Origin of the sequence: Paenibacillus anseongensis, assembly GCF_009757995.1 — a bacterium.
GTDB classification, from domain to species: domain Bacteria; phylum Bacillota; class Bacilli; order Paenibacillales; family NBRC-103111; genus Paenibacillus_E; species Paenibacillus_E chondroitinus.
This window is the reverse complement of sequence record NZ_WSEM01000020.1, coordinates 107704-165374: the sequence shown is the minus strand read 5'-3', so window position 1 is coordinate 165374 and position 57671 is coordinate 107704. Positions and strand designations below refer to the sequence as shown.

Sequence of the window (57671 nt, the reverse complement as noted above, 5' to 3'; positions counted from 1 at the left end):
GCCGATGCCGTGTCCGATAAAATCTCTGACGACGGAGAAACCTTGTGATTCCGCATACACTTGAATCGCGTGAGAAACATCGCCGATGCGGTTGCCTGGAATCGCTTGCTCAATGCCTTTGTACAGCGACTCTTTAGTTACTTGAAGCAATTTCTCCGCAATCGGAGAGATGTTCCCAACGGCGTAGGACCAAGCGGAGTCCGCCAACCAGCCGTCAATGCGAACAACCATATCGATGGTGACGATATCGCCGTCGTTCAAGGCCTCTTTCTTTGGAAATCCGTGGCAGATCACATCGTTAACGGATGCGCAAGTAGCGTAAGGATAGCCGTGATAGCCCTTTTGTTCCGGTGTAGCGCCGTGCTTCGCCAAAAAGCCCTCGACGAATTGGTCGATTTCCCAGGAGGTGATGCCAGGGCGAATCATTTTGGCAATTTCTTTATGACAATCGGCTAGAATGCGTCCAGCTCTGCCCATTTTTTCGATTTGTTCTTTTGTTTTAATGGTAATCACGTAAGTCCAACTCCTCAGCTGTTATTCAATCATTATGTCCATTTTGCGGACCATAGCTTCATTTCTTTTAATATTTGATGCAAATCCTGGCCTTTCGGTGTCAAGGTATACTCAACGGTAACAGGGACAGTTGGATATGCCGTCCGCTCTAAAACACCGTGATCCTCCAGATGACGGAGAATATCGGTTAGAGATTTGGGGCTGATTCCAGTTACTTGACGCTGCAGTTCGCCGAAACGCTTCGTACCGCAAAACAGTTCCCGAAGCACGAGGAAGGCCCATTTGCCACCGATGACTTCAAGTGTACGTTCAATGGAGCATTCAATGACTTTCGGTACTTTAGGAACATAGTTGCTGAGCGGGGCGACTTTTTCATTTTCAAGAGTTGACATTCAGAAACGCGTCCTTTCCATTTTGGAATGTACATAACTATCCATGAAGTAAGTAAGTTACCAGCTTGAATTTAGGATAAAATAGTTCCACTACTATGTATTTTAAAGTTCGTGAAGGCAATTAGCAATAGCAGCCCGATTGGGGTATTTGTAAATCACTTTTTAAGTCGGATGCTGTCAAAGGTTGATTTCGTGCCTTAGATTCTTTACAATAAGAAATAAAATTATTGTTTCAGGAGATGTGTACATATGAACGTCAAAATTTCTCGTAATGCAGCGAAAGTACTTCAATTGGAGCTTGATAAAGAAGAAAACAAAGGTCTATTGGTTCGAGTACAAGTGACTCATAAACATGGCGACCACGCTCACTATGGCTTGGGTCTTGACGATAAATCTGCCAATGATGTCGTTGTCAGCACGGACAAAGGCATTGATGTTTTGCTGGATGGAAACGAACCATTGCTTGACGGTATCCGTATTGACTACTTCTACACGCCAGAAGAAGGTTTCATGATTACGAACCCAAGCAAGGGGAACAACGGAGATCACTAATGCGCAATGATATTCGCATTTGTGATAAATGCAAACATATGAAGGTGAAATCTGCACTTTCAAAAATTAAAGTCATTGCACCTGATGCTGAAGTCAAAGTTGCCTGCAAATCGTATTGCGGTCCTTGTTCTCGTTTTGCTTTTATATTCATTAATGGCCGCTATGTGACAGGAGCAACAGAAGACGAAGCAATCGAAAAGGCTAAAAAATACGTGAAATAAAAAGAACCGTCGGGGCGATCGATGCCCTGGCGGTTTTTTTTATATGTTAAGCATGAACGGTGGTATTTGCGAGCAGTTGGCGAATTTGGCTTTCAATTTTACGCGGCGTTGTGGTTGGTGAGAATCTTTTAATGACGTTACCGTTTTGATCCACGAGAAATTTGGTGAAATTCCATTTGATGCTGGAGCCGAGCAAACCGGAAGCCTGCTGCTTCAAGTAGCGGTAAAGTGGATGGGTGTCAGCGCCGTTGACATCAATCTTGGAGAACAAAGGGAAGTTCACGCCAAAATTGATTTGGCACGCCTGCTCAACCTCTGTATCGTTTCCGGGCTCTTGATCTCTGAATTGGTTGCATGGAAAGCCCAGTACGCTAAAACCCTGATCTTTATATGTATCATGAAGCTCCTGCAGTCCCGTAAATTGAGGGGCAAATCCGCACTTGGTTGCGGTATTAACAATGAGCAGCACTTGTCCTTTGTAGTCGGCAAGCGATTTTTCTTCACCGCGGATCGTCCGGGCTGAAAATTGATGAACGGTCAAAAGAATCACCTTTTCACAGTTATTTTAGTTGTTCACGATATCCGCCAACGCTTTGTCAACGGAACGATATGTAAAATGAAAGCCATGTTGGAGCAGGACATGCGGCAGCACCTTCTGGCCTTCCAGAAGCAGTGTAGATAATTCGCCGAAAGCTAGCTTCATGACAAAAGCAGGGAGAGGAAACAGATTCGGTCTGTGAAGAGCTTGGGCCAGCTGCGCCCCGAACTGCTTGTTTGTGACAGGATTTGGCGCTGTCGCATTGACAGGTCCGCTGATTTCCTCGTTTTGTATACAGAAATCGATCAATCTTACCATGTCTTCAATGTGAATCCAAGACAGCCATTGTTTGCCGCTCCCGATAGGTCCGCCAACTCCAAGCTTATAAGGGAAAGCCATCTTTGGAAATGCGCCTTCTTTCCCGTCGAGCACAAGTCCAACGCGAACTTTGACGATTCGCGGGCCTTTTATTTGATCTGCGGCTTGTTCCCATTTGTCCACGACACTCGATAAGAAATCCATCGTATGGTGCGGGCTGCGCTCATCGAAAGTTGCCGTCTCCGACGTGCCATAAATAGACATACCGGAAGCGTTGACGACGACCTTAGGTTTCTTGTCCATACGTTCCACAAGCTGCGCCACTTGCTGAGCTGCCTTCATGCGGGACTCCAAGATGCGCTGTTTAGCCGCAGCCGTCCAGCGCTGATTAATCGATTCGCCGGCTAAATTTACGATGGCGTCCAGTCCTTCAAGCTTCTCAGGGGCATCTTGCAATTCTGCCCATGTGACTGTGCGCGCACCTTGTACGACGGCTTGGGAAGAGCGGGAAATCGTGATCATTTCATGGCCGTGCTGTTGGCAATAGGCAATTAAACGACTTCCGATAAAGCCGCTTCCGCCGGTTACCGCAATTTTCATCGATGAACACCTCCTCCTAGCTATTATATCATTTACAAAATTTGCATGTCATCTAAGCAGGCTGCCGAAAGCCAATATCTTCATTGACATGGATTAGGAAGCAAATGGTATATTGGGAAAGGAGGGATGCCTATGTTTCATTTCTTATTTGGAAAATCATCTAAACCGCCAAAGCGCAGTCGACTTGGTAAAGCTAAGTCCGTCTATCGGGCGTCCGAACTGCCTAATGGTCTGGGGCTGCTTGAAGGTATTCCGTTAGATCGCATTGTTACGAAGTTAAACAGTTCAATTCCTGCTGACTATGCAGAAAGAATTCAATATCGTGTAAAAACCGAACATCCACGTATGACAGAAGACGAATATGCTTGCAAATGGTTTGAATTAAAGCGTTATTTTGTCATGAGTCTCGTTATGAAATCAACTCCGATGTTTAGCAGTGAAATCGATGACTTATGGCACGAAATGTTAATGTTCACAAGGGAATATCAGCGTTTTGGAGAACAGTTTGCAGGCGGTGTTATCCATCACTCCCCTGAACGTGAACCGAAGATGATGCCTGGAGAACGTGCTTGGTTTGATTGGGTGTATGCTCATTTGTTCGAATTTGCGCCGAGCAGCAAGCGCTGCTGGAACGGATTTTTCCGCAATGCCTTGGATCCCGACCGTACAGAACTGCTTCGTGAAGGCAATGTGGATGCGATTGCCCGAAGTTTGTTCAATATGGAGCAGGCAGACCGATATCCCGAGGTTGCACAAACGATTCGCATCTTGGTTGAGCAAGCCATTCTGGAAGCTAATAAGGCTGCCGAAAGCCGCCGTCTCGAGGATACGGGGTGGGATTATTCCACAACTAATCCGAACTCCATGCTCTATCTGGCAGGCGCTATGATGTTCTTCTCCATCCAAAGCCCACAAAGCTATGCCGATGAGATGAATACGAATTTCCCGGAGAATTCCCCGGAATCTCAGCGTGACAAACATAGCAGCTGTTCTTCTTCGGGCTGCGGAAGTTCTGCAGGAAGCTGCGATAACTCTGGAGATCAAGGGGGAGGCAGTTCTTCTTGTTCATCAGACTCCTCAGGTTCCTCAAGCTCCTCATGCTCAAGTTCCTCCTGTTCAAGTTCCAGCTGCGGTTCGAGTTAGAGGTTAAAAACACTTTCCTCGAAAAAATCAGGGAAGTGTTTTTCGTATGCAAGGGCATGCTAAAATTTAGACTGGAAAAATTCAGACGCCCTATGCTATACTCATGTTCAAACAGGAGATGATCAGATGAATTCGAAAATGTCTTTCCAACCGCTGAACCGTCCAAAGTTGGTAGACGATGTAGTGAATCAACTGCAGAAGAAGATTTCAGAAGGAGAAATAAAACCTGGGGATAAGATTCCTACGGAACCGGAATTGATGCAGCAGTTCGCCGTGGGACGATCAACGATCCGTGAAGCGGTCCGCGTCCTTGTTCACGCTGGTTTGCTTGAGAAGAAACAGGGCTTCGGTACTTTTCTGAAGGCGCAGTCGGCCATGCAGGAACCGCTGGATCACAGGCTCCGTAGAGCACAGATTCTGGAGGTTTACGAGGTCAGAAGGATGCTTGAGTTAGAAATCTCCAGATTGGCTGCTGAGCGCCGCGACGAGAACGATCTTGAGCAAATGCGAAGTGCGTTGGATCAACGTTACGAAGCATTGGAGAAAGGCGATACAGACACGTATTTGCGTGAAGATGTGAAATTTCATCTATCGATCGCTGTTGCCAGCAAAAATAGTGTTGTCATCGACCTGTATCGATCCTTCACATCGGCACTTTTTGAAGCATCACAGAAATTGATCGTGACGTTGCAAGATCCTCATCATCTTTTTCATGAGAATATGTACAAAGCTATCAAAGACAAGGATGTCGCGGAAGCCGAGTATTGGACCATGAAAAATCTGGATGAAACGGTCACACAGCTTAAACAGTTTGTAAACCAGGAGTAGCTTGACTCTCCTACGTCTTTAAACATCAGATGATATGATGAAAGGGGTTAGTAACAGTGTCAGATTCCAGTTCAGTACGCAATCATACGGTTTATGCGATTTTATTCTCCATCTCCCTGGTTCACTTATTGAATGACGCCATTCAATCCGTTATACCTGCCGTTTTCCCGATTCTTCATAATTCGCTGCAGTTGAGCTTTACTCAAATCGGATGGATTGCTTTTACGCTAAACGTAACAGCGTCCTTATTTCAACCTTTAATTGGTTTGTACACAGATAAAAAGCCAAAGCCGTTTTTGTTGCCCGCAGGCGTATTTTTCTCGTTATTAGGCGTGATTTTGCTTGCTGTAGCGTCTTCGTTTGTTCAGGTGCTTGGAGCTGTTGTGCTGGTTGGTCTCGGATCTTCCGTGCTTCATCCAGAGGCATCGCGTGTTGCCTACTTGGCTGCCGGACCTCGTCGAGGCTTGGCGCAGTCGATTTTCCAAACAGGCGGTAATATCGGGCAGGCGCTTGCTCCTATTTTTACAGCGCTGATTTTCGTTCCATTCGGCCAATTCGGCATTATTTGGTTTTCGTTTGTCGCTGCTGCAGCGATCGTTGTTCAGTTTTTCGTAGCCAAATGGTATGGTAAAGCGGGCAGCAGCCGCTCAGCAGCTTCAAGTAAAGCTTCTGTCAGTAAACAGCCTCTGCCGCGCAAGACAGTTACCTATGCCATTTCGATTTTGATCATGCTCTTGTTTTCCAAGTTTGTTTATGTGGCAAGCATGACGGGTTTTTACGCATTTTACTTAATCGAACACAATCAACTTTCCGTTGAAAAAGCGCAGCTATTCATATTCACTTTGCTTGCTGCTGGAGCAGTCGGTACGTTCATGGGCGGTCCGCTGGCGGATCGGTTCGGAAGACGTAACATGATCTGGTTTTCCATTCTGGGAACGGCTCCGTTTTCACTGCTTTTGCCATATGCCAACTTATTTTGGGCGGGCGTGTTGTGTGCATGCATTGGATTCATTTTGTTATCCGGCTTCTCCGTCATTGTCGTTTATGCGCAGGAACTTCTGCCAGGCAAAGTCGGGACGGTATCCGGTTTATTCTTTGGCTTGGCTTTTGGATTAGGCGGGATCGGTTCAGCCGTGCTGGGTACACTTGCGGATGCTACCAGCATCTCGTTTGTCATTAAAATCTGCGCATTCTTGCCGCTAATCGGGCTATTGGCCGCTTTCCTGCCATCGGATAAAAAATTAAATATGACACAAATTGAACTACCACAAAATGTTGTTAAAGCTTAATTGATCACGAGGTGAAACCGAATGCCATCGATTATTGAAATGAATAACGTCTCCTGGTATAGAGATAACAAAACGATTCTGAATGAAGTGAATTGGCAGGTATCCAAAAATGAACACTGGGCCGTACTGGGGCTGAACGGTTCAGGCAAGACGACCATATTGAATATGATCAATGGTTATATCTGGCCGAGCCAAGGACAAATGGCTGTACTCGGCCATCCGTTTGGAACGGTAGATTTAAGAGATTTGCGTAAAATGATTGGTTGGGTAAGCTCATCCCTCCAGGAGAAGTTGTATGCCTCCGATAAAACACAAAATGTCGTAATAAGCGGTAAACATGCTTCAATCGGGCTATATGAGAAACCGAGTACGGAAGACTTCGAGCAGGCCAAAGCGCATATGCAGCGGCTGAATTGTATGCATTTATACGACCGGACTTATCAATCGTGCTCTCAGGGTGAAAAGCAAAAACTATTAATTGCACGTGCATTAATGGCCTCTCCTAAGCTGCTGATTCTGGATGAAGCAACGAACGGATTAGACTTCCTTTCTCGGGAAGCATTGCTGTCCAGCATCCAAGAACTAGCCAAGGAACCGGATGCTCCGACATTAATATTCGTAACGCACCATATTGAAGAAATTTTACCTGTTTTTAATCAAACCTTATTGATTCGTCGTGGTGAGGTATTCGCAAAAGGGCTGTCGCGCCATGTACTGACTAGTGAAGGTTTGTCCTCTTTCTTTGAGACGGAGGTTGAAGTGAAATGGCAGCGAGAACGCCCATGGCTTTCGATTCCTGCCAGTGATTTGTGAGATTCTAAGGGCACTTTCTTTATGGAAGTGCTCTTTGTTTTGTGGGAATTATTGACATTCAATTTTTGGTGGCATACTATATGTTTAGATATCTAACTAAATAATGAGGAAGGAGGTTGAAGAATGAAATCATGCCCGGTTAATCTTCAAAAATCAATTCTAAAGCCAAAATTCTTTGGCTGTCTCATCTGTTATACGGCTGGCTGGATTTCGTATTGGATTGCGAAAAGGAAAATGTCCAAAGGCCAGTACTAAGTATACTAGCTTGTCATATGTTCATCAGAGAGGTGATCGTATATAATGGCAATATAACACAAGCAACTTGTAAAGGGAGAACCAACATGAACGCTACACTGCATGGATCAATTGGATTCTGGTTAAAGAAGAATTATCGCAATGCCTGCAATTATTTGGATCAAATGCTGGAGGAACAGGGTGTCACGAACTCTCAGCTAGGTGTCCTTATGATTCTATGGGAAGAAGAGGGACGAACCCAAAAAGATATGGTGCATATTTTAGGCATTCAACCGGCTTCCATGACCTTCCTTCTTCGTGGGTTAGAAGATAGAGGGATGATCAATCGTGTACCAGACAAGTTGGATACCCGTATCAATCGTATTTATTTGACGGATAAGGGCTCCTCCATTAAAGAGGCTTGTTTAGCTATTGTCGAAGAGGGAGAAAAGATGATTCGCCAAGGATTTTCCGATCAGGAAATCGCCTTGATGCTGCATTGGATGAAGCGTGTTGACAGTAATTTTCAAGGGTGAGTGGACTGGTAAAATAGGTTGTATTGCAGTCTTTTTTTGGATATATAGTTAGATATCTAAATGATATTCAGAGTCGTTGATTTCATGTTTGGGATCATTATAACGGATTTCGGGCTTTCTTTATAGATAAAAATGAAAATTTAACATAATAATGTCGAAATATTTAATTGTTGACAGCTAAAAATAAGTTAGATATCATAATATTCAAATCAAGGAAATGGAGGAAATTGGAAATGAATAATAAAAATTCTAATTCATTGTATGAACGCAGCAATTTGAGAAGAGTAGCGGAACTGCAAGAAATTGTGCCACAAGGTTCCAAAGCATTTTTTCAGTTTATGGGTGAGGCTTTTGGCGAGAAGGCCATTACGTCGAGAACGAAAGAATTGATTGCTGTTGCTGTCACGCATGTTACGGGATGTCCTTACTGTATTGATGTTCACACGGGCAAATTCAAAAAGTTGGAAGGCTCTGTAGAAGAGGTAGTAGAAGCTATTCTTGTGGCAGGGGCTGTGAACGCTGAAACGGTGTTATTTCATAGCGTGAACGCATGGAATACCATGCATGATCTCGTTTCTAACGAGCTTTATGCAACGAGCAACGCAAGCAAGCTGCCGCAGGTTAAGGAAACTCGTCCGGAGACGTTTGCGGCTTTCGAACAATTCCAGTCCACTGCCATGGCGGATGGCGCTATCGATGCCAAAACGAAACAGTTAATTGCTGTTGTCATCGCACATGTGAATGGCTGTGCTTATAGCATTGACAACCATACGCGGAAATTCAAGGAGTTAGGCGGGACAGCGGAGGAATTAATGGAAGGGCTGCTGGTCGGCGGTGTTGCGAATGCAGGCTACGTCCTGACTCATGGCATTAACGCACTCAACGCCTTTGATTATCATTCGGACGCAGTAGCCCAGAATTAGTATTACTTCAATAATGCTACATATAAGAAAGGAGGCATACAGTGTCTACGTTAACGATGGTTGTTGTAGGATGTTTGCTTGTTTGTTGCTGCGCATTTTTCGTCATAAGCATGGTGCGTAAACGATCGAAATGAAGTAATTCGGTTTGTGGGCAGCAATTCAACCATCTTTGGCTCTGGAATTTGCATGCAAGGATGGTTGATTACTTACATCAGGATGGAAGGGTGAGTAACGGATGCAACTTGAATTAAAAGGTGCTCCCTCCACAGCATCAGGGATGTATCAGGTAACTGTGATAAGTCTTGGGTTGTTTGTCATCTTTCTCGACAGTACGATTGTAAATATAGCCCTGCCAACGATGATTGAACAATTCGCCATCTCATTAAAAACGGCTGCATGGGTGATGAATGCCTACACAATGACTGTAGCAATTTTACTTATATTTATGGGGAAGTTGGCTGACCTCTACGGGAAAAAGCGGCTGTTTTCATTAGGTTTGATACTATTCATGGTGAGCTCGTTGCTGTGCGCTTTCGCACCAAATGCTTCGTTACTAATTGCAGCAAGAACCCTGCAAGGAATTAGTGGTGCAATGGCGATCCCCGCAAGCATGAGTCTTGTTCGGTCAATCGTCCCGAAAGAAAAAGTAGGAGCCGCTATGGGAATTTGGAGTGCGGTTGGCGCACTGGCAATTGCTATCGGGCCTAGCCTTGGCGGTTTGATAACGGGAGCGCTTGGTTGGCAATGGGTATTTTACATGAACGTTCCTGTCGTCCTCTTTGCACTTTTTCTACAGAGAAATGCTTTAAAGTCTTATCAAGACCATTTGCTACCCGGTAAACTTGATTGGTGGGGTACTTTATTACTTAGTTTGGGTTTATTCTGCTTTATTAATGGATTCTTACAGGTGACGGACTCTGGTTGGTTAAGCCAGGGAGTCATGTGGCAAATCGCAATCGCTGTAATCACGATGTGTGGATTCGTATGGATCCAGTCAAAACGTGCAAACCCTTTATTAGATCTCACTATATTCAGTAACCGTCAGTACTTGGCTGGTCTCCTGTCGAATACATTAGGCGGTCTCCTTTTAATGGGAACGATGATGATCTCCCCGCTGTTTTTAACTCGCATTTTTCATTTCAGCACACTGAAAGCTTCCATTTTGATGACGCCGTTATCGGTTAGTTTACTGCTCATCGCGCCATTCATTGGTAAATTAATCGATAAAATCGGTAGTCGAATTCCTCTAACAATCGGATATGGCATTACCATTCTTAGTTTTCTCCTCCTTGGAACAGTTCATCTGCAATCTTCAATAAGAATGTTTGTTGTGAGCTTAGCTTTAGCAGGAATTGGGATAGGAATTTTAGCTATTGCCAGCCTTACGCTAAGCACCATCTCCATTCCGGAAGAGCAACTGAATATAGCCTCGGGTACCTTCGCTATGTTTCGTAATCTTGGAGGAGCACTTGGAATTGCGCTATTCGTTTCAGTTACTTTGGGAATCACTGCTGAATCTACGGGTACGACTGAGGCATTTAGGCCGGAGGCTTTTCAACATGCATATCTTAGTGGTGCTGTTTTAGCTATTGGTTTCATGTTTTCACTTCTGCTTTTGAGCAAAAAGAATGAGACGGTAACCCAAAACTAAGGGGGCTGAACATGTCTACGTATCGTGAGTTTTTTGAAAGTTCGGTGAGGTTGGGGATAGATCCTGTCGGCAGCGTTATTGCTTCTATTAAGTCCATTTATCAATTGCCGGCTGAGTCGCAAAACGAGATGAAACTAGAATTGATTAAACAAAGCTTCCAGTATCACTATATGCATAATGCACTTTATAACAAAATTTGTAAAGAGAAAGGAGTGGCATTGACGGATTTTCAATGTATCGAGGATGTCGCTTCAATTCCAGCTATTGGTATTGGGAAATTTAAGGACGTTAATGCTCATTTGCTATTAACGAAACCGATTCATGAATTAGAGCATGAGTTGAGAAGTACGGGGACTAGTGGAATCCCTAGTATTTCCCGGAGGGATGAGCAAACACTAACCCGCAGTGTGCTCAGCATTTTCTCCATGTTCCGCGAGATGTTTGGATTTTTTGGGGGAGCGGCCGTTTATTTAGCGCCATCAGCTGAGGAAATGCCTGAGATGGGACTGGTAAAGCTGATTAATATGTTCTCAGGATTATTGGATTCGAACCGATTTTTTATCAGCGGGCATGCATTTGACGCAGAGGCAGTTATACATCAGTTGAAGGATTGGCAGCATGTGCACACCCGTCATATTATCGGTCCGCCCTTCTTAGTCGAAAGGTTAGCTGCTTATATCGAGGAGCATCAGATGCACATTCACCTCGACAAGCAGACACAAATTATAACCCTAGGAGGCTGGAGAAGTTTTACAGGAAGGGAAATTGACCAGTCTAAGTTCCGTGAACGAATGGCTAGAATATTTGGCGTCCATCAGGGGCAAGTACGAGATATGTTCGGATTAGTCGAAACGAATTTCATGGCGATTGAATGTGAGCATCATGCCAAACATGTTCCTCCTTGGGTTCATTTTTCCATTCGCAATCTGGATAAGTTAGAACAGGAAGTGACGCATGGCGAGCCAGGACGTTTGGTTGTGTATGATCCTACCTCATTGTCTTATCCAGGCTTTATTCTGACGGATGATCTTGTGTACTTGGACCCAAATCCATGTTCTTGCGGAAGGAATGGACAGGTCGTGAACTATATGTACCGCATCAAAGGGGCAGAAGTTGGCTGCTGTGCAATTAATTTGGAGAAATTCATGTCCGATCGAGAAGCAAGAATTACACAATGCCCTATTGGATAAAGGGATACTCAACCTAACAAAAAGGAGAGTAGTAGAACATGTACAATGCAATTATTTCTGATCATTTTATGAATCCTAGAAACATTGGCGAAATTATTCATCCTGATTTGGAATTCCGAATCGGAAATCCGATTTGCGGAGATACGATACATGTTTGTGTGAATTTTCATGAAAGTAGAATAAAGGAAATTAAATATAAAGCATATGGCTGTGCCACCTCCATCGCAACAGCTAGTATTTTTAGTGAATGTGTACAGGGCAAAGCAATCGACGAATTAGCAGGTATGACTAGGGCAGGCCATGCAGAAATGCTGGGTGAACTGGAACCTAACCAAAAGCATTGCCTTGATATCCTGGATGAACTATTCGATTCTTTTCATGAACGTGAGGGTGCAAGCCGTGATAAGTCGTTATTTTGATTATAATTCAACGACGCCACTCCATCCTCTTGTACAAGAAGTGATGACGAAAGCATTAGAAACTTACGGCAACCCTTCAAGTATTCACAGTGTTGGCAGAAATGCCAAAGTCGCGCTACATTCAGCACGCGAGCAAATTGCCGCTTTATTGAAATGTGAGCCTAGTGAACTTTATATGACTTCAGGTGGAAGTGAAAGCAATAACTGGGTCATTAAAGGGTATTTAAGTCGGTGGGCAGGGACGCGTTTTCATGTCATTTCATCTGTCATTGAGCATCCGTCTATCCGGGAAACGCTGCGATATTGGTGCCGTTTTGCAGGTGGCGATGTTACGTTTGTCCCTGTTGATGAGCAAGGCACAATTTCGCCGGAGATCGTACTGAATGCAATCCGACCGGATACCAAATTGATAAGTATTATGCTTGCCAATAATGAAACTGGAATGATTCAACCCATTCGGGAAATAGCTGCAGCAGCCAGATCAAAGGGGATCTTCGTTCACACAGATGCCGTTCAGGCATTCGGGAAAATTCCAACCCATGTGGAAGAATTGGGGGTCGACGCTTTATCTTTTTCCATTCATAAGTTGTATGGTCCCAAGGGAGTTGGAGGGTTGTATGTGAATAAAGCGCATTTGCTTGAACCGCTTATTCACGGAGGTGGACAAGAGCAAGGTCTGAGAAGTGGTACGGAAAATGTTATTGCACTGCTTGGAGCAGCAGAAGCATGCCGAGTAGCTCGAACGGAGATGGAACACTTGTATGGCAGGATGACAGCTTACAAGCGACTTTTAGTTAATCAACTTAGCATACTTGCTCCGAATCTAAGAGTTAACGGGACCTTGGATCCAGCCCGCACATTGGCTAATACCTTAAACATTGCAATTCCAGGTATACGTGGTGAAGCCTTAGCCGCTTATTTAGACCAAATCTCCGGTATTGCAATTTCTGTAGGTTCGGCTTGCAGTTCAAATCATGAGAAGAAACTCTCCTATGTTTTACAAGAAATGGGGTTGGACGAAAAGGAGATTCGTTCCTCAGTGCGCATTAGCATGGGATTATTTACAGAAGAATCGGATATCCAGTATTTCTTACAAAGTATGGAGCGTTCATTAGCTCATTTCTTACACTGTATGCCAAGCCAATAGTCGATATGGAAAGGTGGGCCCTATGGATAAAAAAACACAGGTTTATGACAAAGCAGAAATAGCGAAACTGATTAAACAAAAAATTATTATTGAAAACTTGGAGTTAAAGGGGGTTTCTCCAGAAGATATCGTAGATCATGCGCCTTTGTTCGGTGAGGGATTGTGTTTGGAATCCGTTGAAGCCTTTTACATTGCCGGGGGCATTGAACAACAATTCGGAGTGCCTATTGATCGAACGAAACTTCATCAGTTGCGCCATCATTTTCAATCCGTCGATACACTGACTACTTATGTATACGATCTAATGGCATCTTCCAATTCATAGAAAGAGCGGGGGAGTTTATGGAAAGCGGCATTATGAAAGCAACCATTCATTCAAATCTCGTGGATTTGCTGCAGTATCGGGCATTAATTTCGCCTGATCTTAAGATGTACACGTACTTGGTTGATGGCGAAAACCATGAAGTAAGTGTGACATCGGCTGAGTTGAACAAACGAGCAATGACTATTGCGGCAGCTCTTCATAGACGTGGAAGTCAATATAAGACGGCACTGCTGCTGTATCCTCCGGGATTGGAGTTTATTTGTGGATTTATGGGATGTCTATATGCCGGAGTTATTCCAATTCCGGCATACCCTCCGCATATGAGGCGTCCTACACCGAGACTGGATGCGATTATTCATAATTCGAATACCAAGATCGCGTTATCTACAGATAAATTGATTATAGATGTATTATCAAGTGCTGAGGAAAATTCGTTGCTTTCACAATTGGAATATATGGCGACGGATCATCTGGTTTCAAGCGGCAGTTTTTTCTGTAAGCCTTGTGTGATTGATGATCTCGCTTTCTTACAATATACATCGGGTTCTACATCAGATCCTAAAGGGGTCATGGTCAGCCATGGCAATTTGATGCAAAATATGTCTTTAATTGCGAAGTATTTTCAACTCTCAGAAACGACTCGCATTGTGAATTGGCTTCCTGCTTATCATGATATGGGATTGATTGGGCAATTGCTGATGTCTTTATATTTAGGTTGTGAACTTGTATATATGTCACCGGTCAGTTTTATGCAAAAGCCAGTACGGTGGTTGAGGGCAATTACGAAATACCACGCAACTTACAGTGGTGCGCCTAACTTTGCCTATGAGCTGTGTGCTGAGAAATTTAATCCGGAAGTAGACGGAGATATTGACCTCAGTAGTTGGGCACTAGCTTTTAACGGCGCTGAGCCAGTTAGAAAAGGAACATTGGACAAATTTATTAGTACCTTTGTCCCGTACGGGTTTCAAGCAACCAGCTTTGCGCCATCCTATGGTTTAGCTGAAGGCACTCTTTACGTCTCTGGCTATAAGCAGGAACAGACATATACAGCATTATGGGTGGATGTCAATCAACTGGAGATGGATCAAGTTGTACTTGTTGCTGAAAATTCTCAGAATGCTCGGGCAGTTGTGGCATGCGGCCTTGTAGTTCCCGAACAACGTACCGTTATCGTCAACCATAAGGATGGCTTATTATGCAACGAAGGGACGGTTGGAGAAATTTGGGTGAGCGGGCCTAGTGTTGCTAAAGGCTATTGGGCGAATGAGGAGGCAACGCAGCGATCCTTTCATGGCGAGTTGGTTCATTTCCCAGGTGAACAATTCCTGCGTACAGGAGATTTAGGTTTTATTCAAGACAATGAACTTTATATTACAGGTAGAATCAAAGATGTTTTGATTGTCAATGGACGCAATTTATATCCGCAGGATATCGAGTTGTCCGTGCAAAATTGTCATCCAGCCGTACGCAAAGAGTATCTTGCTGCTTTTCAACGGCAATGTCCGGATGGTAGTGAAGAAATCGTCGTTGTTGCAGAACTCAACCGCGAATACAGGAGTCGCAGCAAGGAACAAGAGGATGTTGGCGGGAAAAGCGCGCAGTTACAAAGCGAAGTGTTAGCGGCAGCCCAGAGAATCTTATGGGAGCAATGTGAGATTCACCTGAACGATCTTATTTTGATACGGACAGGGACGATTCCCAAAACATCCAGCGGCAAAATTCAACGTGCTTTGACGAAAAAATGGTATGAAACAGGCGAACTCCAACGAAGTTGACTAGCCGAATCGGAGGAATACAGGGATGATGTCAATTGAAGTGATGCATTGGCTAAGAAATGAAATTGCGAAACTGGTTGACCGAAAGCTGGAGGAAATTGATATTCATAAACCTTTCAGCTCTTACGGTCTTGATTCATCCAAGACGATGATTCTCTCAGGTGAGTTAAGTGCAGTGCTAAATATACCTGTATCTCCAACCATTTTTTGGGACTTTCCGAGTTTATACGAGTTGTCTCAATATTTGGAGGGAAATACAGAAGCACAGAAACTCAATCTGGAACCTGCCGCTTCGCTAGAAAAACCAGATCGACGTGAACCAATTGCGATTGTTGGCATTGGCTGCCGCTTTCCTAACGCATCTGGCAGCGCGGAGTTTTGGGAGCTTCTGCTCCAGGGCGGAGATGCAGTCAGCCAATACCCGGATTACCGTGAGCAACTGGGTGAAATGAAAGTGGAAAGGCAAGGAGGCTATCTCGATCAGATTGATGGCTTTGACTATCCCTTCTTTCATGTATCATACCGGGAAGCGATCCGTATGGATCCGCAGCAACGTTTGCTATTGGAGGTGGCCTGGGATGCGCTGATGGATGCTGGAATTTCTCCGGATTCATGGGCCAACACGAAAAGCGGTGTTTTTATTGGAATTTCCAATAGTGACTACGGAAGGCGGGAACTTGAGACTTCGGAGGACTTGCATATTCATTCGGTCGTTGGTAGTGCCCTATGTATAGCGGCAAATCGATTATCTTATTTTCTAGGCCTTCAAGGACCAAGCATGGCGATTGATACAGCCTGTTCCTCATCATTAGTTGCTGTGCATCAAGCTTGCTGCAGCATATGGACAGGGGAAAGCCAACAGGCCATTGCCGGCGGTGTGAATGTTATTCTTTCCAATACGGTCACATCAAGCCTAAGTAAGGCAGGTATGCTTGCAGCAAATGATCGCTGTAAAACCTTTGATACACTGGCAGATGGATACGTGCGGGGAGAAGGATGCGGAATCATAGTGCTTAAACCGTTATCCAAAGCTCTTGGGGATGGCGATGAAGTGTATGCAGTTATTCCGGGAAGTGCTGTCAATCAAGACGGCCGAAGTAACGGGATTACAGCGCCAAATCAAGCCTCGCAGGAGATGTTGCTCGAGCTGGCATATGAGAATGCAGGTATTCGGCCTCATCAAATTGGCTACATTGAAGCACATGGAACAGGTACTTATCTAGGTGATCCCATTGAAGTTAAAGCACTGGGAAAAGTGCTTTCTCAAGACAAAGTTATTGACGATATTGTTTATCTAGGTTCAGTGAAGAGCAACATAGGACACTTGGAGTCAGCGGCAGGGATAGCTGGACTCATTAAATGTGCCTTGATCATGAAGCACGGAATCGTTCCGGCAAACTTGCATTTTCAGGAATGGAATCCTGAGATTCCGCAGGAGAGCTTTCCATTTGTGGTACCTACACAAAGTGTGAAATTGCGATCCGGGAACGATGTTTATGCTGGCGTTAGCTCTTTCGGGTTTGGCGGGACCAATGCGCACATTGTGCTTGGGAGGCCAACTCATCGATTGCCAGGGGAATCGGAAAGTTCTCCGTTTCTATTCGCACTGTCTGCTTCGCGGAGAGATGGTTTATCGGTTTTGGCTCAACAATATGTGGATCGGCTGAAGCACACGAGTCAAACTGATCTTCATGCAATTTGTTCCACTTTGCTGAAGGGCAGGAAACATCATGAACATAGACTTGCTATTGCAGCAACGTCCAAGGAGACATTGCTGGAAGCGTTGGAAGAGTATACGAGTGCAATAGACAGCAATCTTCCGTATAAAGGCTATGGTCATGTGCTATCTAAACTACCCGGGGTGGTGTACTACTTTCCTGAGCACGACACGAGGAATGGCAATGTAAGCGAGGAAATGACGAATGGCGATGTGATTTATCAACAATCTTATTTTGTAGTGAGTCAATTATTTCTTCAAATGGCTTCAGAGTCGGTGCATGGTCTCGGTGAATGGCGGACTTTCGCGAAACAATTTGCACATGCTGAGATGTTGCGAAGTTGGGGAGTACGGCCGCTCAGTTGCCTTGGTGAAGGAGTTGGCGAGTTAACCGCTATGGTCGTTGAAGGACAATTGTCGTTACCGGTAGCCATTGAACGGCTAGTCCGAGGGAATTATAACAGTACAATGAGAGCCGAGACGAAAATTGCACGTGGGGACGTTGTGTTATGCTTATCATCTGCACCCGTCTGGTTCCCGCGAAAAGATGAATCCATGCTGATTTGCAACTGCAGCGATGAGCTCGGGAAGCTTCAATTACAAGGTCAATTGTTTATGAAAGGTCTTATAGTACCTGAGTGGTCAGACCGAAAGAAACAATCTCATATGCTTCCTGGATACCCGTGGAATCATCATTCGTGCTGGAAGCCTTTGGGTAAAAATGAGTCGGAGTCGAACGGCATCACTTGTTTTTGTTAATTGGGGGAGAAGCATTGAAAAAAGTGGATATAGTCGTGATTGGCGGTGGGCAAGCTGGTCTATCGACAGGTTATTATTTAAGTGCTGAGCAGCGGGAGTTCGTTGTATTGGATCAAAGTGATAAAGTGGGATATTCGTGGAGCAGCAGATATGACTCTTTAACGTTATTTACCCCTCGTATGTATAGCAGCTTGCCCGGGTTACCACTAGAGGGAGATCCATGGGGCTATCCAACTAAGGATGAGATGGCCGCTTATTTAAAGCAGTATCAAGAGAAGTTCGCCATTCCGATTCAACTAGAAACAGAGGTAACAAAACTAACCTATCAATTGGGGAGTTTCCTCGTAACGACCAATAAAGGTACATGGTTAGCCAAACAAATCGTTGTGGCAGCAGGTCCCTTTCAAACTCCATTTATTCCTCAGATTGCACACTCACTAAGTTCAGAAGTGTTTCAAGTACACACCAAAGATTACAATAATCCTGGCATGCTGCCGCAACAGGGAGAAGTACTTGTGATCGGTGGGGGAAATTCCGGTGCGCAAATAGCGCTTGAAATCGCTCAGAAGAGGACCGTTTACCTGTCTGTGGGGCATGACATCCAATACTTACCCTACCGTTTTCTCGGTAGAAGCTTATTTTGGTGGTATGAGAGGGTTGGGCTTCTGCGAAAGAGTCCAGAGTCATGGGTGGGCCGAAGATTTGTTAAAAAGAAAGATCCGCTATACGGTTTTGAACTAAGGAACGCCATCAGTAATGGAAGAGTTAAGTTATTGGCAAGAACGACTGATATGAGCGATAAACTGATTTTTTTTGCTGACGGCTCCTCTCTTGTAGCGGGAACGATTATATGGGCTACCGGGTTTCGGTCTGATTATCCTTGGCTTCAAATTCCTGAAATTTTTAATGATAAGCAAATGATCATTCATGAGCGGGGAACTACGTCAATTCCCGGGTTATATTTTGTAGGTCTGCCTTGGCAGTCTTCTCGAGGATCATCCTTAATCGGCTGGGTACACCGAGATGCTAAATATATCAGTCACATGATTTCACAATATGGGGATCACTATGCAATTGAAGATTATGGCTACGAGGATTTGTCGTCACACGGCAGTTGATAGTTGGCAGCTGTTTCATTCACATCTTGATGAAGCAAGAAGGACGAAAATTGAAAATTGTTTGCAAAAAAATCAACAGCAAAGAATGATCGTTGGAGACATTTTACTTCAATATGTGCTGCGTCATGAGCTGCACAGGGAAGAGAATAGAAGGCCTAGTGTCTTATACAGCCCATTAGGTAAGCCATCATTAAGAGACTGGCCAGATCTTGCTTTTAATATTTCTCATTCCGGGGAGTGGGTAGCGATTGTTTTTGCTTCCTGTGAAGTAGGAATTGATGTTGAAAAGCAAGACTCCCGTATATTCAAGTTGGAGGCTTGTATACTCTCTCCTTCAGAACAGAGGGAATATCGTGCTATTTCTTCTCGGGAAGCGTTCCTTTGCGAGCGTTGGGCGATGAAAGAAAGCTTCGTCAAATTGATAGGCGTTGGCCTCGGTTATCCTTTTGCGAAGGTATCATTTCATGAATTCTCGGCCAGTGAAGCCGTAACTTTCTATGAGTATAAATGCTATTTTTGCAAAACCTATCTATTGGAAACGCTGAGCGGCAATAAACCGTATCATGTCGCGGTTTGCAGTGAGACCTATAACTTTCCTGATGAGTTGACGATTCTTCCTTTTGACAACTTAATACGATGGGCACGTGGTGCCACAAAACATGGTTAAAACTGGGCCCCCGCTCGATTTCGGGGAGTCCTTTTTTTATTCGACAAAAAAATATAATTAAGGACACGAACTACCGTTTTTCGTGTATAATGGGTTCTTGATCTCATTTCTTAACCTTTGGTAAATTAGCAGCGAGAGGAGTTCTGACAGATGAATCGATTACGTGGTTTTCTTGGTTCGTATCATCCGATTGTACATACGTTAATTTTGGGAACGGTCATGGCCAGAGCGGCGTCTTCCATGAGTCTGCCTTTTCTGGCGATTTACTTGGCTAAACATACGTCGATGAGCGCGGTAATGATTGGGGTCGTAATTGGAATGGGAGCCTTGGCAGGAACAGTCGGAGGTTTTATCGGGGGCAACTTATCGGACCGATTCGGCCGACGCATCATCATGCTCGCTGCACTTTTTGGATGGGCGGTTGTGTTTGTAGGTTTCAGTATCGTGAAATTACCAGTATTGTTTATGATGCTGAACATGCTTAATGGCTTATGCCGCTCCTTTTACGAACCGGTCTCGCAAGCTTTGATGGCGGATTTGACCGAGCCGGCCAAGCGACTCAGTGTGTTTTCAATGAGATACATGGCCATCAATGTTGGTGTTGCTGTAGGACCTTTATTGGGTGCATTTTTTGCAACGATGGATGGGGCACTGCCGTTTCTATTGACTGGAATCGTATATTTTATCTACGCGGTTACACTCTACGTTCTCCTTATCGTTTTTGGTATTAAGCAAATAGAAGGGGAGAAAAAACAACCTGTTACGTTTGTCTCCGCATTGTGGGTCATTCAACGTGATGTCACGTTTCGCTATTATATTCTTGGCGGAATTATAGGGGCTATCGGCTACTCGCAAGTCATGGTGACACTATCGCAATATTTGGAGCAGAATTTCACTGAAGGTGTGAAAATGTTTGCTGTCCTCATGAGTGTCAATGCCATTGTGGTTATTGCGATGCAAATACCGCTTACGCGTATTTCTGATAAATACTCGCCGCTTGTAGCGATTATTATTGGCAATTTGATGTTTGCGTTAGGCGATATCGGCTTTGCATTTTCGCATTCGTTAGTTCCCATGATTATTTCCATGGCGATTTTTACACTTGGCGAAATATTAAATTACCCCGCGGCCAATATGCTGATTGATAAACTGGCGCCGGAACATATGCGCGGTACTTATTTTGGAGCACAAACGTTAACCAACGTAGGTCATTTTATGGGACCTTGGGTTGGTGGCTTTCTGCTCGTAGCGTATGGAGGCACTACACTGTATCTGGTCATCGCCTTTGTGACCCTTGCGGGATCTCTCTTTTACTGGAAGGGCGCCAATAATCTACAAGCACTGCCCAAAAATAGGTCGAAAAAAGAAGTTTTTTGATAGATATTGCAAAATTAGTTCTTGCGAACTATACGATTTCAAAACAACATCCCTTATTCTTGAGAGTGTAGTTATTTCTTGTAAAAGAATTCACAACACATCTCGACAATGGCAAAACTGACGAAAGTCAGTGACGCAAAGCTAAAGGGGCTACCTTGTTCATAAACGGACTCGTTGCCAGCCAGCTGCCGAACGATTGGGTATTCAACTTAGATCCCCTCCGATCGGTACACTATGGTGGGGTTTTTCTCTGTCATAACTTTCATAGACTATGGATAAAAGGAGGACCAAGCAGCATGCAGTCTGATTTACATGAAGAGCAAAAAGTAACATCACTTTGCGGCAATCATGTTGCCCGTTTGGTGCCATCCTCGGATGGACCGAAGCTAATGATTAATTTAGAAGAGTACGCACTTAATGAGACGTGTTGGGATGTTGAAATGTTTCAGGGGAGAAGCAACAGCATTTTAATTTTCTACTGGAAAGGCGAAGTTAAGCTTTCTGTGAAAATGCCCCCGATGCCGCAAATTGAAGCATTTATGACTAGACTCTACCAAATTTTGACGTCCAAATTAAGAACGGTTCAGCCCATCTAGGCGAACTGTTTTTTTTTTTATCCCAAAAGCTCTACTGACAAAATGATTGTCACAAATCGACAGGTGCTGATATAATGATACACATAATCATACATAGTTCTTAAGTACTAACTTCGTAGGGGGATTTGCGTTATGCGATTAATTACGCGTTCGGATTTTGACGGTTTAGTATGCGCAATGCTTTTCAAAAAGCTAAACATGGTCGATGACATGAAATTCGTTCATCCCAAAGATATGCAGGATGGTCTGATCGAGGTTACCGAGAACGATATTTTGGCGAATGTGCCTTATGTTGCGGGTTGTGGATTATGGTTTGACCATCACTCCAGTGAACTTGAACGGATGGGCGAGAAGGTAGCGTTCAAAGGGGAAACCCGTATTGCACCAAGCGCAGCACGTGTCGTTTATGATTATTACGGAGGGCAAGAAACCTTCGGTGATATTGACGATATTATGCAAGGCGTAGATAAAGCGGATGCGGCTCAGTTCAGTAAAGAAGATATTTTGAACCCAAAGGGCTGGGATTTATTGTCCTTCATCATGGATGCCCGTACAGGTTTAGGACGTTATCGGGACTACCGAATTAGTAATTATCAGCTAATGGAAGAGCTAGTGGATCACTGCGCGGTGATGACGGTCGATCAAATTATGGAGCTTCCTGACGTTAAGGAGCGGGTAGAACGGTATTATGAATTAGACGCTCTATACCGTGAAATGCTTGCAAAACATACGTATACAGAAGGAAACGTGATCATTACGGATCTTCGGGACGTGGAAACCATCTATCCTGGCAACCGTTTCATGGTGTACGCGCTTTATCCGGAGCAGAATGTATCCATTTGGATCGTGGACGGACGTAATAAACAAAATTGTGTATTTGCCTGCGGGCACAGCATTGTGAATCGCACTTCGCAAACGAACATCGGGACTTTGATGCTCCAAAATGGCGGAGGCGGTCACCACGCAGCAGGCACGTGTCAGGTAGAATATGCGCAAGCAGAGAATATTTTGAAGAAAATTGTTGAAACGATGAGATTAGACGGATAAAATAAGAAACGAGCCGCAGGATGGGGAATTCCCGGATTGCGGTTTATTTACGGAGTGGGGAGGCGTGTTAGTGAAAATCGATCGCATTCATCATGTGGCCATAATTAGCTCGAATTACGAACAGTCGAAGCATTTCTATGTTGATTTACTAGGAATGACGATCGTAAATGAGTTGTACCGGGCAGACCGTGATTCCTACAAACTGGATTTGCGCATAGGAGAAACAGAGCAGCAGATTGAATTGTTTTCGTTCCCTAATCCTCCCTTAAGAGTGGATAAGCCGGAAGCGCGAGGACTTCGACACTTGGCTTTTGTCGTTGGAAATATGGACGAAAGCGTCAAAGAACTAGAGAGCAAGGGAATTGCGGTTGAACCGGTACGAATTGATCCCATAACAGGTGATCGGTATACGTTTTTTGCAGACCCAGATGGACTCCCGTTAGAGTTGGTGGAACATGCCGAACGATGATGTATCAAACAATGAACAAAAAGCAAAATTAGGCTTTGCTATAGGATGCATGTGGAGTATCGTGCTTTCTATTCCGCTTTGGGCCATAATCATTTGGCTTTTGATGAAAAAATAAATCCCTCAAACGCTCGACTGAACAGGGTCGGATTAGCGGTTGGGGGATTTTTTTGTTGGTTCACACGATAAAACATTGGGTAAATAAACGAAATATAAGATTACTCGTCTAATAGAAGAGAACGAAAGTAGATGGAGGGATTCTCCAATGAACAGATTAATTGTATCCAGTTTTTTGCTTGTTATTTTAACTTCCTGTAGTGATACTCCAGCTAAAGATATTGTAGATAGTGCTCCAATTAAAAGTGCAGGGACTGAAAGTACCGTTCTAATCGATAAAAGTACGAATAGCAAGAGTATCGATGTCGAGTCAGAATCAATAGATACCAAAGTTTATAGTGATTATTTATCAAATCAACCGGAACGTCAGTTTTCCAAAGTTATTAGAGATAACCCCATTGATAAGGATTACGCAAAAGAAAATAATGAATTTCAAAACTCAACGGACTTTAATACTTCCAATTGGGTTGAGTTAGAAGCAAAATATACCAGGATCTGGGATCAAGAATTAAATAACATTTATGAAAAACTTCTAACCAAGTTAAATGCAGAGGACAAAGAATCCTTAATCAAAGCACAAAGAGGCTGGGTACAGTATCAAACAAATGAAATAGAGTTTTCAGAACACTTCATTAATTTGTCAGATGAGAAAGGACCTTTGTTAGGTACTCAGGGTTATGTAGATACACAAATTGCTACTAAAAATAGAATAAAAACCCGGACAATACAACTATATGAGTATTATTATTTGATTGATGAAAAAATTGAATTTACTTATAAATCGAAAGTATAAAAAGCAGCTCCAATGGTTGGTTCATATTTTCAGGCTACAGTATCCAAATCAGACAACAAAATTGAACTCTTATACTCATGTGGCATTAATGTATTAACCCTATAATAAAACTTAGTATATAAACCTTATTTATCCCAACTGTATGAGGTCCCATTTTTGGAGAGGAGGATGCGCTTGGAAGGAATTTTATTGAACGGCCTTTATGTATTCTTAGTTCTACTTATTTGCTACATAATCTTTATCTTGCCGACACAATGGCTAAAAATTGAGCGGATAAGATATCCTCTTAATCTAAATGTGAGAATTCTGCAAATTAGTGACATGCATGTTGAAAGATTAAGAATTCGCCCAGCGAAAATAGCCGCTATTATTCATGATGAAAAACCGGATTATATATTTATTACGGGTGATTTTACCAAATATCGAAAAATGCTTCCTAAATTAGAAGAATACCTAAGAGCAATGGCGATTTGTAACGTGCCCATTTTTTGTGTTCTTGGAAACCATGATTATCAGCAGAAAAATGTCAAAGATCTTGTCAAGCTTTTAAGAAAATATGGGCTTCGTTTGTTAAGGAATGAGTCGTTGCATTTAGAACAATTTGAACTAATTGGCATTGATGATTTCGATTCTGATAAAAGTGACATTAAGGCTGCTTTTCGAGCTGTTGATGATCGCAGAACGAAACTCATTATTACCCACGATCCTAACATCGTGCTACACTTGAATAAAGAATTCGATTATTTAATGGCTGGGCATCTTCACGGTAAACAATTTAATATTCCATTTTTCTTTCATATCAAAAACGCAGGTAAGCTGCCTAGAATGGGGATTTACAAGGGATTACATAAACAGCAATATGGGGCTTACTACATATCTAAAGGAATTGGGCAAACTGGTGTCAATGCGAGATTGTTTGTTAGAAGCGAAGTGACCATGCATTACTTATAAAAAGACAGAGGTAGCTGAGATGTAAGGAACTCAGCTACCTCTGTTTCATTTCGTGCATTGCTATTGCGAAGTAAGCTGAGCTAACGGACACCAGCGCCGTTATTGCGCTGAAATTCATATGGTTTCGCGCCTAACGGACACGAGAGCTCTTATTTGCCCATTTCGCGGCCTAATTGCCTCCAAAGTAGCCGAATAGCAGCGTTGGTGTCCGTTAGAAATCTAAATCGGCGATTTCAGGCCGAATAAAGGCTCCTGTGTCCGTTAGCGTAAGCGCTGGCTTGGCGACCCGCTCTAGACAGTGCCGAGCGTTGACGAGACCAGTAAAAGTCATCTAAAAATAATGGCAGTTAAGACGAGATGTAAAGCCTCAGCTGCCATTTATAATGTTATCTAAGTTCCTACCTCCGTGGAGGAAAAGGCCATAGATACTTGTACATTTTGTTTTGCTATATTACAGGTTATTATTCGTATGTTAAAATATGGATATAATATTGTTGGGAATTCTCACGATATGGGAGGGGACTATTTGGGTGATCAGTTAGAGATTTTGGAGGATTTAATAGGGAAAAAAATAATAAAAATTCTTCCTCCACTAAGAGCGAAAAAAGAAATATTGTCTGATGATTTTTTAGAAATGTTCGTATACTTAGAGAAATTAAAAGATCTATTGAGTGGTCAAAAGGTTATTTCTCGAAGCCTCTCGTATAAACTTTTTCATTTCTACTTCGAGGTAAATAAGCAATTTAGTTTTATACATGATTCAACGCAAATAAAAGAATTACAACAGAAATTATTTATAGCAGTGATCTCAACTTTAAATGATAATTTTTTCATTGACTCCACACCAAAAGAAGAGAGACTCAAATAATGGAAAGCGCTAATTCAAATCAAACAGCGGCGACTACGACTTTAAATCCAAGTCACAGCGCCGCTGTTTGATTTGGTTCCTACCTACGCGGAGGAAAAGGCCCAAGATATTGATAAAGGTTGCACTCAATCCGTCCGTTAAACAACTTGCGCTTCTTATCAGCGCGGCGGTTCATATAATGCTCGAGCTGTGTGCTCGGGCTGAGAATAAACATGCTCCACGAAGGCATTGGAGCTGTAAGAGCCCCGAGCTCGCGCAGCGCGACCTCGACATCTTTGGCTTCACCAAGCCGCTCTCCATATGGCGGATTGGTGATCAAACAGCCATAGTCGCCGCGCGGGCGGGCTTTGGCTACCGGTTCCACGCGAAGCTGGAACTGTTTCGTCAGCCCGGCCGACTTCGCGGCGGCTTCTGCCACTGCGATGGCAGACGGGTCAATGTCGCTGCCGATGATGTGCAGCGGCACATTATCGCGGACCGCGTCGAACGCTTCGTCGCGCGCTTTGTCCCAGAGCTTGCGCGGTACATTGCCCCACGCCTCGCTGGGGAAGCTGCGCCGCAGGCCTGGCGCGATATTCCAGCCGATCATGGCGGCTTCGATCGGGATGGTTCCCGACCCGCAGAACGGGTCGTAGAGCGGCCGATCGACGCTCCAGCGGCTGAGCAAGATCATGGCCGCGGCCATGGTCTCCTTCAGCGGCGCTTCGGTCACGAGCTTGCGATACCCGCGCTTGTGCAAGCTTGGGCCTGTGGTGTCGATCGTGAGTGTCGCGATATCGTTCAGAAGCGCCACTTCAATTACGTAACGCGCCCCGTTCTCGGGGAACCATTCGGTGCCGTATTGAAGTTTCAGCTTCTCGACGACAGCTTTTTTTACGATGCCTTGGCAGGCGGGGACGCTGGAAAGTTGTGACTTATGGGAACGCCCTTGCACAGGGAATTCGGCATCGTTCGGAATCCAGTCGGGCCAAGCGAGTGCTTTAGTGCCTTCAAAAAGCTCATCAAAGGTCAGAGCTTTAAACTGGCCCATAAGCACGAGAATCCGGTCTGCTGTCCGTAACCATAGATTGGCTCGGCAGATGGCAAGCTCGTCTCCCATGAAGCGTACGCGGCCGTTCTCAACGGTAACCTCGGTATAACCGAGGTCGCGGACTTCGCGAGCAACGATAGCTTCAAGTCCCATTGGGCAAGTTGCAATTAGTTCAATAGATTGTGGCATGTTTAGATTCCTTCCATCCGGGTTGTGCTTCGTTCATAAAACTCATACAATTAACAAGTATAGGACAAATAAGATATACTTACAAACGAAACGGCAAACTCTTAGGAGGAATAACATGGAAACCCTAACAGCTGAAAGCTATATGGAAGGTTTATATGCGGATGATCCCGTGCTTGAGCGGGTGAAGGAAGTTATACGAACCAATAATATGCCAGAAATCTCAATCGCCCCGGGCTACGGCAGACTGCTTACGATGCTAGTGACGATGATTGGCGCAAAAAAGGTACTGGAAATAGGAGCATTAGGCGGCTATAGCGGGATTTGCCTGGCTAGAGGGCTGCAAGAAGGCGGTAAGCTGATCTCGCTTGAGTTGAAACAGGAATTCGCCGATGTAGCCAAACAAAATGTGGCCGACGCAGGTCTGGGCCAGTTCGTCGAGTATCGTATTGGCGAAGCGTTGACGCATCTCAACGAGCTGCTTGCGCAAGGGGAGCGTTTTGATTTCTTTTTTATCGATGCGGACAAAGTGAACTATCCAAACTATTTGGAGCTTGCCATTCAATTAGCGAATCCAGGGGCCATCATTGCAGGCGATAATACGCTGATGAGGGGCAAAGTGGTTGACCCTGGCCAAACCAAAACCTCCGTGCAAGCGATGCGCAGCTTTAATAAGCTCATTGCTGAGGACCCGCGTTTGGAGAGCACAATTCTACCAGCCTATGACGGTCTAGCACTAGCTCGGGTGAAATAAGGCGTACATAGTTAGGGCTACCTGAATGGTCTGAAAAGACATTCCGGGTAGCCCTTTTCCCTTTGGCATAGAAGGTTTATCTTAAGAAGTTAACTGATGCACTTGAAAAAATTTAAATTCGTTCATTTGCCAAGGTGCTTTCTCTTCTACCTGTGAAACAGGTTGAGCGGGTTGCAGCGTGGATATAGGATGTACATTTTGCTGTTTCTTGAAAGGCGTAGCGCTCATCCCATTCCAGTAAATTAGCAAAATCTCCGCACATATAACGATAAAAGCAATTTTGGGCCAGTTCAGCTTCATGGAGGGCATCCTCGCTTTCAATGATGAACCTATATTAGCATGTAGTGGAATTAATTTCCATAATAAATTTTTGTTCAATCCCTTACTTGTGAACCAGCCCCGTTGAAATCTCAAGCGCATAGCGCTCAGTTTCTGGCATATGCACAGCATGAGCTCTGCTGATGGCATAGTCGATATCATACGGTACGCGTACATATTGTAGAGAAAATCCTGCTTGTAACTGACTATTCATATTGCCCTCCAGAACACAGTAACAGGCTTGTGGAATACCATCATAGGGAATGCCTACACTGCCCACGTTAAAGAGCATTAGACCGCTGTCGGAACTCGTTGCAACGCTCTTTTCTGAAGGGTTTTTCATCGTAATCAAAAAAGGGATGTGAATATCCCCGTAGCCAACAATATCGGGCAGCTTTCCGTTAGGAGCCGCACCGGTCATTTCTGTATTTTGAAACAGTGCCAGACGTTCTTTTTTGGAAGATTTACGCTTAACACGATGGTAAACGCTTTGTGAGGAAGCATGAAATAAACGGAACAGTTTGCCGCTAAGGTAAAAATCAACGGAGAATGGCAGCTCTGCCAAATAAGCAAGCCTTTCAGGCCCTAACTGCTGCTGCTGCCAAATGCCTGCCGGTTGGTCTTGCGGCCTATTGATGCCTAAGTCCCAATTTCCCTGTATGACAACCTCGCAGGTTCTTTGTATCGTGTCAACAACGGCTGCCGAATCAGGTCCTTTGCCAACGAGATCGCCTAAGCAATAGATTCGCTCAATGCCTCGCAATTTGATATCAGCAAATACGGCTTCAAGTGCAGGCAAATTTCCATGGATATCTGAAATAATCGCTATTTTTTCCAAAACGATGAATTCCTTTCCGTACTGGTCTCAAGTGTAAATCTCATTGCTTCTGTTATATCATACGGATTCCATTCTGAAAATGAGTGTCCTTGACTATTACCCAATGCTAGATTCTTCTGCTATAATTTGTGGGGGAAAGGGGAAGGTTTTGAATGGAATCCAGAGTAGAGCGTCACCGTAAAGTGAAGGTAGTACGCGCGCCTCAGAAGAAAACTCCGCTGAAAATGATCGGAGGACTCACTTTGGCTGCCGTTGCTTGTTTCGCGATTGGAATTGGTGCATCCTATTGGACGTCGAATAGCAAAACTACCGAAGAACAAGAGGCATCTTTACCATCGGTGTCCGTAAACTCGCCTCAACCGACGAATGCCGCAAGTAGTCAGCCAAGTCCTGCAGCTACAGCAAACGCAATCGTACCGTCGTCATCACCGGAAGTTTCGGACAAGCAGGCAGGCAGTAGCGGACAAGTGAATCTCACTTTTGTTGGCGATGTGATGCTAGCCTCTAAGGTAGAAGATATTTTGAAACAAAAAGGCTATGATTATCCTTATACGAATGTAAAAGACTATTTGACCAAACCGGATTTCACCATCGCGAATTTGGAAACACCTATAACAACTAAAGGTACGGAACAGAAAAAGGATTACGTTTACCGCTCATCGCCTTTGGCTTTACCTCCACTTAAGGATGCTGGCATTGATCTTGTTAATTTAGCAAATAACCATGTCATGGATTATGGCCCTGATGGTTTGCAGGATACGATGAATGCGCTGGATCAAGAGGGTATTAAGCGAATGGGAGCGGGCAATGATTTGAATGAAGCCTATCAGCCTGTCATAATGGAAAAAAACGGCATGAAAATCGCCTTCTTCGGCTTTAGCCGTGTTGTTCCGGAGGCCTCTTGGAAAGCAGGTCCCGGGCGCATCGGGGTAGCGGAAACTTACAATTACAAGCCGCCAGTCGAAGCCATTCAAAAAGCGAAAGAGAGTGCTGATCTTGTCGTTGTTGTTGCACATTGGGGCGTTGAACGAAGCGACAATCCAGATAAGTATCAGACGGATTTGGCACACCGTTATATTGATGCCGGCGCAGATTTGGTTGTTGGCGGCCATCCACATGTGTTACAAGGTTTTGAGCAGTACAAAGGCAAATGGATCGCATATAGCTTAGGCAATTTTATATTTACAACAAACGATGTTTCAAAGACATGGGAAACGGTTATCTTGGAAGCGTCCTGCTCGAAAGATAAATCGTGCAATATTCATCTTGTCCCTATTTTAAGCAAATTCGCACTTCCTACACCTATGAATTCGGAAGACGGCTCCAAGCTGTTCCAGCGATTAAGCCAAATTTCGATTGGGTCCAAAGTTGATGCCGAAGGTAATGTTAGCAAGAAATAATGTGAGGAGTTAACGACATGACAGATATTCGAAATATTTATTGTGTAGGACGCAATTACCGGGCACACGCTGCCGAGCTGGGGAATGATGTTCCGGATCAGCCGATGATTTTTACCAAACCAACGCATGCCTTGGCGGATATGAGTGGCGGGGAGCTGAAGCTTCCAGGTGATCAAGGCGAAATTCACTTTGAAGCTGAATTAGTGCTGCATATTGCGAAGCCTTATCATGAAGGCATTCAGGTTGATGAAATTGTTGACAAGTATGCGCTTGGCATCGATTTTACGCTAAGAGACGTACAGTCTGTTATTAAGAAAAAAGGCCAACCTTGGCTGCCGGCCAAAGGATTCCTGAAGTCAGCGCCACTGACGGAATTCCGCCCGTTCCCGGGAGCTTCCAAACTGACGGAAGAGAACTTCCAGCTTCGCCAGAATGGACAAGTCGTTCAAAACGGCAACATCAGCAATATGATTTTTGATTTGCAAACGATCATCGATTACATCGCTAAGCATTACGGGCTGGGCGTAGGCGATATCATTTACACGGGAACTCCTGAGGGCGTTGGACCTGTAAATAATGGCGATCTCTTGGAATTAACATGGGGCGAAGAGGTATTCGGGGCAGTAACCATTCACGTATAAAACAAAAAGGGCAGTCTCTTACGGTCATCGTTGACCGAGAGATTTGCCCTTTTTATTGTCCATCTGCCGAGTCCTCCAACGCACTATCGGCATATTGTTCACGTGCGTGAAGGATCGCCGGTAATTGTTCAAAAAAGACATCAACAACTTGGGGGTCAAAATGTTCGCCCCGCTCTTCGGTGAAAAGCTGTAAGATGCGATCTAGTTCCCACGCTTTTTTGTAGACACGCTCACTGCCAAGCGCATCGAAAACGTCAGCAATCGCGGTAATACGACCGTAGATGTGAATGTCTTCACCTTTGATTCCTCTGGGATATCCGCGACCATTCCATTTCTCGTGATGCTCATAGGCGACCACCGCCGCCGTTTTGAGAATGTGACGGTTGGAATTTTTGAGCAGGTTGTACCCGATTACCGTGTGATTTTGCATTAATTTGAACTCTTCATCGGTCAATTTGCCCGGTTTGTTGAGCACACTGTCGGGAATCGCTACCTTGCCGATATCATGCATGGGTGAAGCAATTTTGAGAAGTTCCGATTCTTCCTTACTCATGCCTAATCCACGTGCAAGGATATAGGAATACTCGGCTACACGCTTGACGTGGTTCCCGGTTTCTTTGGACCGGCTCTCGCCAATTTCGCCCATACGGAAAATAATTTCTTTCTGGGTTGCTTCAATCTCATTGGTTAACAGCGCCGATTCTAAAGATTTGCCCGCATAAGAGGAGGCCAGTGTTAAATATTCCATATCTTTATCTGAAAATTGCTGGCATTCCGTTAGTTTATTAATGGCCTGGTAAGCGCCCATGATTTCGCCCTGACTGTCGCGGAACGGAATAACCATCAAGGCTTTCGTGCGGTAGCCTGTTTGCTGATCCGTTCGCAGTGCGCCATTAAGCAAGTAGGTTTTATATGGTTCATTCGTGTAGGCGTCATCAATAAATACAGCTTTATCATGTGTGACCGCATAACCGACAAGTCCTGCCGTGCTTGGGATACGAATCTCATCGAGTCCATGAGCCACTTTGGACCAGAGCTCGTTCTTGCTCTTATCCAGCAACCAAACCGTACAGCGATCAGAGACAATCATTTCCCGGCCCATATCCGCCATCAACATAAGGACATTCTCGAGTACTCGTTCATTGGCAATTTTGGCTGCATAATCAAAAATAACGCGCAGCATTTCTTGCGGATCCAAGTCATTTTTTATCTGGGATCTAGTTGTGATCTGGTCGTTATCCATGGCAGCCTCCTAGCTTTCGGAAATTATCTTACCATATTATTCTCGTAAAAAGGTTAACTTCCTGCTAGAATCTTACGAGAAATGAATGATTTTGTCGAAAAATAGCAGGGTTCGCTCGGGATGATTCCCAGGACTGTGCTATGCTACAATAATAGTTGGAAATTGAGGTGTTCAAATGGAATGGATTTGGGGTTTAGCCGGCAGTTTGCTTATTGCAGGCGCTGCCTACTGGAGAGGATCCCTCTCTGTATCAGGTTTGATTTCTGCGGTTATTCTTGGAACCTTGATGTTTGTATTTGGCAGTTTAGCTTGGTTTGGGACACTGATCGCCTTTTTTATTTCTTCGAGCGTGTTGTCGAAGCTTAAGCATCAGCGCAAAGCCGCTGCGGAAAGCGGTTATGCCAAAGGCGGAAGGCGCGATGCCGGACAAGTTGCGGCTAACGGCGGTTTGGGTTTATTACTGTGTATAGGCAATGCGATTTGGCCTGATCCTGTTTGGTGGGTGTTGTTCGTTGGCGTGATGGCAACCGTCACAGCGGACACGTGGGCCACGGAAATTGGCGGAATGAGCTCATCTGAGCCGAGGTCGATTCTTAATGGCAAGCGCGTTCCAGCTGGAACATCAGGTGGCATTAGTACGATTGGCGTGCTGGCTTCTGTGGTGGGAGGAGCTTTCATTGGATGGCTCAGCGGTTGGTTCAGCACCATCGGCGATATGGACTACGAAACAGTAGCAATTCCTGTATTAATTCTATTCGGTGCCCTCTCAGGTTTGCTCGGTTCCTTAGCTGATTCATGGTTAGGGGCAACTTGGCAGGTGATGTATCAGTGTACGGTATGCGGGAAAACAATTGAGAAAGAAGTTCACTGTGGTCAAAATGCGAAGCAAATACGCGGTTTCCCCTTCATGACCAATGATCGGGTAAATGCACTCTCCTCGCTGGTTGGAGGCGTAGTGTGCTACGTATTATTACTTATATCGACGCAGCTATAAAAAAAGTGCAGCAAATTTATGAATTTTCGAATTCAATAGATTTGCTGCACTTTTTTAACTTTAATGCACGGTAGGCGAAGCCTCACCAGCTGTTTCTCTCACAGGCTGCGCGGCTGGAGGCAAGACGGCGTCTTGCAGCTGCTTTTCCAAGTGCTTGACTTTACGATTCAGCTTGTACTGACGAACCATTCCGAAGAGGCCGACAATTAGACCGCCCAATAAAGTGGAGGTTAAAATAACGAGAATGAGTGGCGTGGATGTTTGGGCAAATATGAAATTTACTTGCACCGGTTCGACATTCACAACCGCAAAAACGGCAGTGAGGAGGGCGAATAATAATGCGCAGATCAGAATCCATTGCATCTTCATCCAACATTCATCCTTTCCATGGAGAAGAGGTTGGAGGCTCGGGCCTCCAACCTCACTCGTTCACTTACTTCGTAAGCTCTTCCATCTGATCGAGCAAAGAGCTGAAGACGCTCATGGCTTGCTTGATCGGCTCCGGTGTCGACATGTCAACGCCGGCTTTTTTCAGGATGTTCAGCGAGTAGTCGCTGCCGCCGCTTTTCAGGAAGCCCAAGTAACGGTCAACGGCTGGCTGGCCTTCATCCAAGATTTGCTTAGCAAAGCTGGTTGCTGCAGAGAAGCCAGTTGCGTATTTGTAGACATAAAAGCTGTTATAGAAGTGAGGAATACGCGCCCACTCCATCTCAATATCTTGATCCACAACCATGTCATTGCCATGGTACAGCTTATTCAAGCCGTAGTAGATTTCGCTGAACTCTTGAGGCGTAAGCGACTCGCCTTGCTCCGATTTCTCATGGGTAATCATTTCGAACTCGGCAAACATCGTTTGACGGAATACCGTAGTACGGAATTGATCCGCATAATAAGTCAGCAGATAGAGCTTCTCTTTTGGATCCGTCACGCGTTTCAATAAATAGTCCATGAGGAGCGCCTCGTTCAAGGTAGAAGCGACCTCTGCAAGGAAAATCGTATACTGAGCATAGCGGTATTCTTGATTTTCATCGGACAAATAGGAATGGATGGCATGACCCATTTCGTGTGTCAGCGTGAACATGCTGTTTAAATTGTCTTTATGGTTGAGCAGCACATAAGGATGTGTGCCATAGGCACCCCAGCTGTACGCGCCGTTACGCTTATTCTTGTTCTCATAAACGTCGATCCAGTGGTTGTCGAAGCCGTCTTGAAGAATTTTCAAGTAATTTTCGCCAAGCGGTGCGAGGCTTTTCTTGATTTCTTCTTTGGCTTGCTGGTAGGTGATATCCATTTTGAACTCTTCAACCAGTGGAGCAAAGAGGTCATACATATGTAATTCATCGACTTTCAGCAGCTTTTTACGAAGCTTCAAATAACGCTGCAGCTCAGGCAGAGAGTCGTGAATGGTGGAAATTAAGTTCGTGTAGACTTCCTTCTTAATGTTATCGCCGAAAAGGGTCGATTCCAGAACGGAAGGATAGTGACGCGCTTTGGCATAAAAAATGTTTTTATTAATATTCGCGCTGAGCGTAGCGCCAATTGTGTTCTTGTTGTTGCGGTAAGTTTCGTAAACGGCATGGAAGGCATTTTTTCGAACTTCCGGATCACGGTTCTCCAGGAATTGAATGTAGCTTCCGTGGGTGAGCTCAACTTCCTCGCCTTTTTCGTTCTTCACTTTAGGGAACTTCAAATCGGCGTTGTTCAGCATGCCGAAGATCGTGCTAGGCGCACCCGCCATATTGCCTGCTTGAGCCAAAAGCGCTTCTTGTTCTTTGGAAAGCGTGTGCGGCTTCTGGCGAATCATTTCTTCGAGCGTGTCTTTATAAAAAGATAAAGAAGGATCATTGACCAATTGCTGCAGTTTTTCATCGGATAAACTTAAAATTTCCGGCGAAATGAAGGAAAGAGCTTCGCCCACTTCGACACTGATTTTTTTCGATTTATCGGATAAGGCCTGGAAAGTAGGCTCTGCTGTATCTTCATGATGTTTCATGTTGGCATACACATAAAGTCTTTCAGTCTTCAGAGAGACCTCATCTTCCAACTGGAAACATTGCTTGACGGCAGCGGCGTCGTTAAGTTTTCCTTGGAAGGCGCTGATTTTGCTGATCGAGCCTTTAACATCCTGAAATTCTTTTTCCCAAGCCTTCGTATCGGCAAATAAATCTTCCAGATTCCAACGGTGCTCGGCAGGTACTTGTTTGCGTTCCAATAGTTGAGCCATGGGAGCCCTCCTGTCCTTGTTTTGAGTTTGGGGTAAACGGTTTTCCTTCGCATGCAAATCAGCTGCTGGGACAGAGCTAAGGAGAAGTCCCATTGCTGCAGTTACATAGATCCAGCGCATTACGGTCACGCTCCCGGCTTATACCCATGTGGGGGATTCTTGATTTAAACCCACTTCATGGTTTTCACCTAGTATGACCGTTAACCCACTCAATTATGATTATAAGAAAAAGCTGGAAGGAAGTAAATTTACTTTCCGGCGCCAAAGAAGCTGATCAAGATGAGTACAAACGAAAACGAGACCATGACGATTGCCAATAATGCGAGATATCGTTTCATTTGGGCAGGAAGGCTGTCTTTTTTCATAATCAAAATGATGGCTAGGCAGAAGGATACAAGAATAAATGTGAGTATAGAACCGGATTCGGTCATTGGTGAATCATCCTTATCCCTATAGAATATGACACTTGCTAATTACTGCATGATAGTAACTTTCGCTGCTTGTAGGCAAACTCCTTTTTCAGCCGGCATGCTGCATCGTTTCATCGGGATTTTCATCCTCTTCTGTCTTCACCAGAATTAACTTGCCTCGGGAATCCATCTTCACTGTAAAACGATCTTCCGGAGCAATTTGAGCTTCATCGCTTAATTCTTTAGGCAGTTTTAACTGTCCGCGGTCTCCGACTTCCACGAGGTAGCCGACCATTTTGGACCATTTGCCTGCGGCAAGCACGATGATGATGAGCAGTCCGATAAGCAGCCATTTGCCGAGCGGATTTGAAGCGAAATAAGGGGAGAGGAACTTCTCGCCGGTAATCATTTTACCTGCCGTTAATGCGAGCACGCCTGCGCCGATGTACATGATCCATGGATAAGTTTCAATCCATTTGATGAACAAGGTGCTGCCCCAGACCACGATAGGAACACTGACCAGCAAACCGATGATGACGAGCAGGAAATTTCCATGAGCGGCGCCAGCGACAGCAATAACGTTATCCAGACCCATCACGGCGTCGGCAATAATAATCGTGCGAATGGCAGCCCACATGCTGCTCTTCGCTTGAACTTGTTCGTGATTTTTCTTTTCGCTGAGCAGCTTATACGAGATCCAGAGGAGCAATATGCCGCCCGCTAAGAGAAGACCGGGAATTTTCAAAAGCGTGACGACGATCAAGGTCGCAAGTGCCCGAATAACGATGGCGCCTACCGTTCCCCAAAGGATGACTTTCTTTTGTGTTTCCTTTTTCAAATTACGTGCCGCCATACCGATAACGATCGCGTTATCTCCTGCAAGTACCAAATCAATGAGGATAATACTGAGTAATGAAACGAAAAAACCTGCTGATAACCATTCCACAACGACCACTCCTTTAGCAATTTTTTTTGAAAAAAATAGAGCCCAGCACCGACGACCGGTGAAGGCTCTAATTCATCAAAAAAGACCTTCACCAAAAATTTGGCAAAGGTCTTGCTAACAACGATAGTCGTTGCCAATAAAGCCGGGATCTGATGAGGATCCGAATTGACGACTTTACTGTATCAGCTACTCCCCTTTGGAGTATTACGTATGAACTTATAACTTGATTATAAAAAGATAGAGAATGAAAGTCAAGGCATTTGGTCTAATGAGTTTATACTTCTCTGAATGCGTCCATAATCGCTTGCCATTCTTCTTCGGTACCATCGAACTTATCCTTAGCAAATCGTTCATTAGCCCAGTGAAGCATCGCTGGCCGCCCGATAAACGTGTGACACTCTTCACCCCACTGGTCGGAGATCTCTGTCAGCACAATTTTGGTTCCTTGGACTTCCACATTCAGCATGTTCCATTTATCTTTTTTGTAGATCGTATGTTTCTTGAAAGGTTGTTTTGACACGGTTGTTCCTCGTTTCTGTAGTAAGCTTAAAGATATATGCAATCGTATCATAAATAGGCTTGATTTCCAAACAGGACATCAAAGAAAACCCTATTGCCATAGACCGTTGCCCATGGTAATATTCTCCTAATCCTTTCCAGAGGGAAACGGGTTATGAGACGGGTTGTTGCCCGGAAAAGATGAGCTGAGGAGAGATGAGCGTGGAGCAAAAGCGTATTTATGAGCAAGTTGGGGTCGCAATGACCTCAAGATCGTACGCAGAGTATGAGAAAATGTTTATGCTGCAGTTGGAACAATTGCAAGGCAAACGGGTTCTGGATGTGGCCGGCGGTGCGTCTTCCTTCACGGTAGAAGCAAGGCAGCTTGGTATTGTCGCAGAAGCGGTTGATCCTCTGTACGAGAAATCATCGGAGGAGATAGATCAACACGGCAGGCAAGAAATCGGGCTTGTTGCCGCCAAGATGGAGAAGCTCCAGGACGTCTATGACTGGTCGTTTTATGGTTCGCTTCAAAATCATACGGCAGGACGCATAAAGGGCCTAGAACGGTTCGTAGAGGACTTCTCAAGCCATGGTGGCATGGCAAGGTATCATGTGGCTTGTCTTCCGGTGCTGCCTTTTGAACAAGATTCCTTTGATCTTGTGTTGTGCAGCCACTTTCTGTTTCTGTATGAGGAGCAGTTCGACTATGCCTTTCATCTGAAAGCGTTGCGGGAGCTGCTTCGCGTCGCGAAGCCTGGCGGTGAAGTGAGAATCTATCCATTGCTCAGTTTTCGAACAGAGGAATATGGCAGACTGCCTGATTTAATAAATGAATTGACAAACGAGGGGCATTTGGTAGAAAAAAGAGAGGCAAGCCTACCTTTTTTACCAAATTCTCATCAATATTTAAGCATAATTAAGAGGTGCTTCGCATAGAGGAAAACGTTGGTACATCAACAAATTTTAGCGTGTCCAGCGCTTTTTATGCGTTGATTTATCCCAGATCTGATGGTATAATTTCCTTATTCGTCATAGATGGCGATATTTTTAGGAGGTTGTTCACTTGAAAGGTACAGTTAAATGGTTCAACGCAGAAAAAGGCTACGGTTTCATTTCTGTTGATGGAGGCGACGATGTATTCGTTCACTTCTCCGCAATTCAGGGCGAAGGATTCAAAACATTAGAAGAAGGCCAATCCGTTGAGTTCGACATTACTCAAGGCAACCGTGGTCCTCAAGCAGCTAACGTCACAAAATTATAAGAAATTGGGAGTCCCCACTTATAAATAGAGTGTCATAGCACAAACAACAGAGACAGTCCCCTGTGGGGCTGTCTTTTTTGCTGTAGGTAAGGCCTGTACACATCCTGCAGGGAAGTGCACAGGCTTTTATATTTAAACGAAGATATCAATAATCAGCACGGTTCCGAACGCAATGAAGGAAAGAAGTGTTTCTAGGACAGTCCACGTTTTGAACGTTTCTTTGACGGTTAATCCAAGGTATTCCTTAACCATCCAGAAGCCTGCATCATTGACATGGGAAAGCATCAGCGAACCTGCGCCTGTGGCAATAACAAGCAGTTCCAAGTTAACGCCGGACATATGCTCAACAATGGGAGAAACGATACCCGCGGCTGTTGTTAAAGCGACCGTCGCTGAGCCGGTTGCGACACGAATTAATCCGGCTACCATGAAAGCTAGTACGATAGGAGACAGAGAAATATTTTCGGCCATTTGCGCAATAGAGGTACCAACGCCGCTGGCGATAAGGATTTGTTTGAATCCACCGCCGGCACCGATAATCAAAATAATCGAAGCAACAGGGAGCAGGCAATCGTGCGACAGCTTGCTGATATAACTTTTACTCATACCTTGGCGAATGCCCAAGAAGTAGAAGGCAGCGAAACAAGAAATGAGCAGCGCGATCACGGAGTTTCCGATAAAAGCAAGGAATTTCATAAATCCGCTTGGGACAGGCAGGTAGGGTGCAATGACAGACAAAACCATCAATAAAACAGGCAGTAAAATAATGAAAAAGGAAATGCCGGCGCCTGGTAATTTTTCAGGCTCAGTGCTTGAATCGAGAAGCTCAGGTTCATTCTGAGGAACAACACGTTTATTTACCCATTTGGCAAACAGAGGGCCTGCAATGATCGCAGCCGGAATCGCAATAATCAGGGAGTAGATCAGCACTTTGCCAATATCCGCTTTGTAAATGCCAATCGCTGTCATAGCACCAGGGTGAGGCGGCACCAGACCATGAACAATAGACAAACCAGCGATAACCGGTAATCCGATGAGTAAAATATTTTGCTTCGTCGATTTGTGAATGGAGATCACAAGCGGCAGGAGCATAACGATCCCGACGTCAAAAAATACAGGGATCCCGATAATAAAACCGGACAGCAGCATGGCCCATGGCAAACGTTTTTCGCCAAACACGCGGATAAAGAAATTGGCGACTTGGGTGCCTGCCCCGGAATCAGACATCATTTTACCCAAAATTGTACCTAATGCCAAAATGCCAACTAGATGCCCTAGAACAGCGCCGACGCCGGTTTCATATGCGCCAACGATTTTATCCATAGAAAGACCCGCCATAAGCGCCAGGAACAAGCTCGCAACGGTTAAAGAAATAAAGGCATGCCATTTCCACCAGGCTACGCCGAGAATAACAATGACAATAGCAAGCAGGGTAACGATCAGTAGATACATATTCATGTGGAATCCCTCTTCTCAAGAAGTTAGTAAGCGTTATCAAGGTGTCGACGAGAAAAGGAATCAAGCTGATGCCAGTATTCCTAAGTATCGTAATTAACTACATAATTGTGCATTTCGGTGCTGTAATGCCCTGCGCTGAATTCGATCAGAGTACCTTGTTCATCATAGGAATATCGTAATCTGTTCAGTAAGGGCGTGCCTGGTTTCACCTGCAGCATGTCCTCCACATGGGAAGAAGCGGTGACAGCAGCAAATTCATCCCGATATTTCTCTAAGGCAATGCCGTGATCTTCAAGAAGCTCGTACAAGGATTGCTCGTTCAAGTCCGTGAGTTCGATCGTGGACATTTGCAGGGAGAGATAGTGGGAATAGTGAATATAGGGTCTGTCATCTAAGTGATATAGGCGTTCGATATAGAAACACCGCTCTCCAAACAGCTGATAAGGCAATGTTCCAGGTGTATTCGAAACAATTTCAGCGCGCAACAATTGCTTGTGAATTTGGTGGCCTTCTTCAACCAGCACTTCTGTGAACCGTTTCCATTTGGACAGCTTGGACAGGGAAGCATTTCGAATGACTTTGGTTCCTTTGCCGCTGCCTTTTTCCAAATATCCCTCTTGTGCCAGCTCTTTGATGGCATTTCGAACGGTGATCTTGCTAACATTGAATTCCTGCTCCAACTGAGGTTCAGATGGAATATTAGTACCCAAAGGATACACACCATGCAAGATGCGATCCTTTAGGATATTCATGATTTGTAAATATAAAGGGCGTTTATTACGGGATAAGTTCACCTAAACGTTCACTACCTTTCTACATCGCCCACAACTTCCGTCATCGCACGCAGGATATCGCTTTCCGATGACATAGGCGTATCGCCAACAATGGTATGCGCGAGCATGCCGGCGGCAGCTGCAAAGCCGACTGTCTTGTCAGGTGAAAATCCTTGGATTTCCCCATGTACGATACCGCTTGTGTAGGCATCTCCAGCACCAATTCTATCATAGATAGAAAATGTGAGGAGATTAGAAAAGGTGAATGCCTGATTTTTATAAATAAATCCACGTAGTGAATGGGTGTTGTCACTGTTGATATGACGATGCGTTCCTGCAATGACAGCGATCTGATATTTGTCTGCAACGGCTGGAATCAGGTCCATCAGTTGATCTTGACGTTCGGTTTGATCGGTATGCATGCCCAGGATATAAATGGCATCTTTCTCATTCATCATGACAATGTCAGCAAGTTGCAGCATGTCCTCGTAATGAGGTTTTGCTTTCGCGTAACCGCCTTCGCCCCAATGGGCCGGACGATAATTGCAATCGAAAACAACCGTGCCCCCGTTAGCTTTGACTTGTTTGGCCAAGGCCTTCATATGCTGGCGCACATTGTCATTCATGGCGAGAGTAATCCCGCAGAAATGGATCATATCGATATTTTTAGCAATTTCAGCAAAATTATAAGTGTTTTCTGGAGCCGTGTTGAAACTGCTTTCCTGCCGGTTGGAATACGTGACGCGGCTGGGCCGCGCACCGAAACCATTTTCTAAAAAATACATGCCGACATAGTTGCCGCCGCGAGTAATCATCGAGGAGTTGATGCCTAGTTTACGTAAGTAAGCTTCTGCAGCATCTCCTACTGGGTTGGACGGCAATCTGGAGATCAGGAACCCGGAATGCCCGAAGCGAGCAAGCGCGGAGCTGATATTCACCCCTGTACCAGAGAACGTGTAGTTAAGCGAGCTGGCTTGAGACAAGAGTTCATAACCTGGCACCTGCAGGCGCATCATAACCTCTCCAAAAGCAGCAATTCGCTTAGCCATGTTGATCAACCAGCTTCTTCATGATGCTGAGCAGTTCGCGTACATCGGATGTATTTGTTTTTCCTGTAGCTTTGTCAATGATTGATGAGTACACGTGAGGGATAACTTGTGGAACTTTCGCTTTCAACGCGATACGCAGGATTGTTTCAAAGTTTTCCATGTCGATGCCGCCAGTTGGCTCAAGAGCAAAACCTTCTTCGCCGCAAGCTTGTGCAACGGCACGAAGTTCGTCTTCACGGCTCAAGCCGTTCATCGGGAAGTACTTGAGGGCATTCCCGCCCATGTCGCGAACAAGCGCGATAGCGGTTTTAACAGGTACGATGGCATGCTCAGGTTGAGCCGCGCTTACAGGACCTGTTGAGATGTTAACATAGCCGACGCGGCCAGTAGGAGAGACCAAGCTGTTGATCCAGCTGTCTTGCTCGCCAAGATTGGCGCGTGTTGCACCGACTGCAGGGAACACCTGGTTGATGTGAGTGCCCGGATAATGCTTAGCAATCGCAGCAACGACAGCGGCTTGACGATTGTCGCCAGCGCCAAGACCGATAGATACGGCTTCGTCAATCGCTTTGCCGTATTCTTTCATTGCGGCAACGGCTGTCTCAACGGTTGGGTAGTCTTTCGAAAGAACGCCGACAAGCACGTAACCTTCGGCTGCTTCGAAAACTTCTTTTGCGTTTTCAACGGAGTTAGCGAGCACGTTTAGCGCTGCGCGGCCTTTATACAATCTTTTTGCCATGTTGGACATATTATTGACCTCCTGCTAATTTGCGTATTTGAGCAGCGATAACCTCAATGTCATCGCCTTGAAGCGGACGTGGATCGATATCAAAATAGCCTTGTCTCACGCCATAATCGCGTGTATAGATGGCGATTTCACCTTCGCGAAGCCCATTTACGACTTCTTTCGCTGTCGTTCCGGCTTGCTCAGGATCAATTTGAATGCGTCCGCGGAAAATAGCGCGGCCTGCTTCGTCTTGAACAATCGTCACTTTAATGCCTTTTAATTCGCTAAGCGGCATTAGTACTTGCAAAGCTGCTTTTTCTTGCTCGCTTTTGTCTGCTTTAACGCCATACTCATCAAGTGCTTGAAGCAAGCCGAAGGAAGTTTCCTTGCCGACTTTCATGCTTCGGCCAATGCCGTGCAGTTGAACTTTAAGCCACTCAATATAGGTGCGTTTGCCGCCGACAATACCTGATGTAGGGCCTTCAATGGCTTTGGACCCGCTGTAAATGGCTAAATCGGAGTATTTCACATACTTTTGAATATCTTCTTCCGCAGCCGCATCTACGATGAGCGGTACGTTATTTCGCTGCGCAATATCCCATACTTCTTCAACGGAAATCATGTTTTTTTGGACGGCATGATGAGATTTCACATAAAGAATAGCGGCCGTATTTTCGTTTATCGCGTCTTCAATATGCTCGGCTTTCCCTTCATTGGCATAGCCTACTTCGACGAGTCTGCCGCCACCAAGGTAAACCATGGTTTCAACAGGAGCGCCGTATTGTACGTTGTGACCTTTGAGAATGATGATATCACGTTTGGCAATAGGGTCCTGATGCAGCCGCTCGCTTGCTCGACGATTCCCTTGGGTTACTACGGCTGCCACAGAAAGCGCGATGCCGCTGGATGCCGAGTTAACGACAACGGCAGCTTCGGAACCAAGAATTTTGGCGATGTAGTCGCCGGCTTTATCTACAAGATCTGCAATTTCAACGTAATTTTGACCACCATGTTTCATGGCTTCCATAACGGTGTCGGTCGGAGCGGATACCCCGAGAATACTCATACGTCCACTGGCATTGATGACACGTTTAAGACCGTATTTAGCATTTAATGAGAGCGCCATTTACAACTACTCCTTTAGATTGAATTGTTTGTTCCGCCGTACGTGTGTCTCCTTCAGAGTCCGTGAGTTGAACCTTTTCATTCTGAACGGTAAACAGAGTGAGATTTGCTGTATCTCCAACTTGAATGCGGCCAAGCTCCGGTTTGTTCAGCCAATTTGCAGCATGCGTAGTCACCGCAGCAATGACTTCCTCAAGCGTATAGCCCAGATACAGAAATTTCGTCAGCACATTGGACATACTAAAAACAGGCCCTTTCAAACGATTCCCACGATAAATATCCGTTGAGATCGTGTCCAAACCGATGTGATGCTTTTTCGCGGCTTCGGCGACTTTGAATGAAAAGCTGGCTGTACCGTGGCCGACGTCCAGATGAACGCCTCTTTCAATTGCTTTCGTAAGGACTTGCAGAGGTTTGCCGCTGTCATCAAAAAGATTATTAGCCTTCCCATTCAAATAATGGGTAATGATATCTTTCTTTTCCAAAAGCGAAACAACTTCTTCAATGCTCGGCGGTCCAGAACCGATATGAACCATTAAAGAAAGACCGGTCGCTGCTGAAAGCGCACGTGCAGCACGCAAGGGCTCAATGCCGGAATCGCGAACAACACTTTTGCTAATTCTTGCTTTCAAACCGACGATGAAGTCTTCATAGTTCCTGACTGCATCAACAACCTTCTCTTGGTTAATCCATGACATATCGGATAATTCGTCAATCCTTTGTAAACCGATATGCGAAATGTTCAAAAAAGCAAACAAGTTCGTTAAAGCATTTTGTCTGCTTGCTGCTAGTTCGGCGATACGGTCAGCTCCACAGCTTCCGGCATCAACAATTGTTGTAACACCTTGTTTGACGCCGATTTCATCGATTTCATCGCCATAGGGATCAAAGGCAGGGAAGGCATGAACGTGCATATCAATCCAGCCGCTTGAAACATAGGCACCTGAATAGTCAACGATCTGTTTTCCTTGTCCTTGGCCGGGACTCGTTAACTCCGCAATTTTTCCGCCTTCAATGACAATATCCAGAAATTCTCCGTTTACTTGCTTAACATTGTGTAGGACGAACCGCTCCTGCATGCCTATCACCTTTTTCCATAAATCGAATTATGAACGCTTTCACTAAGTCTTCCTTCTAAGCTCTCCTAATATGTAGGAGAAGGTTCTAAATTGTATAATTGAATATAACGTTATAATGTTAGAATAGCACATCGATTTATTTAAGTAAATATAACGTTATAATGTTTGTGATGGTAATTTTGGCATGTTGGCGTGCTCGCATATAAGAAAAAGAAGCTGTCCGCGAATGCGGCAGCTCCTTCATCTTAGTCGATGATTTGAAGAATATCATCAATTTCTTTGCGGGCCAATTTGCCCGGGCGGTCCTTCGGATGACCAAGGGAAATGACCATATTGATCTGACATTCTTCCGGAATGTTCAGATATTCGCGAATTTGATCTTGGGCCAGCAAAACGGGGCCCGTCATCGGACATGTCGCGAGACCTCTGGCATGCGCGGCAAGCATCAGATTCTGCGAGGCTAAGCAGGAGCTCTTGATGCCCTCTTCCGCCCACACAGCATCCTCAACAAGCTCAATCGGATCAAAAATCCGCTCACGGAACTTCGACTCGTACGGTGTTGCTAAGCAAATGATCAGCACTGGAGCGTTGGAAAACGCAGTAGCATAAGGTCCGAACGACTTCACAAGAAGGCGTGCTTCTCGGGAAAGACCTTTCTGCTCGGCTTCAGACGCCCTGAGATGAAGCTGATCCCAGGTTAGTTGTTCGATATGTTTAATCTTTTCCGTATTTCGTATCGCAATAAACTTCCATGTCTGGGAGTTCGTATCGCTTGGCGCATAGCGGGCACAGTCGATAATTTCACGAATATCTTCGGTCGCGACTTCCTGCTCTGTAAAATTCCGAACGCTGCGGCGCTCTAACACAATAGATTTAAAATCCTCATAATTCATATAAAACAATTACCTGCCTTTGCTGCATCATTTTCGTCATCATTATTACTTGGTCCTAAGAGTATAGTATAAAACAGTTGTCACTGCAGCACAACCGTATCTCCCTCTTGGAGCCCCTTGAGGACCTCCGTTTTCTCAGGTGTTTCCAAGCCGATCTCAATTTCACGGCGTTCTGTGCCTTGCGGGGTCTGCAACATAACGTAGTAAATATCTTTCTCATGATTCACAGCAAGCGTGGGGACGACCGTTGTTCCACTTTTTTTCTCAGTCTCAATTGTGCCGGAAAGACTGAGCCCTGCGATAAGCTGCTCATCCGGTTCTAGCGAAATCGTTACCTCGAATTGCGCGGAAGCCGAACCTTGATCCGTGCCGGTTTTGGCAAATTTGGAAACCTTCTCAACCTTTCCTTGCAGCTTTTTCTGTTTCAGCGCTTCAACTTTGACTTGGACGGACATTCCTGGTTTAATCCGGAAAACGTCAAACTCGCCAACGGTACAAACGAGCTGCAGCTTCGTCAAATCCACGATTTTACCGATTCGTACGCTTTCCTCGACAGACTTGGGGATTTTGGCGGAATCCTCGAATAAGAAGATGCCGTCCTCAGGTGAAACAAAAGCGGCCTGCTCCACTTTTTCTTGCTTTTTTGCCAGCTGCAATTGAATGGACTCATCGTTGACCTGATTCAACTGCTCCTGGATTCTGCGTCCTTCGGAAGCAGCAAATCGAGATCTGGAATCATCCTCACTAACAGCGCCAACAGGAGTGTTGGTTGTTTCTCCTTCCGGTCCTGCTGCTTTGAAGTTCGCAAGATCAGCCTCGAGCTTCTGCTTTTTTAAATTGGATTGCAGAGCTGCAATTTCACTTTTCAGCGGTGTGGCGTCAAGTTCGAACAGCAGCTGTCCCTTTTTAACTTGAGCCCCGTCAGCGATCTGCCATGCTTTAATTTCACCACCAAACGGTGCATAGACTCGGGTTTCCTTCTCGTAGGACGACTTTCCTTTTACTTCAACACTGTTGACCAGGTCCTCTTTGGTTACTTTAAATTGCAATGCGCTGGGAGAGACGGTGTTGTCCGTATTTGCTCTCTTCATGGCTTGGGGATGGCTGGATATGTATAAAAAGCCGCTAATTCCGCAGATCAAGAGCGCTGTGATTAGCAGCATCCATGTTTTCTTTTTCCTCATGCTAGGCAAACTCCTATTCTCGTTTAATAGCTGTCAACGCGTCCGTGCGCGATGCTTTAATAGCGGGGTATAGCCCTGATAGAACGCCGGTCATCACAGCGAAAAACATGCCGACTGGAAGAATCCAAAAGGAAATGAATAAAATTTCAGCGGGCTCTCCGGAATTAGATCCGAATCGGATGATGATAAGATTGATTCCCCATATAACCCAATAGGAAAGCAGTATACCTACCAGGCCGCCTAACATGCCTAATAGCGATGATTCCACGATAAACATGTTGCGGATTTGTTTTAAATTCGCTCCCAGCACCTTCATGATGCCAATCTGTCTCCGGCGTTGATGCGTGGACATCGTCATAGCTACTACAATGGAAATCGAGGCTACGAATAGCACGAAAAGACCGACACCCGTGAGCAGCAACCGTACGATAACGAATTCGCCTTTCATCCGGTCCTCTTGATATAAATTGGTTTGCGTGTTGAGCTGGAGTTTCTTTATCCACTCATCCACTTGTTTGACGTTGACGCTATTATCAATTTTCACTTTGACTTCCGAATATTGAACGCGATCGTTTTGGGCTGACTTGTTCAGTGCTTCCAAAATTTTCTGGCCGGTTTGCGGGGATACGTAAGCCGTTTTGTTCCCTTGCAGCATGGAGTCAGGCAAACCATCCGGTTTTTTCAGAATGCCAGTAACCCGCAATGTCACTTCTCTTGGTTCAGCCAAGCTTGTACCCGAATTCCTTCCAGATTGGTCTTCGTAATTATTTGCTTTGAGCAACAATTGCTTTTGATAAAGTGGATAAGGAATTGCGCCCATTTGACGGTAAGTTTCAGCTTGCTCCTTGGTTGGATTTTGCTGCATCAGCTTATTTCTGGTCTCTATCGTCTTGGAATCCATAACACCGAGGGTTGCCCCGTAATTGAGCACAATGTGGTTGTCTTGGTTCGTAGCGCCGCCTTGCCCAAATTTGGAGTCGAAATCTTCCAGCGCGCTTAGTTCAGTTGCAATGAGATGAAGGTAACTTTGTTTGCCATCATCAACCGTGAAGCTGAATTGTCCTAAGTCTTGAAAACTAGCAACGGATTTCACATGTGGAAAAGTACGAATGAGTTCGAGCTTGCTTGTTGTGAGTTTGGGCTGGCTGTTCGGGTCATTATTCTGCTCTGTAATTGTAATTTCATCTGTTTTGAGATAAAAGCTCATTTGTTTCTGGCTGTAATGCTGAATGGATTCTCCGAAGCCGAGCGCCACCATAATGGAAGCCGAACCGATGGCGATTCCTACGGTACATAAGGCTGTGACGACTTTGCGCCGCTGCAGTTGGTCCCAGCCAAGTCGAACGTAATCTTTAAGCTTCATCCGGTCTCACCGTCCTGCTCATTACCTTCCAGCAAGTATCCGTCGCGAAGCTGTAAAATCCGCCGCGTACGGCGCGCTACTTCGTGTTCGTGAGTAACGATCACGAAGGTGATGCCCGAATTCTCATTTAAATCAATGAGTAAATCAATGATCTCGGCTTCCGTCTTCGTATCTAGATTACCAGTAGGTTCGTCAGCAAAAACGATGGCAGGTTTCGTAATGAGGGAACGAGCGATACTGACACGCTGCTGCTGTCCGCCGGATAACTGTGAAGGAAATAAATCCGATTTATCACCGATACCCACTTGTTGCAGAAGCGCCATGGCTCGTTGTTTGCGTTCTGAGGCAGCTACACTTTGAAAGACGAGGGGCAGCTCAACGTTTTCGCGTACGGTTAAATGTGCTATTAATTCATAAGATTGGAAAATGAAGCCGATATGCGTCCTTCGAAATTCCGCCAAGCGGTTTTCGCTCATTTTCTCAATCGCCTGTCCTGCGATGCTAATACTACCTCGAGTGGGCTTCATTAAGCCCGCCATTAAATTTAGCAGTGTCGATTTCCCGGAGCCTGAGCTCCCGAGCAAAGCGACCATTTCGCCTTGCTCTACCCGGAAACTTAGTTCATGCAGAACGGGGGTATCCTCTTGCCCAGTGCGGAAACTGTGAGATAACCGTTCAATGGCTAACACGTAATCATTCCCTTCAATAAAAAAACTATCTGCTGCCCGGCAAACGCTCATCGTTTTGGAATAGATGCGTAGCAAGGAAACCGATTGCTGCCACGATGGATAAACAGCCGGCAATGACGTAAACCGTGCTTCCCCCCAGAGCGTCATAGATCCAGCCGCCCAACATGCCGCTGATTAATCCAGCGATGCTTGACCAAGCCACAGCAAAAATCGCTTGCCCGGACGAGCGGTATTCATCGGGTATAATTTGGCTCAAATAACGATTGGCCGTTATGAGGAATACGCCAAATGTTAGGCTATGCAGCAACTGAACGCCGATGATCCAAACGGGATTATGGATAGATCCCATAATGAAAAAGCGCAAAGCGTAAATAATTGCCGCAAATGCCAGAAGCGGCAATTCTTTGAACCGATGCCCATGTTTGCTTAGAAAGAAGAACATGGGGATTTCACTTAGTGCGGAAGCCATCCAAGCGTAACCAATCACAGAGTCAGGGGCGCCGAGCTGCCGCATATAGAGGGCTAGGAAGCCATCGTTAAAACGGTGAGAGACTGACATAATGATGACCAAGGTTAAGAACCAGACAAACTTCTTCGAACGCAGAATGCTCAGCATGCCGCCTAAAGCCATTTTTTTGCCGCTCTGACGCGCGTCCTTTAAGAAGAAAACAAGGATTAACGTGCATGTAATGGTGAACAGACACAGAATTGGCGTGAGGCCTGTACCGTAATGTCTAAGCAGCAAACCAAAGCCTCCGGCCGACACAGCGAATCCGATGGAGCCCCACACACGAAAAGAGGCGTAGCTTTTGCCGCTTGCCCGAATGCTCAACATAAGTTGGCTGTCATTGAGCGAATTAACCGGCTGTTGAAAGAAGAAAAACATCGCTAAACAAATGTACAGCAGGGAAAACCATCCCGCAGTAAACACTAAGATGGCCGTGATGAGCTGGCCGATGATCAGTATGATCATGATTTTTTTGACGGTTTGAAAACGGTCGCTCAAGAAACCCCACAATAAATTTGTTGCGATTCCAATCAGCGGCCCAATGGCATAAAGCAAACCAATTTGAAGCTTGGAATATCCTTTGTAATCAAAATACAGGGGGAAAAAAGTGACGACGATGCCCATTGTCATAAAAAAGGAGAATGTGAACAATCGAAGCAGGCGATGTTGTGACTTTATAAGATTAGACGTACTCATAGTTGGTTATCACTCGTTTTCGCTACAAATTTTTTGGAGATAGGGTTGGCTGCGCTTCTTCGGCTGTGCGTTTGAGCACGTAAACCACAACCAGCAATTCGGCCAACGTGCCAATGGATTGTGCTAATGCGCCAATCATTCCATTCCAATTGGGTACTGCCCAAATGGAGATGAAAAGGGTTAAGACCGTGATCGTAGCATTTGCCGATTGCGAGAAAACCATTATTTTCGTTTGTCCTCTGAGCATGATAATTCCGTTCATATAATCCAGCCAAGGGAATACTAATGTCATAATCATAAAGATACGCATAGCATGCAAACTGGCTCGCATGAGTTCAGCATTAACACCCATCACATGGGACATAAACCAAGGCCCAAGAGGTGTATAAGCAAGAATAGCGATGAGAGTTCCGGGAATAAAGCTAAGAACAAAGACAAACCGCAGCACGGATTTTGCATCTTTGCGATAAAAGTTCAGCACGATTTGATGAATATAAGAGAAAAAACTTAAAACCAGCTGCGTCAAAGAGCCGGCAATCGCAAAAGAAGATATGGCAAGGTGGATGTGCGTTGTTTTTCCTAAGACTGCATTAATAGAAGGTCCGATGATGACGGCGATGATAGATGAGTACAAGAGAGGCTTATAGAAGCTGAAAATTTGCTTCTTGGTTTCAACGGGATGGCCGGGCACCTTCTCAGGAATAACTTTTTTTAGCAGACTGGTGCCTTCCCAGATGGCTACTAAAGCTTCAATGACCATGCCCATTAGAAAAATAATAGCGCCAACTCGCCCGCTAGAGACATTGTCAGTTGTGATAAAATATAATGATAATAAATACATAGCGACAATTCGAACACCCATGCCGATGGTTAACCATTTGGTCCGCATATTAAAAATAATAATGCCATGGAATAAACACCGCAGTCCGGAAAAAATGCTAACGTACATTAAAATACGATAAACACTGATCGTAGAGTCCAATAACTCGGGTTCGACGCCAAAGAAGTAAAGAAATACCCACTCTCCGACCGGGGTGTAGCATATAATGAGACCAAGAAGGATGATACAAGCAAATACATAAGAGCTAACTGCTGCCATGGCTCGAAATGAGATGCGGTCCCTGACGAGGGTAGAACAAGCTTGTCTTAGCAGAACAGCGGGTCTCTCGGTTATGCCTAACAAACTTAGTGGCAGCGCATAGCTGGCAATGACCAATTCGGGATTATCAGCCCGGGCAAGTGTGCTGTTAATGATAACGTGGGAGAGGGTAACTAACGTTGCGGAAAGTCCGAGGGGGAGAAAAAAGGAGATAAGCTGATTCCATGAGATCGTTCTTTTCACAGCTGAAGCGGTCATTTCTGTATCTCTCCTAACCAATTTGTCCCTTCTAAAAACGTTATTTAAGTATACCAGAAAATGAAATATTGTTGACATACAATTTTAACTGGAAACCAAAGGTTTGAAGTGATACATTTAAAGGTAGAATGTTTCTTGAACTATTGCAGCATGTTTTTACTGCAAGGAGGTAATTCAGAAGAATGAGCTGCTATTTTCAATACAATGCCAGACTTGGTATCGAGACGCCGGCTTTAGAACAAGATTGGGATTCTTACCCCTCTGATGTGCGCGTTGAAATCCTGTTTCAATGGGAACAAATTCGAGGAGTCATCCCCGATCGAATCATGAATCTGGAGAGCGTTATTATTCGTAAACAAAACCAGTTGGATCAAGAAGATGATTTTATAACTTCCTGTCGTTTGAATTCCGAAATTGCTGATTTGGCATCGATTATAAATGATCTTCACCTTTGGTTCCGGATTAATCAGGATTTGGAAGCGAAGACCCACCATTAAGTTCGTCTAATGAAAGGGAGAGTGACTGGCATGCATAGCAATAAAGATGGTACAGACTGGCTGGAAGCTATTGCGAAGCCGCTCTTGGAGCATCTGCCTGCCTTATATCCAATTGAAGAATGGGATTTAGCCATGGATGCGAACATTGAAGCGATGTTACCTGTTACTATGAGCCAAGGGAATCCAGAGCAAGAGATGTATGGATTGGCTATCAAAGCGGGTCTTTATTTACTGAATGAAAGTCTCGACAAGTCGCACGATATTGCCCAGGAAATTACAAATGCGACAGGCAGCTATTGGCATGCTCTTATGCACCGGATGGAAGGCGATTATAGCAATGCGAAATATTGGTTTAATGACGTCGGTCATCATCCTATTTTTTCGAATTTAATTGCCTGCGTTAGAGATTATTTAAGTGTGAAAGACTTGGCGGATCTAGACAACGAGGCGTTGCGCCAGAAGCTGGAAGTGTTGATTACTTCTCCTGTATGGAACCCATGTGTTTTTATTGACGTGGTGGAACTTCAGGTATCCCTGGTTCAAAATTCAACAGTCGATAGCTGGCTGAGACATATCCAACGTTATGAAATGCAGTTGCTGCTGCAATATTGCTATGAACAAAGTTGTGGAGGAAGTCTGCTTGAAGCAATTGGACAGAAGTAGTACGAAGGTTCCGCAAGGCCCACTCCGGTTAATGCTCAGGGTTTATCGGTACATTTTACCGGATGTAGGCGAACAGCTTTCCATTTGGAAAACAAAAGCGGAGAACATTCCAGATACTGAACTGCGTACGCAAGCTTTAGCCAGCATAGCAACGAAGAAGTTTCATTGTCAGGGCGGCGCCGTCTATGCGGCTGCCAATTTGTCGATGCGTCATGTACTAATACCACTAATCGTTGCTTTTCAGACGATTAGTGATTATCTAGATAATTTATGCGATCGCAGTACTTCCTTAGATCCTCAAGATTTCCGACAATTGCATCAATCGATGCTTGATGCCGTTGATCCTTCCAAACCTCTGCATGATTATTACGCGTACAGACAGGAGAAAGAGGACGGCAATTACTTGAGGGATCTTGTTCTGAAGTGCCAATCCTGTATCGATTTGCTGCCGTCTTATGGACAAGTCGCGGATCAGGTACGGGATTTCGTTGGTTTATACTGCGATTTGCAAGTGTACAAGCATATCCGCAAAGATATGCGAGAACCCGAGCTTCAACAGTGGTGGAAACTTCACCATCAGCGTTATCGCCAGATTGATTGGAATGAATTTGCGGCAGCTACGGGGTCGACTTTAGGGATGTTTATGCTGTTCTTGGCGGCATGCGATACGCAGTTGAATGACAAGCAGGTGGAGGCGATTCGCGAGGCGTATTTTCCTTACGTTTGTGGGCTGCATATCTTGCTTGATTATTTAATTGATCAGGAAGAAGATGTTCTTGGTGGAGACCTGAACTTCTGCAGCTATTATAGCTCTATGGAGGACACGGTTGAGAGGATTGCATTTATCGTGCAGGAAGCGCGCAGCAAAATTTTGTTCTTGGAACATCCGCGATTTCATCGTATGATAATCGAAGGTTTGCTCGCTCTGTATTTGTCAGACCCTAAAGTGAATGGACAACAGCAAGTAAAAAACATATCCAAGCGTCTTATGAAAAATAGTCCGTTAACCCGGTTGTTTTTCTGGCTAAATAGCATGTATATCCGTACGACATCATGAATGTCATTCACAAGAATTTGAAGGAGGAAATTGAAATGTCAGCAGTAAAATCAATTGCAGTTTTAACAAGCGGTGGAGACTCCCAGGGAATGAATGCAGCGGTTCGTGCGGTTGTCAGAAGCGCATTGTTCCATGGACTTGAAGTTTATGCCGTGCAACGTGGCTATCATGGTTTAATCAACGATGATATTCGCAAAATGGATCTTAGAAGCGTTGGAGATATCATTCAACGTGGCGGAACGATCCTGCAGACAGCTCGTTGCAAAGAATTTTTGACTCCGGAAGGCCAACAAATCGGGGCGGATAACCTGCGTAAACGTGGGATTGACGGCTTGGTTGTTATCGGTGGGGACGGGTCCTACCAAGGGGCCAACAAACTAAGTAAACTGGGTATCAAAACGATGGGTCTGCCAGGGACAATCGACAATGACATTCCGTTTACAGACTTTACGATCGGTTTCGATACAGCGGTAAGTATCGTCGTGGACGCGATTAATAAGCTTCGCGACACCATGACTTCCCACGAGCGTTCATCCGTTGTAGAAGTTATGGGCCGTCACTGTGGAGAAATTGCGCTTTATGCGGGATTAGCCAGCGGTGCGGAAACCATCATCGTTCCAGAGGTTGAAGTTGACATCTGCGAAGTGGCTAACCGTATGAAAGACAACTTCTCTCATGGCAAACGTCACAGTATTATCCTGATCGCTGAAGGAGCAGGTACTGGCGAAGGAGTTGCGAAACAAATCAATGAGGTAGTCGGAATTGAACCGCGTGTTACCGTTCTAGGTCACATCCAGCGTGGTGGAACACCAACGCATAACGACCGTATCTTGGCAAGCCGTCTTGGTGATTTTGCCGTTCGCAGACTGATGGAAGGCGATTCTTCCAAAGCTTGCGGTGTTATCAAAGGCGAATTAGTTGCTACGGATATCGACTTAGTTGTTAATACGAAGCGTGAATTCAACACTGAGCTATATGAATTGGCAAGTCGTTTATCCCAATAAGCTCAATAAGCAGAGAGCCTATTGACCTGAGGATTTACTTCGTCTATAATAGCGAACAACGTACAAAGCGACATTATGTCTATGAAGAGCATCCAACTCGGAGACGTTTATGATCGGAACGGCTGATGACTGAATAAGCATCGACTCTCTCTAAGTAAACCGGCACCGCCCGTTATCGCGGAACCAAGCGGATGATGGCAAGATATTGCCGTCATCAAGTTGGGTGGCACCGCGAGCAGAACGCTCCTCGTCCCAATTCGGACAGGGGCGTTTTTTGTCTTTTTCTCATAATTGAAAAGGAAGCGGTGACAGAAAATGTTGGATATCAAATGGATTCGCAACAATCAAGATCAGGTCAAAGAAGCTGCCAAGCAAAAGGGAATAGCATGTCCCTTGGAGGAGCTTCTCGAAGTAGAAGAGAAAAAGAGGCAGATGCAGCATCGTGTTGATTTGCTTCGAGCAGAGCGTAATCGAGCTACTGCACAAATTGCAACGTTAATGGCTGAGAAGAACCGAGCGGAGGCTGATAAGCTGAAGGAGCAGGTTCGCAGCTGGAATGTAAGCCTGGCAGCGGACGAAGAGGAGCTTGCGCATTATGAGGAAAGGTTTAAAGTGCTCATGCTGGCAGTGCCGAATCTTGCTTCGCCTGACACACCTGAAGGCGCTACGGATCAAGACAATGTCGTCTTGAAAATCGTAAGAGAGCCAACATCATTTCCTTTCGAGCCTCGCGATCATCTGCAAATCGGGGAAGATCTAGACATTCTAGATATACCAAGAGGTGTAAAAGTAGCGGGAACCCGCAATTATTACCTCAAAGGTATGGGATTGTATTTACACCGGGCGGTTCAACAGCTGGCCATTGATTTGTTAACGGATCGTGGTTTTACGGTCATGGATGTACCGTTAATGGTTCGTGAAGAAACACTGGTGAACGCAGCGTTCTTTCCGGCAGGCAAGGATCAAACCTATGAGCTGCAGGATGAGAACAAATGGTTAGCAGGTACTTCGGAAGGCCCGCTTGTTTCGTACTATGCGAATGAAATTGTAGATCTCTCGAAAGGCGCTGTTCAACTGGCAGCCGTATCGAATTGCTTTCGTAAGGAGGCTGGTTCGGCGGGTAGGGATGTGCGTGGATTATATCGCGTTCATCAATTTGCGAAGGTTGAGCAGGTCATTATTTGCAAAAATGATTCGGAGACGGCGGATCTCATGTTGGAGCAGATCACGAGAAATGCGGAAGACATTCTGGATCTGTTGGAGCTGCCATATCGAATCGTTGCCGTGTGCGCCGGTGATATGGGGGCCAAAAACTATAAGCAGTACGATATCGAAACATGGATGCCAAGCCGTAATGCCTATGGCGAGACGCACTCGTCGTCAAGCCTGCTTGATTTTCAAGCACGCCGCAGCGGACTGCGTTACCGGGATCAGAATGGTGAACTGCACTACTGTTACACACTGAACAATACAGCTGTAGCCACACCGCGTATTCTGATTCCCCTACTTGAAAACCATCAACAAGCGGATGGCTCGATCTATCTTCCTGCGGCTCTTCGTCCCTATATGAGAGGTTTAGCAGGGATAACTGCTAAATAAAACGATAAAACGCACCTTATCTTTCGGAAGCAATTCCGCTAGATGAAGGTGCGTTAATGGTTTAATAGCCTTCGTGAATGTTCACCAAGTTCATCATTTCTCCACCATCCAAGAGCGCACGCAAATTATGATAAAAGATAGCAGCTACACGCTCTGTATAATGCGAGGATGAACCTGCAATATGCGGAGTGACGATTACGTTCGCCATACTCCAGAGGGGAGAAGTCGCTGGCAAAGGTTCTTGCTCGAAAACATCGAGCGCTGCTCCGGCGAGCTTGCCTTCCTGGAGCATAAGCGTCAATGCGCCTTCATCAATCACATCGCCTCGAGCCAGATTGATCAGAAAGCCGCTTGGCTTCATTAGGCTTAAATGTTCTTTCGTAATTAAACCCCGTGTTTTCGGAGTGCTAGGAAGAAGCAGAACAACGAAATCGCTTTGGGCGAGCAGACTGCGAAGCCCTTCATCGCCGCTGAGCGTTTGATCATAACCAGGCTGTGGAGTACCTGAGCGATTTAAACCGATGACCGACATATCAAAAGCTTTCGCTTTGCGGGCGACGGCTTCACCAATGGCGCCGGCCCCAACAATGCCTAGCGTTTTACCGGCAAGCTCGCCGACGGAGATGCGTTGATACCATTCTTTCTGTTGCTGGCATTCATACAGCTTGTTGGATTTACGCACCCACTGAAGCATAAGACTGAGCGTGAACTCACTCATTTGAATCGTATGTACTCCGCGTGCGTTAGTCAGCGGGATTTGGCGATCTGCCAACTCCTGTAACGGCAGCTTGTCCACCCCGGCGGATAAGGTTTGCATCCATTTGAGTTTAGGGGCTTTTTCTCTGGTAGCGTATTCCGGATTAATCCGGCCAGCTGTAATGATGACTTCAGCATCAGCAATATGTTCTTGAGCATCTTTTGAAGATCTAAACCATTGGAACTGGGTGCGGTCCTTTAGATCTTGCGGCATCTGCTCCTGCATCAAGGACAGATCCATATCCGTAATGGCGACAATTTTCATTACTTCAACTCCTTCAGAGTATCTCTTGTTATTGCTATTCGCTTTTGTGTAACTTTTTGTGTACAGCTTGGCATCAAATCTGGTAACATATTCTTGATTATACGATAAAACACCCTGAGGTACATAGCCTCAGGGTGTTTCCTTGATTAATAACTAACATTAGGTGTGTAGTTGTTATTAGCATTCCAAAGCAAGAATTCGTCTACGCCATTATCTTTCAGTGCGCGAATTTGTTCTTGTACCTCATGTGGACCGTATTTAATGTAACCCTGTACCCATGAGGCGGTGAAATCTTGA

Annotated in this window: 62 protein-coding genes and 1 riboswitch (1 of these 63 running past the window's edge); of the genes, 35 read left to right on the top strand and 27 right to left on the bottom strand. The window is 45.1% G+C overall.

The annotated features are described in order from the left end of the window. Positions 1–513 carry the 5' portion of a type I methionyl aminopeptidase gene (map, locus tag GON05_RS24510; protein WP_127454680.1) on the bottom strand. 234 nt of this gene lie to the left of the window's left edge, so only the first 513 of its 747 coding nucleotides appear in the window; it begins with the start codon at positions 511–513; the stop codon falls past the left edge of the window. A gap of 32 nt (positions 514–545) precedes the next feature. Beyond that, entirely contained in the window at positions 546–905 is a 360-nt protein-coding gene (locus GON05_RS24505; RefSeq protein ID WP_127454678.1) for a winged helix-turn-helix transcriptional regulator, read from the bottom strand. A gap of 249 nt (positions 906–1154) precedes the next feature. On the opposite strand from GON05_RS24505, the gene GON05_RS24500 reads away from it, so the two are divergent. Both GON05_RS24500 and GON05_RS24495 read left to right on the top strand, forming a co-directional pair. Beyond that, entirely contained in the window at positions 1155–1457 is a 303-nt protein-coding gene (locus GON05_RS24500) for an iron-sulfur cluster assembly accessory protein (RefSeq protein WP_127454676.1), read from the top strand. Continuing rightward, positions 1457–1678 carry a YuzB family protein gene (locus GON05_RS24495; RefSeq protein WP_127454674.1) on the top strand — a complete coding sequence of 74 codons (222 nt, stop codon included), beginning with the start codon at positions 1457–1459 and terminating at the stop codon, positions 1676–1678. Before GON05_RS24500 ends, GON05_RS24495 begins: the two co-directional genes overlap by 1 nt. Before the next feature lie 46 nt (positions 1679–1724). Here GON05_RS24495 and GON05_RS24490 read toward each other — a convergent pair whose 3' ends face one another. Continuing rightward, complete coding sequence (locus GON05_RS24490; RefSeq protein ID WP_157322738.1) at positions 1725–2219, bottom strand: glutathione peroxidase; 495 nt, start codon at positions 2217–2219, stop codon at positions 1725–1727. Positions 2220–2243: 24 nt separating this feature from the next. Next, positions 2244–3134 (bottom strand): TIGR01777 family oxidoreductase, encoded by an 891-nt coding sequence (locus tag GON05_RS24485; protein WP_157322736.1) that lies wholly within the window; start codon positions 3132–3134, stop codon positions 2244–2246. A gap of 132 nt (positions 3135–3266) precedes the next feature. On the opposite strand from GON05_RS24485, the gene GON05_RS24480 reads away from it, so the two are divergent. The 22 genes from GON05_RS24480 (at position 3267) to GON05_RS24375 (ending at position 25886) form a co-directional block, all read left to right on the top strand. Continuing rightward, positions 3267–4277 (top strand): glycine-rich domain-containing protein, encoded by a 1011-nt coding sequence (locus GON05_RS24480; protein ID WP_157322734.1) that lies wholly within the window; start codon positions 3267–3269, stop codon positions 4275–4277. A 126-nt stretch (positions 4278–4403) separates the two neighbouring features. Next, complete coding sequence (locus GON05_RS24475; protein WP_157322732.1) at positions 4404–5105, top strand: FadR/GntR family transcriptional regulator; 702 nt, start codon at positions 4404–4406, stop codon at positions 5103–5105. Between the two features lie 56 nt (positions 5106–5161). Then, a complete protein-coding gene (locus GON05_RS24470; RefSeq protein ID WP_181646694.1) occupies positions 5162–6394 on the top strand; it encodes an MFS transporter in 1233 nt (410 codons plus the stop codon). Positions 6395–6415: 21 nt separating this feature from the next. Continuing rightward, a complete protein-coding gene (locus GON05_RS24465; RefSeq protein ID WP_157322730.1) occupies positions 6416–7207 on the top strand; it encodes an ABC transporter ATP-binding protein in 792 nt (263 codons plus the stop codon). 341 nt (positions 7208–7548) lie between these two features. Then, positions 7549–7977 (top strand): MarR family winged helix-turn-helix transcriptional regulator, encoded by a 429-nt coding sequence (locus tag GON05_RS24460; RefSeq protein WP_157322728.1) that lies wholly within the window; start codon positions 7549–7551, stop codon positions 7975–7977. 233 nt (positions 7978–8210) lie between these two features. Beyond that, the gene (locus tag GON05_RS24455; RefSeq protein ID WP_157322727.1) at positions 8211–8900 is read left to right on the top strand and encodes a carboxymuconolactone decarboxylase family protein; all 690 of its coding nucleotides are present in this window, start codon (positions 8211–8213) and stop codon (positions 8898–8900) included. A 235-nt stretch (positions 8901–9135) separates the two neighbouring features. Continuing rightward, positions 9136–10551 carry an MFS transporter gene (locus GON05_RS24450; RefSeq protein ID WP_157322725.1) on the top strand — a complete coding sequence of 472 codons (1416 nt, stop codon included), beginning with the start codon at positions 9136–9138 and terminating at the stop codon, positions 10549–10551. A gap of 11 nt (positions 10552–10562) precedes the next feature. Next, on the top strand, positions 10563–11741 hold the full coding sequence (locus GON05_RS24445) for a LuxE/PaaK family acyltransferase (protein ID WP_157322723.1): 1179 nt from the start codon (positions 10563–10565) through the stop codon (positions 11739–11741). Positions 11742–11779: 38 nt separating this feature from the next. Continuing rightward, positions 11780–12160 (top strand): iron-sulfur cluster assembly scaffold protein, encoded by a 381-nt coding sequence (locus GON05_RS24440; RefSeq protein WP_157322721.1) that lies wholly within the window; start codon positions 11780–11782, stop codon positions 12158–12160. Continuing rightward, positions 12141–13307, top strand: coding sequence for a cysteine desulfurase family protein (locus GON05_RS24435; protein ID WP_157322719.1), 1167 nt, complete (start codon positions 12141–12143; stop codon positions 13305–13307). Before GON05_RS24440 ends, GON05_RS24435 begins: the two co-directional genes overlap by 20 nt. Before the next feature lie 22 nt (positions 13308–13329). Further along, positions 13330–13632 (top strand): acyl carrier protein, encoded by a 303-nt coding sequence (locus GON05_RS24430; RefSeq protein WP_157322717.1) that lies wholly within the window; start codon positions 13330–13332, stop codon positions 13630–13632. Positions 13633–13664: 32 nt separating this feature from the next. Further along, the gene (locus GON05_RS24425) at positions 13665–15410 is read left to right on the top strand and encodes a fatty acyl-AMP ligase (RefSeq protein ID WP_157322715.1); all 1746 of its coding nucleotides are present in this window, start codon (positions 13665–13667) and stop codon (positions 15408–15410) included. A gap of 25 nt (positions 15411–15435) precedes the next feature. After that, positions 15436–17886 (top strand): beta-ketoacyl synthase N-terminal-like domain-containing protein, encoded by a 2451-nt coding sequence (locus GON05_RS24420; RefSeq protein ID WP_157322713.1) that lies wholly within the window; start codon positions 15436–15438, stop codon positions 17884–17886. Between the two features lie 23 nt (positions 17887–17909). After that, complete coding sequence (locus GON05_RS24415) at positions 17910–19004, top strand: flavin-containing monooxygenase (RefSeq protein WP_309492894.1); 1095 nt, start codon at positions 17910–17912, stop codon at positions 19002–19004. Continuing rightward, a complete protein-coding gene (locus GON05_RS24410) occupies positions 18955–19671 on the top strand; it encodes a 4'-phosphopantetheinyl transferase family protein (protein WP_157322709.1) in 717 nt (238 codons plus the stop codon). The genes GON05_RS24415 and GON05_RS24410 overlap by 50 nt, the downstream gene beginning before the upstream one ends. Positions 19672–19821: 150 nt before the next feature. Continuing rightward, positions 19822–21048 (top strand): MDR family MFS transporter, encoded by a 1227-nt coding sequence (locus GON05_RS24405; protein ID WP_157322707.1) that lies wholly within the window; start codon positions 19822–19824, stop codon positions 21046–21048. A gap of 100 nt (positions 21049–21148) precedes the next feature. Next, positions 21149–21241: riboswitch (cyclic di-GMP riboswitch) on the top strand. A gap of 103 nt (positions 21242–21344) precedes the next feature. Next, positions 21345–21644: a hypothetical protein gene (locus GON05_RS24400; protein ID WP_157322706.1), complete on the top strand. Its 300-nt coding sequence runs from the start codon at positions 21345–21347 to the stop codon at positions 21642–21644. A 132-nt stretch (positions 21645–21776) separates the two neighbouring features. Further along, the gene (locus GON05_RS24395; RefSeq protein WP_157322704.1) at positions 21777–22691 is read left to right on the top strand and encodes an exopolyphosphatase; all 915 of its coding nucleotides are present in this window, start codon (positions 21777–21779) and stop codon (positions 22689–22691) included. Between the two features lie 70 nt (positions 22692–22761). Continuing rightward, complete coding sequence (gloA2, locus tag GON05_RS24390; RefSeq protein WP_181646692.1) at positions 22762–23160, top strand: SMU1112c/YaeR family gloxylase I-like metalloprotein; 399 nt, start codon at positions 22762–22764, stop codon at positions 23158–23160. Positions 23161–23422: 262 nt separating this feature from the next. Then, positions 23423–24067, top strand: a complete 645-nt coding sequence (locus GON05_RS24385; protein ID WP_157322702.1) for a lysozyme inhibitor LprI family protein — start codon at positions 23423–23425, stop codon at positions 24065–24067. Between the two features lie 174 nt (positions 24068–24241). Further along, positions 24242–25018: a metallophosphoesterase gene (locus GON05_RS24380; protein ID WP_246239409.1), complete on the top strand. Its 777-nt coding sequence runs from the start codon at positions 24242–24244 to the stop codon at positions 25016–25018. A 526-nt stretch (positions 25019–25544) separates the two neighbouring features. Beyond that, complete coding sequence (locus GON05_RS24375; RefSeq protein ID WP_181646691.1) at positions 25545–25886, top strand: hypothetical protein; 342 nt, start codon at positions 25545–25547, stop codon at positions 25884–25886. Positions 25887–25965: 79 nt separating this feature from the next. On the opposite strand, the gene GON05_RS24370 is transcribed toward GON05_RS24375, so the two are convergent. Beyond that, positions 25966–27105, bottom strand: coding sequence for a THUMP domain-containing class I SAM-dependent RNA methyltransferase (locus GON05_RS24370; RefSeq protein ID WP_127454649.1), 1140 nt, complete (start codon positions 27103–27105; stop codon positions 25966–25968). A gap of 115 nt (positions 27106–27220) precedes the next feature. Between GON05_RS24370 and GON05_RS24365 the strand changes: the two genes are divergently transcribed. After that, positions 27221–27856, top strand: coding sequence for an O-methyltransferase (locus tag GON05_RS24365; protein ID WP_157322696.1), 636 nt, complete (start codon positions 27221–27223; stop codon positions 27854–27856). A gap of 81 nt (positions 27857–27937) precedes the next feature. On the opposite strand, the gene GON05_RS24360 is transcribed toward GON05_RS24365, so the two are convergent. Together GON05_RS24360 and GON05_RS24355 are read right to left on the bottom strand one after the other, a co-directional pair. Continuing rightward, the gene (locus GON05_RS24360; protein WP_157322694.1) at positions 27938–28156 is read right to left on the bottom strand and encodes a hypothetical protein; all 219 of its coding nucleotides are present in this window, start codon (positions 28154–28156) and stop codon (positions 27938–27940) included. Positions 28157–28238: 82 nt separating this feature from the next. Then, the gene (locus GON05_RS24355) at positions 28239–29012 is read right to left on the bottom strand and encodes a metallophosphoesterase family protein (RefSeq protein ID WP_157322692.1); all 774 of its coding nucleotides are present in this window, start codon (positions 29010–29012) and stop codon (positions 28239–28241) included. Between the two features lie 152 nt (positions 29013–29164). Between GON05_RS24355 and GON05_RS24350 the strand changes: the two genes are divergently transcribed. Together GON05_RS24350 and GON05_RS24345 are read left to right on the top strand one after the other, a co-directional pair. Next, complete coding sequence (locus GON05_RS24350) at positions 29165–30412, top strand: CapA family protein (protein WP_246239408.1); 1248 nt, start codon at positions 29165–29167, stop codon at positions 30410–30412. A 17-nt stretch (positions 30413–30429) separates the two neighbouring features. After that, positions 30430–31053 (top strand): fumarylacetoacetate hydrolase family protein, encoded by a 624-nt coding sequence (locus GON05_RS24345; protein WP_157322690.1) that lies wholly within the window; start codon positions 30430–30432, stop codon positions 31051–31053. 52 nt (positions 31054–31105) lie between these two features. Here the strand turns inward: GON05_RS24345 and GON05_RS24340 are convergent, their stop codons facing one another. Further along, positions 31106–32296, bottom strand: a complete 1191-nt coding sequence (locus GON05_RS24340) for an HD domain-containing phosphohydrolase (protein ID WP_157322688.1) — start codon at positions 32294–32296, stop codon at positions 31106–31108. Between the two features lie 175 nt (positions 32297–32471). Between GON05_RS24340 and GON05_RS24335 the strand changes: the two genes are divergently transcribed. Then, entirely contained in the window at positions 32472–33290 is an 819-nt protein-coding gene (locus GON05_RS24335; protein ID WP_157322687.1) for a DUF92 domain-containing protein, read from the top strand. Between the two features lie 60 nt (positions 33291–33350). On the opposite strand, the gene GON05_RS24330 is transcribed toward GON05_RS24335, so the two are convergent. The 5 genes from GON05_RS24330 to GON05_RS24310 form a co-directional block, all read right to left on the bottom strand. Continuing rightward, positions 33351–33659 (bottom strand): LapA family protein, encoded by a 309-nt coding sequence (locus tag GON05_RS24330; RefSeq protein WP_157322685.1) that lies wholly within the window; start codon positions 33657–33659, stop codon positions 33351–33353. Positions 33660–33723: 64 nt separating this feature from the next. After that, the gene (gene pepF / locus GON05_RS24325) at positions 33724–35514 is read right to left on the bottom strand and encodes an oligoendopeptidase F (RefSeq protein WP_246239407.1); all 1791 of its coding nucleotides are present in this window, start codon (positions 35512–35514) and stop codon (positions 33724–33726) included. A 248-nt stretch (positions 35515–35762) separates the two neighbouring features. Continuing rightward, positions 35763–35945 carry a hypothetical protein gene (locus tag GON05_RS24320; RefSeq protein ID WP_127454635.1) on the bottom strand — a complete coding sequence of 61 codons (183 nt, stop codon included), beginning with the start codon at positions 35943–35945 and terminating at the stop codon, positions 35763–35765. 88 nt (positions 35946–36033) lie between these two features. After that, the gene (locus GON05_RS24315; protein ID WP_181646690.1) at positions 36034–36870 is read right to left on the bottom strand and encodes a TerC family protein; all 837 of its coding nucleotides are present in this window, start codon (positions 36868–36870) and stop codon (positions 36034–36036) included. A 274-nt stretch (positions 36871–37144) separates the two neighbouring features. Further along, positions 37145–37336, bottom strand: coding sequence for a low molecular weight phosphatase family protein (locus tag GON05_RS24310; RefSeq protein ID WP_157323252.1), 192 nt, complete (start codon positions 37334–37336; stop codon positions 37145–37147). Between the two features lie 254 nt (positions 37337–37590). Here GON05_RS24310 and GON05_RS24305 point away from each other — a divergent pair, with 254 nt between their 5' ends. Next, positions 37591–38307: a class I SAM-dependent methyltransferase gene (locus tag GON05_RS24305; protein ID WP_309492766.1), complete on the top strand. Its 717-nt coding sequence runs from the start codon at positions 37591–37593 to the stop codon at positions 38305–38307. A 127-nt stretch (positions 38308–38434) separates the two neighbouring features. Beyond that, positions 38435–38632 carry a cold shock domain-containing protein gene (locus GON05_RS24300; RefSeq protein ID WP_028556542.1) on the top strand — a complete coding sequence of 66 codons (198 nt, stop codon included), beginning with the start codon at positions 38435–38437 and terminating at the stop codon, positions 38630–38632. Between the two features lie 132 nt (positions 38633–38764). On the opposite strand, the gene GON05_RS24295 is transcribed toward GON05_RS24300, so the two are convergent. The 12 genes from GON05_RS24295 to GON05_RS24240 all read right to left on the bottom strand — a co-directional run bounded on the left by GON05_RS24295 (position 38765) and on the right by GON05_RS24240 (position 51533). Continuing rightward, the gene (locus GON05_RS24295; RefSeq protein WP_157322680.1) at positions 38765–40090 is read right to left on the bottom strand and encodes a GntP family permease; all 1326 of its coding nucleotides are present in this window, start codon (positions 40088–40090) and stop codon (positions 38765–38767) included. Positions 40091–40170: 80 nt separating this feature from the next. Next, a complete protein-coding gene (locus GON05_RS24290; protein ID WP_181646689.1) occupies positions 40171–40884 on the bottom strand; it encodes a GntR family transcriptional regulator in 714 nt (237 codons plus the stop codon). A gap of 11 nt (positions 40885–40895) precedes the next feature. Next, positions 40896–41912 (bottom strand): sugar kinase, encoded by a 1017-nt coding sequence (locus tag GON05_RS24285; RefSeq protein WP_157322676.1) that lies wholly within the window; start codon positions 41910–41912, stop codon positions 40896–40898. Next, complete coding sequence (gene dagF / locus GON05_RS24280; RefSeq protein ID WP_157322674.1) at positions 41905–42660, bottom strand: 2-dehydro-3-deoxy-phosphogluconate aldolase; 756 nt, start codon at positions 42658–42660, stop codon at positions 41905–41907. Before dagF ends, GON05_RS24285 begins: the two co-directional genes overlap by 8 nt. A gap of 1 nt (position 42661) precedes the next feature. Next, a complete protein-coding gene (locus GON05_RS24275; RefSeq protein ID WP_157322672.1) occupies positions 42662–43765 on the bottom strand; it encodes a DgaE family pyridoxal phosphate-dependent ammonia lyase in 1104 nt (367 codons plus the stop codon). After that, the gene (locus GON05_RS24270) at positions 43743–44843 is read right to left on the bottom strand and encodes an amidohydrolase/deacetylase family metallohydrolase (RefSeq protein ID WP_157323251.1); all 1101 of its coding nucleotides are present in this window, start codon (positions 44841–44843) and stop codon (positions 43743–43745) included. The genes GON05_RS24275 and GON05_RS24270 overlap by 23 nt, the downstream gene beginning before the upstream one ends. 245 nt (positions 44844–45088) lie before the next feature. Beyond that, positions 45089–45736: a nitroreductase family protein gene (locus GON05_RS24265; protein WP_157322670.1), complete on the bottom strand. Its 648-nt coding sequence runs from the start codon at positions 45734–45736 to the stop codon at positions 45089–45091. Positions 45737–45816: 80 nt separating this feature from the next. Continuing rightward, the gene (locus tag GON05_RS24260; protein WP_157322669.1) at positions 45817–46920 is read right to left on the bottom strand and encodes an efflux RND transporter periplasmic adaptor subunit; all 1104 of its coding nucleotides are present in this window, start codon (positions 46918–46920) and stop codon (positions 45817–45819) included. A 13-nt stretch (positions 46921–46933) separates the two neighbouring features. Beyond that, positions 46934–48283 carry an ABC transporter permease gene (locus GON05_RS24255; protein WP_157322667.1) on the bottom strand — a complete coding sequence of 450 codons (1350 nt, stop codon included), beginning with the start codon at positions 48281–48283 and terminating at the stop codon, positions 46934–46936. Then, complete coding sequence (locus GON05_RS24250; protein ID WP_181646688.1) at positions 48280–48972, bottom strand: ABC transporter ATP-binding protein; 693 nt, start codon at positions 48970–48972, stop codon at positions 48280–48282. The genes GON05_RS24255 and GON05_RS24250 overlap by 4 nt, the downstream gene beginning before the upstream one ends. A 25-nt stretch (positions 48973–48997) precedes the next feature. Next, positions 48998–50176 (bottom strand): MFS transporter, encoded by a 1179-nt coding sequence (locus GON05_RS24245; RefSeq protein WP_157322665.1) that lies wholly within the window; start codon positions 50174–50176, stop codon positions 48998–49000. Between the two features lie 22 nt (positions 50177–50198). After that, complete coding sequence (locus GON05_RS24240; protein ID WP_157322663.1) at positions 50199–51533, bottom strand: multi antimicrobial extrusion protein MatE; 1335 nt, start codon at positions 51531–51533, stop codon at positions 50199–50201. A 182-nt stretch (positions 51534–51715) separates the two neighbouring features. Between GON05_RS24240 and GON05_RS24235 the strand changes: the two genes are divergently transcribed. The 5 genes from GON05_RS24235 (at position 51716) to serS (ending at position 56353) form a co-directional block, all read left to right on the top strand. Next, positions 51716–52030 (top strand): hypothetical protein, encoded by a 315-nt coding sequence (locus GON05_RS24235; protein ID WP_157322661.1) that lies wholly within the window; start codon positions 51716–51718, stop codon positions 52028–52030. Between the two features lie 30 nt (positions 52031–52060). Next, positions 52061–52693 (top strand): hypothetical protein, encoded by a 633-nt coding sequence (locus GON05_RS24230; protein ID WP_127454604.1) that lies wholly within the window; start codon positions 52061–52063, stop codon positions 52691–52693. 31 nt (positions 52694–52724) lie between these two features. Then, positions 52725–53750: a tetraprenyl-beta-curcumene synthase family protein gene (locus tag GON05_RS24225; protein WP_157323247.1), complete on the top strand. Its 1026-nt coding sequence runs from the start codon at positions 52725–52727 to the stop codon at positions 53748–53750. 35 nt (positions 53751–53785) lie between these two features. Beyond that, positions 53786–54754 (top strand): 6-phosphofructokinase, encoded by a 969-nt coding sequence (pfkA, locus tag GON05_RS24220; RefSeq protein WP_127454602.1) that lies wholly within the window; start codon positions 53786–53788, stop codon positions 54752–54754. Between the two features lie 315 nt (positions 54755–55069). Then, the gene (gene serS / locus GON05_RS24215; RefSeq protein WP_157322659.1) at positions 55070–56353 is read left to right on the top strand and encodes a serine--tRNA ligase; all 1284 of its coding nucleotides are present in this window, start codon (positions 55070–55072) and stop codon (positions 56351–56353) included. A gap of 61 nt (positions 56354–56414) precedes the next feature. Here serS and GON05_RS24210 read toward each other — a convergent pair whose 3' ends face one another. Both GON05_RS24210 and GON05_RS39420 read right to left on the bottom strand, forming a co-directional pair. After that, positions 56415–57374 carry a D-2-hydroxyacid dehydrogenase gene (locus GON05_RS24210; RefSeq protein ID WP_157322657.1) on the bottom strand — a complete coding sequence of 320 codons (960 nt, stop codon included), beginning with the start codon at positions 57372–57374 and terminating at the stop codon, positions 56415–56417. A 146-nt stretch (positions 57375–57520) separates the two neighbouring features. Continuing rightward, the coding region (locus GON05_RS39420; RefSeq protein WP_246239446.1) for a putative glycoside hydrolase at positions 57521–57671 on the bottom strand (151 nt) is incomplete at its 5' end.

What these genes read in the sequence shown, in the direction of transcription:
- GON05_RS24505 (WP_127454678.1), bottom strand. Translation starts at nt 905, where the DNA reads ATGTCAACTCTTGAAAATGAAAAAGTCGCCCCGCTCAGCAACTATGTT.
- GON05_RS24500 (WP_127454676.1), top strand. Translation starts at nt 1,155, where the DNA reads ATGAACGTCAAAATTTCTCGTAATGCAGCGAAAGTACTTCAATTGGAG.
- GON05_RS24495 (WP_127454674.1), top strand. Translation starts at nt 1,457, where the DNA reads ATGCGCAATGATATTCGCATTTGTGATAAATGCAAACATATGAAGGTG.
- GON05_RS24485 (WP_157322736.1), bottom strand. Translation starts at nt 3,134, where the DNA reads ATGAAAATTGCGGTAACCGGCGGAAGCGGCTTTATCGGAAGTCGTTTA.
- GON05_RS24480 (WP_157322734.1), top strand. Translation starts at nt 3,267, where the DNA reads ATGTTTCATTTCTTATTTGGAAAATCATCTAAACCGCCAAAGCGCAGT.
- GON05_RS24475 (WP_157322732.1), top strand. Translation starts at nt 4,404, where the DNA reads ATGAATTCGAAAATGTCTTTCCAACCGCTGAACCGTCCAAAGTTGGTA.
- GON05_RS24465 (WP_157322730.1), top strand. Translation starts at nt 6,416, where the DNA reads ATGCCATCGATTATTGAAATGAATAACGTCTCCTGGTATAGAGATAAC.
- GON05_RS24460 (WP_157322728.1), top strand. Translation starts at nt 7,549, where the DNA reads ATGAACGCTACACTGCATGGATCAATTGGATTCTGGTTAAAGAAGAAT.
- GON05_RS24455 (WP_157322727.1), top strand. Translation starts at nt 8,211, where the DNA reads ATGAATAATAAAAATTCTAATTCATTGTATGAACGCAGCAATTTGAGA.
- GON05_RS24450 (WP_157322725.1), top strand. Translation starts at nt 9,136, where the DNA reads ATGCAACTTGAATTAAAAGGTGCTCCCTCCACAGCATCAGGGATGTAT.
- GON05_RS24445 (WP_157322723.1), top strand. Translation starts at nt 10,563, where the DNA reads ATGTCTACGTATCGTGAGTTTTTTGAAAGTTCGGTGAGGTTGGGGATA.
- GON05_RS24440 (WP_157322721.1), top strand. Translation starts at nt 11,780, where the DNA reads ATGTACAATGCAATTATTTCTGATCATTTTATGAATCCTAGAAACATT.
- GON05_RS24430 (WP_157322717.1), top strand. Translation starts at nt 13,330, where the DNA reads ATGGATAAAAAAACACAGGTTTATGACAAAGCAGAAATAGCGAAACTG.
- GON05_RS24425 (WP_157322715.1), top strand. Translation starts at nt 13,665, where the DNA reads ATGAAAGCAACCATTCATTCAAATCTCGTGGATTTGCTGCAGTATCGG.
- GON05_RS24420 (WP_157322713.1), top strand. Translation starts at nt 15,436, where the DNA reads ATGATGTCAATTGAAGTGATGCATTGGCTAAGAAATGAAATTGCGAAA.
- GON05_RS24410 (WP_157322709.1), top strand. Translation starts at nt 18,955, where the DNA reads ATGCAATTGAAGATTATGGCTACGAGGATTTGTCGTCACACGGCAGTT.
- GON05_RS24405 (WP_157322707.1), top strand. Translation starts at nt 19,822, where the DNA reads ATGAATCGATTACGTGGTTTTCTTGGTTCGTATCATCCGATTGTACAT.
- GON05_RS24400 (WP_157322706.1), top strand. Translation starts at nt 21,345, where the DNA reads ATGCAGTCTGATTTACATGAAGAGCAAAAAGTAACATCACTTTGCGGC.
- GON05_RS24395 (WP_157322704.1), top strand. Translation starts at nt 21,777, where the DNA reads ATGCGATTAATTACGCGTTCGGATTTTGACGGTTTAGTATGCGCAATG.
- GON05_RS24385 (WP_157322702.1), top strand. Translation starts at nt 23,423, where the DNA reads ATGAACAGATTAATTGTATCCAGTTTTTTGCTTGTTATTTTAACTTCC.
- GON05_RS24370 (WP_127454649.1), bottom strand. Translation starts at nt 27,105, where the DNA reads ATGCCACAATCTATTGAACTAATTGCAACTTGCCCAATGGGACTTGAA.
- GON05_RS24365 (WP_157322696.1), top strand. Translation starts at nt 27,221, where the DNA reads ATGGAAACCCTAACAGCTGAAAGCTATATGGAAGGTTTATATGCGGAT.
- GON05_RS24360 (WP_157322694.1), bottom strand. Translation starts at nt 28,156, where the DNA reads ATGAAGCTGAACTGGCCCAAAATTGCTTTTATCGTTATATGTGCGGAG.
- GON05_RS24350 (WP_246239408.1), top strand. Translation starts at nt 29,165, where the DNA reads ATGGAATCCAGAGTAGAGCGTCACCGTAAAGTGAAGGTAGTACGCGCG.
- GON05_RS24345 (WP_157322690.1), top strand. Translation starts at nt 30,430, where the DNA reads ATGACAGATATTCGAAATATTTATTGTGTAGGACGCAATTACCGGGCA.
- GON05_RS24340 (WP_157322688.1), bottom strand. Translation starts at nt 32,296, where the DNA reads ATGGATAACGACCAGATCACAACTAGATCCCAGATAAAAAATGACTTG.
- GON05_RS24335 (WP_157322687.1), top strand. Translation starts at nt 32,472, where the DNA reads ATGGAATGGATTTGGGGTTTAGCCGGCAGTTTGCTTATTGCAGGCGCT.
- GON05_RS24330 (WP_157322685.1), bottom strand. Translation starts at nt 33,659, where the DNA reads ATGAAGATGCAATGGATTCTGATCTGCGCATTATTATTCGCCCTCCTC.
- pepF (WP_246239407.1), bottom strand. Translation starts at nt 35,514, where the DNA reads ATGGCTCAACTATTGGAACGCAAACAAGTACCTGCCGAGCACCGTTGG.
- GON05_RS24320 (WP_127454635.1), bottom strand. Translation starts at nt 35,945, where the DNA reads ATGACCGAATCCGGTTCTATACTCACATTTATTCTTGTATCCTTCTGC.
- GON05_RS24310 (WP_157323252.1), bottom strand. Translation starts at nt 37,336, where the DNA reads ATGCTGAATGTGGAAGTCCAAGGAACCAAAATTGTGCTGACAGAGATC.
- GON05_RS24295 (WP_157322680.1), bottom strand. Translation starts at nt 40,090, where the DNA reads ATGAATATGTATCTACTGATCGTTACCCTGCTTGCTATTGTCATTGTT.
- GON05_RS24285 (WP_157322676.1), bottom strand. Translation starts at nt 41,912, where the DNA reads ATGGCTAAGCGAATTGCTGCTTTTGGAGAGGTTATGATGCGCCTGCAG.
- dagF (WP_157322674.1), bottom strand. Translation starts at nt 42,660, where the DNA reads ATGTCCAACATGGCAAAAAGATTGTATAAAGGCCGCGCAGCGCTAAAC.
- GON05_RS24275 (WP_157322672.1), bottom strand. Translation starts at nt 43,765, where the DNA reads ATGGCGCTCTCATTAAATGCTAAATACGGTCTTAAACGTGTCATCAAT.
- GON05_RS24270 (WP_157323251.1), bottom strand. Translation starts at nt 44,843, where the DNA reads ATGCAGGAGCGGTTCGTCCTACACAATGTTAAGCAAGTAAACGGAGAA.
- GON05_RS24265 (WP_157322670.1), bottom strand. Translation starts at nt 45,736, where the DNA reads ATGAATTATGAGGATTTTAAATCTATTGTGTTAGAGCGCCGCAGCGTT.
- GON05_RS24260 (WP_157322669.1), bottom strand. Translation starts at nt 46,920, where the DNA reads ATGAGGAAAAAGAAAACATGGATGCTGCTAATCACAGCGCTCTTGATC.
- GON05_RS24255 (WP_157322667.1), bottom strand. Translation starts at nt 48,283, where the DNA reads ATGAAGCTTAAAGATTACGTTCGACTTGGCTGGGACCAACTGCAGCGG.
- GON05_RS24245 (WP_157322665.1), bottom strand. Translation starts at nt 50,176, where the DNA reads ATGAGTACGTCTAATCTTATAAAGTCACAACATCGCCTGCTTCGATTG.
- GON05_RS24240 (WP_157322663.1), bottom strand. Translation starts at nt 51,533, where the DNA reads ATGACCGCTTCAGCTGTGAAAAGAACGATCTCATGGAATCAGCTTATC.
- GON05_RS24235 (WP_157322661.1), top strand. Translation starts at nt 51,716, where the DNA reads ATGAGCTGCTATTTTCAATACAATGCCAGACTTGGTATCGAGACGCCG.
- GON05_RS24230 (WP_127454604.1), top strand. Translation starts at nt 52,061, where the DNA reads ATGCATAGCAATAAAGATGGTACAGACTGGCTGGAAGCTATTGCGAAG.
- GON05_RS24225 (WP_157323247.1), top strand. Translation starts at nt 52,725, where the DNA reads ATGCTCAGGGTTTATCGGTACATTTTACCGGATGTAGGCGAACAGCTT.
- pfkA (WP_127454602.1), top strand. Translation starts at nt 53,786, where the DNA reads ATGTCAGCAGTAAAATCAATTGCAGTTTTAACAAGCGGTGGAGACTCC.
- serS (WP_157322659.1), top strand. Translation starts at nt 55,070, where the DNA reads ATGTTGGATATCAAATGGATTCGCAACAATCAAGATCAGGTCAAAGAA.
- GON05_RS24210 (WP_157322657.1), bottom strand. Translation starts at nt 57,374, where the DNA reads ATGAAAATTGTCGCCATTACGGATATGGATCTGTCCTTGATGCAGGAG.